The sequence below is a fragment of the Streptomyces pseudovenezuelae genome (assembly GCF_029892565.1).
Classification (GTDB): Bacteria; Actinomycetota; Actinomycetes; order Streptomycetales; family Streptomycetaceae; genus Streptomyces; species Streptomyces pseudovenezuelae_A.
The window spans coordinates 57,672-108,356 of record NZ_JARXVH010000024.1 but is presented as its reverse complement, the minus strand read 5'-3'; the positions used below and the strand labels follow the sequence as shown (position 1 = coordinate 108,356).

General features: G+C 68.6%; 50 protein-coding genes and 12 pseudogenes. 33 read left to right on the top strand and 29 right to left on the bottom strand.

Features of this window, described 5'->3' with window-relative positions; translation table 11 throughout:
• Positions 1 to 204: hypothetical protein (locus M2283_RS44915; RefSeq protein ID WP_280882366.1), on the top strand; the 204-nt coding region annotated here is incomplete at its 5' end.
• A 21-nt stretch (positions 205 to 225) separates the two neighbouring features.
• Here the strand turns inward: M2283_RS44915 and M2283_RS44910 are convergent.
• A pseudogene (locus M2283_RS44910) lies at positions 226 to 494 on the bottom strand (TetR/AcrR family transcriptional regulator); the annotation flags it as partial.
• Positions 495 to 689: 195 nt separating this feature from the next.
• On the opposite strand from M2283_RS44910, the gene M2283_RS44905 reads away from it, so the two are divergent.
• On the top strand, positions 690 to 1,955 hold the full coding sequence (locus M2283_RS44905) for a YncE family protein (protein WP_280882365.1): 1,266 nt from the start codon (positions 690 to 692) through the stop codon (positions 1,953 to 1,955).
• Between the two features lie 73 nt (positions 1,956 to 2,028).
• On the opposite strand, the pseudogene M2283_RS44900 reads toward M2283_RS44905, so the two are convergent.
• A pseudogene (locus tag M2283_RS44900) lies at positions 2,029 to 2,297 on the bottom strand (endoglycosylceramidase); the annotation flags it as partial.
• Between the two features lie 375 nt (positions 2,298 to 2,672).
• Here M2283_RS44900 and M2283_RS51795 point away from each other — a divergent pair.
• A complete protein-coding gene (locus tag M2283_RS51795; protein WP_348538974.1) occupies positions 2,673 to 3,092 on the top strand; it encodes a hypothetical protein in 420 nt (139 codons plus the stop codon).
• A 17-nt stretch (positions 3,093 to 3,109) separates the two neighbouring features.
• Entirely contained in the window at positions 3,110 to 3,247 is a 138-nt protein-coding gene (locus M2283_RS51790; RefSeq protein WP_348538973.1) for a hypothetical protein, read from the top strand.
• 105 nt (positions 3,248 to 3,352) lie between these two features.
• Here M2283_RS51790 and M2283_RS44890 read toward each other — a convergent pair.
• Positions 3,353 to 3,523, bottom strand: a pseudogene (locus tag M2283_RS44890) (MerR family transcriptional regulator); the annotation flags it as partial.
• On the opposite strand from M2283_RS44890, the pseudogene M2283_RS52130 reads away from it, so the two are divergent.
• From M2283_RS52130 to M2283_RS44880, 3 genes and pseudogenes are all read left to right on the top strand, one after another.
• A pseudogene (locus M2283_RS52130) lies at positions 3,500 to 3,568 on the top strand (hypothetical protein); the annotation flags it as partial. The pseudogenes M2283_RS44890 and M2283_RS52130 overlap by 24 nt on opposite strands.
• Before the next feature lie 176 nt (positions 3,569 to 3,744).
• Positions 3,745 to 3,822 carry an IS3 family transposase gene (locus M2283_RS52125; RefSeq protein ID WP_432423221.1) on the top strand — a complete coding sequence of 26 codons (78 nt, stop codon included), beginning with the start codon at positions 3,745 to 3,747 and terminating at the stop codon, positions 3,820 to 3,822.
• Positions 3,816 to 4,463, top strand: a pseudogene (locus M2283_RS44880) (IS3 family transposase); the annotation flags it as partial. The gene M2283_RS52125 and the pseudogene M2283_RS44880, both read left to right, overlap by 7 nt.
• A gap of 17 nt (positions 4,464 to 4,480) precedes the next feature.
• On the opposite strand, the gene M2283_RS44875 reads toward M2283_RS44880, so the two are convergent.
• The 8 genes from M2283_RS44875 to M2283_RS44840 form a co-directional block, all read right to left on the bottom strand.
• Positions 4,481 to 4,789: a transposase gene (locus M2283_RS44875; protein WP_280882364.1), complete on the bottom strand. Its 309-nt coding sequence runs from the start codon at positions 4,787 to 4,789 to the stop codon at positions 4,481 to 4,483.
• A 131-nt stretch (positions 4,790 to 4,920) separates the two neighbouring features.
• Positions 4,921 to 5,601, bottom strand: coding sequence for a polysaccharide lyase family 7 protein (locus M2283_RS44870; protein WP_280882363.1), 681 nt, complete (start codon positions 5,599 to 5,601; stop codon positions 4,921 to 4,923).
• A 248-nt stretch (positions 5,602 to 5,849) separates the two neighbouring features.
• Positions 5,850 to 8,135, bottom strand: coding sequence for a glycosyl hydrolase family 95 catalytic domain-containing protein (locus M2283_RS44865; protein ID WP_280882362.1), 2,286 nt, complete (start codon positions 8,133 to 8,135; stop codon positions 5,850 to 5,852).
• Between the two features lie 130 nt (positions 8,136 to 8,265).
• Positions 8,266 to 10,923 carry a discoidin domain-containing protein gene (locus tag M2283_RS44860; protein ID WP_280882361.1) on the bottom strand — a complete coding sequence of 886 codons (2,658 nt, stop codon included), beginning with the start codon at positions 10,921 to 10,923 and terminating at the stop codon, positions 8,266 to 8,268.
• A complete protein-coding gene (locus M2283_RS44855; protein ID WP_280882360.1) occupies positions 10,920 to 12,722 on the bottom strand; it encodes a DUF2264 domain-containing protein in 1,803 nt (600 codons plus the stop codon). The genes M2283_RS44860 and M2283_RS44855 overlap by 4 nt, the downstream gene beginning before the upstream one ends.
• The gene (locus tag M2283_RS44850) at positions 12,722 to 13,588 is read right to left on the bottom strand and encodes a carbohydrate ABC transporter permease (RefSeq protein WP_280882359.1); all 867 of its coding nucleotides are present in this window, start codon (positions 13,586 to 13,588) and stop codon (positions 12,722 to 12,724) included. Before M2283_RS44850 ends, M2283_RS44855 begins: the two co-directional genes overlap by 1 nt.
• Before the next feature lie 7 nt (positions 13,589 to 13,595).
• Positions 13,596 to 14,540, bottom strand: a complete 945-nt coding sequence (locus M2283_RS44845; protein ID WP_280882358.1) for a carbohydrate ABC transporter permease — start codon at positions 14,538 to 14,540, stop codon at positions 13,596 to 13,598.
• Positions 14,537 to 15,844, bottom strand: coding sequence for an ABC transporter substrate-binding protein (locus M2283_RS44840; RefSeq protein ID WP_280882357.1), 1,308 nt, complete (start codon positions 15,842 to 15,844; stop codon positions 14,537 to 14,539). The genes M2283_RS44845 and M2283_RS44840 overlap by 4 nt, the downstream gene beginning before the upstream one ends.
• Before the next feature lie 99 nt (positions 15,845 to 15,943).
• On the opposite strand from M2283_RS44840, the gene M2283_RS44835 reads away from it, so the two are divergent.
• Positions 15,944 to 16,993 carry a LacI family DNA-binding transcriptional regulator gene (locus M2283_RS44835; protein WP_280882356.1) on the top strand — a complete coding sequence of 350 codons (1,050 nt, stop codon included), beginning with the start codon at positions 15,944 to 15,946 and terminating at the stop codon, positions 16,991 to 16,993.
• A 102-nt stretch (positions 16,994 to 17,095) separates the two neighbouring features.
• On the opposite strand, the gene M2283_RS44830 is transcribed toward M2283_RS44835, so the two are convergent.
• From M2283_RS44830 to M2283_RS52120, 3 genes are all read right to left on the bottom strand, one after another.
• Complete coding sequence (locus M2283_RS44830; protein WP_432423219.1) at positions 17,096 to 17,230, bottom strand: hypothetical protein; 135 nt, start codon at positions 17,228 to 17,230, stop codon at positions 17,096 to 17,098.
• Between the two features lie 208 nt (positions 17,231 to 17,438).
• Entirely contained in the window at positions 17,439 to 18,236 is a 798-nt protein-coding gene (locus M2283_RS44825; RefSeq protein ID WP_280882355.1) for a hypothetical protein, read from the bottom strand.
• A complete protein-coding gene (locus tag M2283_RS52120) occupies positions 18,233 to 18,637 on the bottom strand; it encodes a nucleotidyltransferase domain-containing protein (RefSeq protein ID WP_432423218.1) in 405 nt (134 codons plus the stop codon). Before M2283_RS52120 ends, M2283_RS44825 begins: the two co-directional genes overlap by 4 nt.
• A gap of 76 nt (positions 18,638 to 18,713) precedes the next feature.
• Here M2283_RS52120 and M2283_RS44815 point away from each other — a divergent pair, with 76 nt between their 5' ends.
• Genes M2283_RS44815 through M2283_RS44800 form a run of 4 tightly spaced genes read left to right on the top strand, consistent with a single transcriptional unit; the run spans position 18,714 to position 22,304 of the window.
• Positions 18,714 to 19,325 (top strand): hypothetical protein, encoded by a 612-nt coding sequence (locus tag M2283_RS44815; RefSeq protein ID WP_280882353.1) that lies wholly within the window; start codon positions 18,714 to 18,716, stop codon positions 19,323 to 19,325.
• 14 nt (positions 19,326 to 19,339) lie between these two features.
• Positions 19,340 to 19,753, top strand: coding sequence for an effector-associated constant component EACC1 (locus M2283_RS44810; protein ID WP_280882351.1), 414 nt, complete (start codon positions 19,340 to 19,342; stop codon positions 19,751 to 19,753).
• A 14-nt stretch (positions 19,754 to 19,767) separates the two neighbouring features.
• The gene (locus M2283_RS44805; protein WP_348538976.1) at positions 19,768 to 21,762 is read left to right on the top strand and encodes a caspase, EACC1-associated type; all 1,995 of its coding nucleotides are present in this window, start codon (positions 19,768 to 19,770) and stop codon (positions 21,760 to 21,762) included.
• 32 nt (positions 21,763 to 21,794) lie between these two features.
• Positions 21,795 to 22,304 carry a hypothetical protein gene (locus M2283_RS44800; RefSeq protein ID WP_280882373.1) on the top strand — a complete coding sequence of 170 codons (510 nt, stop codon included), beginning with the start codon at positions 21,795 to 21,797 and terminating at the stop codon, positions 22,302 to 22,304.
• Here the strand turns inward: M2283_RS44800 and M2283_RS44795 are convergent.
• Entirely contained in the window at positions 22,243 to 23,052 is an 810-nt protein-coding gene (locus M2283_RS44795; RefSeq protein ID WP_280882350.1) for an IS5 family transposase, read from the bottom strand. The genes M2283_RS44800 and M2283_RS44795 overlap by 62 nt on opposite strands.
• A 186-nt stretch (positions 23,053 to 23,238) precedes the next feature.
• On the opposite strand from M2283_RS44795, the gene M2283_RS44790 reads away from it, so the two are divergent.
• From M2283_RS44790 to M2283_RS44780, 3 genes are all read left to right on the top strand, one after another.
• Positions 23,239 to 23,760 (top strand): PQQ-binding-like beta-propeller repeat protein, encoded by a 522-nt coding sequence (locus tag M2283_RS44790; protein WP_280882349.1) that lies wholly within the window; start codon positions 23,239 to 23,241, stop codon positions 23,758 to 23,760.
• A 460-nt stretch (positions 23,761 to 24,220) separates the two neighbouring features.
• Positions 24,221 to 24,667, top strand: a complete 447-nt coding sequence (locus tag M2283_RS44785) for a hypothetical protein (protein ID WP_280882347.1) — start codon at positions 24,221 to 24,223, stop codon at positions 24,665 to 24,667.
• Positions 24,668 to 25,038: 371 nt separating this feature from the next.
• Entirely contained in the window at positions 25,039 to 25,299 is a 261-nt protein-coding gene (locus M2283_RS44780; RefSeq protein WP_280882346.1) for a hypothetical protein, read from the top strand.
• A 458-nt stretch (positions 25,300 to 25,757) separates the two neighbouring features.
• On the opposite strand, the pseudogene M2283_RS52115 reads toward M2283_RS44780, so the two are convergent.
• Together M2283_RS52115 and M2283_RS44775 are read right to left on the bottom strand one after the other, a co-directional pair.
• Positions 25,758 to 26,189: pseudogene (locus M2283_RS52115) on the bottom strand (TniQ family protein); the annotation flags it as partial.
• Entirely contained in the window at positions 26,186 to 26,812 is a 627-nt protein-coding gene (locus M2283_RS44775; RefSeq protein WP_280882344.1) for a hypothetical protein, read from the bottom strand. The pseudogene M2283_RS52115 and the gene M2283_RS44775, both read right to left, overlap by 4 nt.
• A gap of 68 nt (positions 26,813 to 26,880) precedes the next feature.
• On the opposite strand from M2283_RS44775, the gene M2283_RS44770 reads away from it, so the two are divergent.
• Positions 26,881 to 27,315, top strand: a complete 435-nt coding sequence (locus tag M2283_RS44770) for a VOC family protein (RefSeq protein ID WP_280882343.1) — start codon at positions 26,881 to 26,883, stop codon at positions 27,313 to 27,315.
• Between the two features lie 176 nt (positions 27,316 to 27,491).
• On the opposite strand, the gene M2283_RS44765 is transcribed toward M2283_RS44770, so the two are convergent.
• Positions 27,492 to 28,088, bottom strand: coding sequence for a DUF6262 family protein (locus M2283_RS44765; RefSeq protein ID WP_280882342.1), 597 nt, complete (start codon positions 28,086 to 28,088; stop codon positions 27,492 to 27,494).
• A gap of 339 nt (positions 28,089 to 28,427) precedes the next feature.
• On the opposite strand from M2283_RS44765, the gene M2283_RS44760 reads away from it, so the two are divergent.
• On the top strand, positions 28,428 to 28,757 hold the full coding sequence (locus M2283_RS44760; protein WP_280882341.1) for a hypothetical protein: 330 nt from the start codon (positions 28,428 to 28,430) through the stop codon (positions 28,755 to 28,757).
• A 72-nt stretch (positions 28,758 to 28,829) separates the two neighbouring features.
• Here the strand turns inward: M2283_RS44760 and M2283_RS44755 are convergent.
• Positions 28,830 to 29,276, bottom strand: a pseudogene (locus M2283_RS44755) (transposase); the annotation flags it as partial.
• A 9-nt stretch (positions 29,277 to 29,285) separates the two neighbouring features.
• On the opposite strand from M2283_RS44755, the pseudogene M2283_RS44750 reads away from it, so the two are divergent.
• The 3 genes and pseudogenes from M2283_RS44750 to M2283_RS44740 form a co-directional block, all read left to right on the top strand.
• A pseudogene (locus tag M2283_RS44750) lies at positions 29,286 to 30,121 on the top strand (IS256 family transposase); the annotation flags it as partial.
• 40 nt (positions 30,122 to 30,161) lie between these two features.
• Positions 30,162 to 30,530, top strand: a complete 369-nt coding sequence (locus M2283_RS44745; protein ID WP_348538972.1) for a nuclear transport factor 2 family protein — start codon at positions 30,162 to 30,164, stop codon at positions 30,528 to 30,530.
• A 116-nt stretch (positions 30,531 to 30,646) separates the two neighbouring features.
• Positions 30,647 to 30,838, top strand: coding sequence for a hypothetical protein (locus tag M2283_RS44740; protein WP_280882340.1), 192 nt, complete (start codon positions 30,647 to 30,649; stop codon positions 30,836 to 30,838).
• A 22-nt stretch (positions 30,839 to 30,860) separates the two neighbouring features.
• Here the strand turns inward: M2283_RS44740 and M2283_RS44735 are convergent, their stop codons facing one another.
• The 6 genes and pseudogenes from M2283_RS44735 to M2283_RS44715 all read right to left on the bottom strand — a co-directional run bounded on the left by M2283_RS44735 (position 30,861) and on the right by M2283_RS44715 (position 34,130).
• A complete protein-coding gene (locus tag M2283_RS44735) occupies positions 30,861 to 31,340 on the bottom strand; it encodes a hypothetical protein (protein ID WP_280882339.1) in 480 nt (159 codons plus the stop codon).
• Positions 31,341 to 31,893: 553 nt separating this feature from the next.
• Positions 31,894 to 32,340: a peptidase inhibitor family I36 protein gene (locus M2283_RS44730; RefSeq protein WP_280882338.1), complete on the bottom strand. Its 447-nt coding sequence runs from the start codon at positions 32,338 to 32,340 to the stop codon at positions 31,894 to 31,896.
• Positions 32,341 to 32,376: 36 nt separating this feature from the next.
• Positions 32,377 to 32,505 (bottom strand): annotated as a pseudogene (locus tag M2283_RS52110) (hypothetical protein); the annotation flags it as partial.
• A complete protein-coding gene (locus M2283_RS52105; RefSeq protein WP_432423217.1) occupies positions 32,468 to 32,695 on the bottom strand; it encodes a hypothetical protein in 228 nt (75 codons plus the stop codon). The gene M2283_RS52105 and the pseudogene M2283_RS52110, both read right to left, overlap by 38 nt.
• Positions 32,695 to 33,234 carry a hypothetical protein gene (locus M2283_RS52100; RefSeq protein ID WP_432423220.1) on the bottom strand — a complete coding sequence of 180 codons (540 nt, stop codon included), beginning with the start codon at positions 33,232 to 33,234 and terminating at the stop codon, positions 32,695 to 32,697. Before M2283_RS52100 ends, M2283_RS52105 begins: the two co-directional genes overlap by 1 nt.
• Before the next feature lie 116 nt (positions 33,235 to 33,350).
• Positions 33,351 to 34,130, bottom strand: a complete 780-nt coding sequence (locus M2283_RS44715) for an NAD(P)H-dependent oxidoreductase (RefSeq protein WP_280882333.1) — start codon at positions 34,128 to 34,130, stop codon at positions 33,351 to 33,353.
• Positions 34,131 to 34,268: 138 nt separating this feature from the next.
• Between M2283_RS44715 and M2283_RS44710 the strand changes: the two genes are divergently transcribed.
• Together M2283_RS44710 and M2283_RS44705 are read left to right on the top strand one after the other, a co-directional pair.
• Positions 34,269 to 35,117 (top strand): helix-turn-helix transcriptional regulator, encoded by an 849-nt coding sequence (locus M2283_RS44710; RefSeq protein ID WP_280882332.1) that lies wholly within the window; start codon positions 34,269 to 34,271, stop codon positions 35,115 to 35,117.
• A gap of 39 nt (positions 35,118 to 35,156) precedes the next feature.
• Positions 35,157 to 35,831 carry a transposase family protein gene (locus tag M2283_RS44705; RefSeq protein WP_348538971.1) on the top strand — a complete coding sequence of 225 codons (675 nt, stop codon included), beginning with the start codon at positions 35,157 to 35,159 and terminating at the stop codon, positions 35,829 to 35,831.
• Here the strand turns inward: M2283_RS44705 and M2283_RS44700 are convergent.
• Both M2283_RS44700 and M2283_RS44695 read right to left on the bottom strand, forming a co-directional pair.
• Positions 35,755 to 36,195: pseudogene (locus M2283_RS44700) on the bottom strand (RNA-guided endonuclease TnpB family protein); the annotation flags it as partial. The gene M2283_RS44705 and the pseudogene M2283_RS44700 overlap by 77 nt on opposite strands.
• Positions 36,196 to 36,198: 3 nt before the next feature.
• Positions 36,199 to 36,336, bottom strand: a complete 138-nt coding sequence (locus M2283_RS44695) for a hypothetical protein (protein ID WP_280882377.1) — start codon at positions 36,334 to 36,336, stop codon at positions 36,199 to 36,201.
• Between the two features lie 11 nt (positions 36,337 to 36,347).
• Here M2283_RS44695 and tnpA point away from each other — a divergent pair, with 11 nt between their 5' ends.
• Positions 36,348 to 36,788, top strand: coding sequence for an IS200/IS605 family transposase (tnpA, locus tag M2283_RS44690; RefSeq protein ID WP_280882370.1), 441 nt, complete (start codon positions 36,348 to 36,350; stop codon positions 36,786 to 36,788).
• 107 nt (positions 36,789 to 36,895) lie between these two features.
• On the opposite strand, the pseudogene M2283_RS44685 reads toward tnpA, so the two are convergent.
• A pseudogene (locus M2283_RS44685) lies at positions 36,896 to 37,102 on the bottom strand (helix-turn-helix domain-containing protein); the annotation flags it as partial.
• Positions 37,103 to 37,229: 127 nt separating this feature from the next.
• On the opposite strand from M2283_RS44685, the gene M2283_RS44680 reads away from it, so the two are divergent.
• The 8 genes and pseudogenes from M2283_RS44680 to M2283_RS52095 form a co-directional block, all read left to right on the top strand.
• Entirely contained in the window at positions 37,230 to 38,198 is a 969-nt protein-coding gene (locus M2283_RS44680) for a 5-dehydro-4-deoxyglucarate dehydratase (RefSeq protein ID WP_432423216.1), read from the top strand.
• A 305-nt stretch (positions 38,199 to 38,503) separates the two neighbouring features.
• Positions 38,504 to 39,841: a gluconate:H+ symporter gene (locus M2283_RS44675; protein ID WP_280882331.1), complete on the top strand. Its 1,338-nt coding sequence runs from the start codon at positions 38,504 to 38,506 to the stop codon at positions 39,839 to 39,841.
• A 36-nt stretch (positions 39,842 to 39,877) separates the two neighbouring features.
• Positions 39,878 to 41,212: an enolase C-terminal domain-like protein gene (locus M2283_RS44670; RefSeq protein ID WP_280882330.1), complete on the top strand. Its 1,335-nt coding sequence runs from the start codon at positions 39,878 to 39,880 to the stop codon at positions 41,210 to 41,212.
• A 348-nt stretch (positions 41,213 to 41,560) separates the two neighbouring features.
• On the top strand, positions 41,561 to 41,998 hold the full coding sequence (locus M2283_RS44665) for a hypothetical protein (RefSeq protein ID WP_280882328.1): 438 nt from the start codon (positions 41,561 to 41,563) through the stop codon (positions 41,996 to 41,998).
• Positions 41,999 to 42,220: 222 nt separating this feature from the next.
• On the top strand, positions 42,221 to 43,057 hold the full coding sequence (locus tag M2283_RS44660; protein WP_280882326.1) for an alpha/beta fold hydrolase: 837 nt from the start codon (positions 42,221 to 42,223) through the stop codon (positions 43,055 to 43,057).
• Positions 43,050 to 43,661 carry a TetR-like C-terminal domain-containing protein gene (locus M2283_RS44655; protein WP_280882325.1) on the top strand — a complete coding sequence of 204 codons (612 nt, stop codon included), beginning with the start codon at positions 43,050 to 43,052 and terminating at the stop codon, positions 43,659 to 43,661. Before M2283_RS44660 ends, M2283_RS44655 begins: the two co-directional genes overlap by 8 nt.
• Before the next feature lie 48 nt (positions 43,662 to 43,709).
• Positions 43,710 to 44,210 (top strand): SRPBCC domain-containing protein, encoded by a 501-nt coding sequence (locus M2283_RS44650; protein WP_280882324.1) that lies wholly within the window; start codon positions 43,710 to 43,712, stop codon positions 44,208 to 44,210.
• Positions 44,211 to 44,646: 436 nt separating this feature from the next.
• Positions 44,647 to 45,000 (top strand): annotated as a pseudogene (locus M2283_RS52095) (hypothetical protein); the annotation flags it as partial.
• Between the two features lie 287 nt (positions 45,001 to 45,287).
• Here the strand turns inward: M2283_RS52095 and M2283_RS52090 are convergent.
• Positions 45,288 to 45,689 carry a hypothetical protein gene (locus tag M2283_RS52090; protein WP_432423222.1) on the bottom strand — a complete coding sequence of 134 codons (402 nt, stop codon included), beginning with the start codon at positions 45,687 to 45,689 and terminating at the stop codon, positions 45,288 to 45,290.
• Positions 45,690 to 46,140: 451 nt separating this feature from the next.
• Here M2283_RS52090 and M2283_RS44630 point away from each other — a divergent pair, with 451 nt between their 5' ends.
• Together M2283_RS44630 and M2283_RS44625 are read left to right on the top strand one after the other, a co-directional pair.
• Positions 46,141 to 48,780 (top strand): MGH1-like glycoside hydrolase domain-containing protein, encoded by a 2,640-nt coding sequence (locus tag M2283_RS44630; RefSeq protein ID WP_280882323.1) that lies wholly within the window; start codon positions 46,141 to 46,143, stop codon positions 48,778 to 48,780.
• Positions 48,781 to 49,100: 320 nt separating this feature from the next.
• Complete coding sequence (locus tag M2283_RS44625; RefSeq protein WP_280882322.1) at positions 49,101 to 50,294, top strand: RNA-guided endonuclease InsQ/TnpB family protein; 1,194 nt, start codon at positions 49,101 to 49,103, stop codon at positions 50,292 to 50,294.
• The last annotated feature ends 391 nt before the right edge of the window (positions 50,295 to 50,685 follow it).

Genomic DNA, 50,685 nt, shown 5'->3' with positions numbered 1-50,685 from the left:
CCGAGAACTCACCGGAGAATCCACACCAACCTGGCGAATCGAAACGGACAAGCCACCCACATCGTCCTGAACATTGATCAGATGCTCTCTAAGGGATCCACCGGGGGGGCTGTCGTCAGGACACCACTGTCGTCATTGCCGTCGATGGAGAACCAACCATCCAGATCGACGATGAGCTGGATGATGCCGGAGCTGCCGTTGTAGATGTGAACGTAGGCAGGCCCTGCGCGCGTCGGCGAAGGCGGCCAGCACCGCTTCCTCGGCCCAGCCGTTGATCTGCAGATGCGCGCCGCCAGGACGTCCTCCAGGGTGCGGAACTCCTCGTAGAATTGGCGCGTCGACAGGCCGACCGCCTCGCTGAGCGACGCGACCGTGGTCCCGCGGTAGCCGGGCCCGCCGCCGAACAGTCGCAGCGCCGCGTCCAGGAATCTTCCCCGGCGCTCGGCCTGCCGCCGTTCGGCCGACTTGCCGCAGTAACGGCCGGTCGGCGCTCTGGAGCCTGCCCGTCACTGACCCTCCCTCGTCGGCCCGTGCTCCCCCGCCGCCGATTTTGTCGTGCACGGAGTCTTGTGGCGAAGGGCACCTCTTCCTTACTTTCCAGTAAGTCACTCTGAATGCACCGGTGTTCAGTTTCGGGCGGCCCTTCCGCCCTGCCCCCACGCCTTCAGCCACCCAGAGGAGAGAGCAGCATGCCTGCCTTCAGATCCAGGCACCTTTGCTCCGTAGCCGCCGCCCTCGTTTTGACCGTCGCCGCCCCGGCGACCGCGGCCACCGCCGCTTCCACCGACGCCGACGCCTCGACCGCCGCCGCCCTGCGCGAGGTCCTCTTCGTCGGCAACAACTGGGAGGGCACCGCCGACGTCGTCAAGTCCAGCGGTGACTTCGCCAAGGTCGGCCGGATCAACGTGATCCCCGACAAGGCCGCCCGGATGGCGGAGATCAACGCCGACCCGATCAAGTGGATCTACTTCATGGCCATCCGCAACGGGGTCGGCGAGGGCCACGACCAGTTCGCGGACGACATGTACACCACGCCGGACGGCGCGTCGGTGGTCGTATCGCGGCCGAGCTTCGCCGACGTCGTCTCCATCGACCTGGCCACCGGGAACATCAACTGGCGTTTCCCGGTGTCCGGTTACCGTTCGGACCACATGGCCGTCTCACCCGACGGGAAGCGGGTCGCGGTCTCGGCGTCGATCTCGAACACCGTGCACGTCCTGGACATCGTCACCGGTAAGCAGCTCGGGTCATTCAAGACCGGCGACAAGCCGCACGAGAACATCTTCACCAAGGACGGCAAGTACATCTACAACATGGCGATCGGCGACGTGAACACCTCGCAGGACGCCCCGTGGCAGGACTTCACCAAGGGCGACCGGCACATCACCGTCGTCGACGCGACCACCTACAAGCAGGTCAAGATCATCGACATGCGACAGCGGCTGGACGCCATAGGACTCACGGACTACTCGGACGCCGTGCGCCCGGCGGTGTTCTCGCCGGACGAGTCCAAGCTGTACTTCCAGGTCTCGTTCTTCAACGGCTTCTTCGAGTACGACCTCGCCTCGGACCGGATCACCCGGACGAAGACCCTGCCGAAGAACCCGGCGACCAGCGACGACCGCACCACGTTCGTCAACGACTCGCGCCACCACGGCCTCTCGATGAGCCCGGACGGGGCCAAGCTGTGCGTGGCCGGCACGATGGACGACTACGCGACGGTGGTCGACCGGGCCACCCTCCAGGAGGACCCCCTGGTCAGCGCCTCCAAGCCCTACTGGGCCACGGTCAGCGGCGACGGCAAGGACTGCGTCATCTCCGAGAGCGGCGCCGACCAGATCACCGCGATCGACTTCGCCACCGGACAGAAGGTCCTCTCGGTGCCGGTGGGCGACCATCCGCAGCGGATCCGGCTCGGACATGTAGCGGCGAACTGGACCGGCACCGGCAGCTGACGGCCGCCCGGTACGGCACGGCGGGGGCGGGCGACGGTGACCATCGCCCGCCCCCGCGTCGTCTCCGGCGCGGTCACCCCACCTTCCGCGCCACCCACGCCGACAGTTCGGTACGGGCGGTCGCCAGCAGGGTCGCGGACGGCGCGGTCGCCCCGTTGGTCACCAGGCGTCGTAGTGCACGGGGCACGAGTCCGGCGCGCCCGGCAACAGACGCCGGCTGCCCGTGCCGTCCGGTTCGGCGGCCGCGGCAATTTTCGTGGTCGTGGTGTAGGCGGGCGGGGAGTACACCGTGCCGAGGTCGGCGACCGTCCTCGCGGCGGTCGGGAAGGAGGCCGGCAGATGCGGTCAGTGGCGCGCGCCGCCGTTCAAACGCCACACCACCCCGATTCGGTGGTACCGGGGACTGATCCACACCCGCCGGGTCGTACCGCAGTACTACGTGCCGCCGCTGCCCCGCGCACCATTCAGATTGCGTTCATGCTCGACGTGCCGTCGTGCGGATCATGACCGCGGAGCACTTACTCGACGACCACCCCATCGCCCCCGTACGCCAGTTGGCGAACAAGGTGCCGGAGGTCACCGTCTACTTCTGGATCGTCAAGCTCCTGACCACGGGCATGGGAGACCGCGTCAGACCTCCTGGCCCGAACCCTCGGCCCGATCCCGGCGGTCGCGCTCGGCGCTCTCGCCCTGACGGCCTCCCTCGCCGTCCACTTCATGCTCAGCCGCTACGTCGCCTGGGCGTACTGGACGGCCGTCGTCATGGTCAGCGTGTTCGGCACCATGGCCGCCGACGTCCTGCACGCCAGCCTCGGCGGGCCCTACGCCGTCTCGGCCCCGGCCTTCCTCACCGCACTGGCCGCGAACTTCGCCCTCTGGTACCCGAGCGAGCGCACCCTGTCCATCCACACCATCCGGACGCGCCGCCGCGAGGGGTTCTACTGGGCAGCGTCCTCGCAACCTTCGCCCTCGGCACCGCCGCGGGCGCCTGACCGCCACGATCGGCTTCGGCTACCTGGGCTCGGTCGCCCTCTTCGCCACCACCATCTGCGCACCCGCCCTGGCCCACCGCCTCGGCACCCGAGGGCGCGGTCACCGCCTTCTGGACCGCGTACGTCGTCACCCGCCCCCTGGTAACCTCACTCGCCGACTGGATGGCACTCCCCCACACCCGCGGTGGCCTCGGCCTCGGTCTGTCGCCCGTCACCCTCGCCTGGACGGCCGCGATCATCGGATTCGTCGGCTACCTGACCGTGTCACAACGCGACAGGGCCGCGCACGCCGCAGCATAAGGCAAGGACGCGCCCACGCATGCTGCCCGGAACGCCTGCCTTCCGGGCAGCATGCGTGGGCGGCAGCCGCGAAGCTCCTGGGAGAGCCCTCAGGTCTCAGCCGTTTCAGGTCGTGGCCGTCGGGTTCACTGATGGGTCGGTACGGCGGTGTTCGGCGTTGGTGCGCTGGGCTTCTTCGAGCTGGTCTTCGAGGACGATGATGCGGCAGGCGGCCTCGACGGGGGTGCCGCGGTCGACGACTTGCAGAAGCTCATGCTGCGCAGCCGCAGCAACACGCTGGTCAGCGTGAAACGAGTGACGCAGCAGAGCAGTGGCCGCAAGACCGCTGGCATCGATGGGCAGCGTGCCCTCACCGCCGAGGCGAGGGGCAAGTTGGCGACCGACGTTCACCGGTCGTCGAAGCCCTGGCAGGCTCCTCCTACTACGCGTGGCGCGAGGGCGAGGCCGCCCGCCATGCCCGGCAGGCCGCCGACGACGCGCTCGCGCACGAGATCACGGTGCTGCACGTCGCCTCCCGCCGTACCTACGGTGTCCCGCGCATCCACGCCGAACTGCGGCGTCGGGGCGGCGGGTGAACCGCAAGCGCATCGCCCGCGTGATGCGCGAGCGCGACATCCGAGGCGTCACCCGGCGCGAGCGCCGTTCGTTGACCCGGCCCGACAAGAAGGCGAAGCCGGCCCCTGACCTGATCGGCCGCGACTTCCACGCCGAGCGGCCCGGGATCAGGCTGGTCGGCGATATCAGCTACCTGCCCACTGCCGAGGGATGGCTCTACCTCGCCTGCTGGCTGGACCTGGCCACCCGCGAGGTCGTCGGTTATGCCATGGCTGATCACCACCGCGCAGAACTCGTCGTGGACGCCCTCGACATGGCCTACGGCCGAGGGAACCTGGAGCCCGACTGCGTGATCCACAGTGACCGCGGCAGCGAATACACCTCGACCCAATTCTGCGACTGCATAAGGGAGTTGGGACTGCGGAACAGTTGCGGACGTACCGGATCATGCTTCGACAACGCGGCCGCGGAGAGTTTCTTGGCCCTACTCAAGGAAGAGATCGGCACCCGCATCTGGCCCGACCGCGCCACCGCCCGCGCCGAGGTCTTCACCTTCATCGAGACCTTCTACAACCGCCGCCGCCTGCGCAAGCACAAGACCTTCGGCTACTTCACCCCGGCCGAGACCAGGCAGCGGCATCAACACGCCCTCGCGGCATAACCAACGGGTGTCCAAGATCACGGGGAAACTTCACGGCCGAGCTGCACCCGCTCGCGTTCACGCAGCTCCGTCAACATCCGCTCCCACACGCCTACTTGCTGCCATCGCCGCCAGTAGTGGTAGACCGTCTGCCACGGCGGCAGATCGTGCGGCAGCAGTCTCCAGGCACAGCCGGTCCGCAGCCAGTAGGCCAGCGCGTTGAGGATCTCCCGCCGCGTGTGTTTCGCCGGTCGACCACCGGGCCTGACCGCCGGAACCAGCGGACAGAGGATCTCCCACTCCGGATCGGACAGATCCGTCGAGCAACGGGTACGCAGCTCACACACTCCAGCCCCCGAAAGTGCACCACCACCCCGTTACCAGGCAACTTCCCGCTGACAGGCTTTTCAGAGGCCCTCTTGGGTCAGCTGGACGGTGCCGCCGAGCAGGCGAGAGCCTGCCGTCCGCGCGTGACGGGTCACCGTGTCCAGTACTGGATGTTGCGGAAGCGGGCCTCGGCGCGGCCGGAACCGTGGTTGTACACACCGTTTTTGAAGTAGCGGGTGGCGGGGCCCCGGTCGTCGACGGTCAAGACGAGGGAGTCGTCGAAGTAGACCCTGACGGTGCCGGTCCCGGACCTCGCCTCGTGGGCGATCTTCACGTTGAACCAGGTGTCGTACGCGCCCGTCTTGAGCACGGTGCCGTCGTAGCGCCGTACGGTGCCGCCGTTGGTCTTGTAGATGTTGAGCATGATGTCGGTGGCGGGGGTGCTCGAGGGGTGCACGCTCCGCAGGATCTGGACGAAGGACGCCCCGTCGGTGCCGGACGGGAGGTAGACGTCGGCGTCCCACATACGGTCGCCCGTGGTGTAGTCGACCTTCCAGCGCATCTCGGTACGCGGGTCTGTGGAGCTGCCCTCCTGGAACGGCTCGTCGGTGGCGTACACCCACATGCGGTCGACGCCGCCGCTGTAGCTGTGCCGGTCGCCGAGGTCGAGGTTCCAGGGCTTCTGCCAGCTGTAGGTGAACGAGGTCTTGCTCCAGCCGTCGGTCGGGGAGGCAGCGGGCGCCGTGGCGGCAAGGGCGGCGGACGGCAGTGCGAGCGCGGCACCGCCGGACAGCAGACCGGCACCAGCCCGTAAGACGGATCTCCTGTTCATGGCGTGTCCCTTTCCGGTGAAGTGAGGGTGGGGAGGTGGGGAGCGCGGAAAGCAGGCAACCTCAATACATCGGAGGAGTCAATGACTTGGACCAGACTATTAACTGGGGGCGGAAGGCAACCACGGCCGATGGCGAAACGGGCGAGGCAACGTCAAGTCCGCTCAAGTCGTTGATACACCCGATGAATTGGCATGCCTCTTCGGCGTCGGCCTGTGCGACAGGCCGACGCCGACGTGACTGCCACGACTCAGTCCGGCAGCCCCCACGGCTTTGCGTCGCCGACGGCCGGCACATCCCGCGCACGCAGGTCCGGGTCGGTGCCGCGCGGCAGGACGACGGCCGTTTCGTCCCGGCCGAGCGGGATCTCGATGCGGCCGGGCCCCGTCTCCCGGTGCCGCAGCCGCCGCCCGCGTTCGTCCCGTACGTCGATGGCACCGTCGATGCCGTGGTCCAGAACGAGGGGCGCGCCCACCTCACTGTGGACGCGCACCCATCGGGTACGGCCATCTGATCGGTCGGCGTCGACGAGGAACGCGCCTTGGGTACGCAGGGCTTGGACCGACACGTCGGGCCAGCGGCGCGATACCGAGGGGAGGACTCGTACGACTCCGCCGTGGCTCTGCACGACCATGTCGAGGACGGACTGGGCCGCCGTCAGGGGGCTCTCGACGGCCAGGTTGCCGCCCTCCACGTACATGGTGTTCGGGGTCATCCACGCGTTCTTGATGACGTTGCCGTCGGTGAAGTAGGTGAGGAAGTCGAGGGCGTCCTCGGGTCGTTCCGTCAGGGAGGCCATCGAGGACGCGGCGGCGTAGCTGTAACCGGCCCACAGGCTGCGGTCCTTGACCCAGTGGTCGAAGGTCGTCCGGATGGTGTCCCGGTCGGAGGGGCGGTCCCAGTTCAGCTCGTGCAGCGGGAAGAGCCACAGCATGTGCGAGAAGTGCCGGTGCGACTCGGTGAGGGGTTTGCCGGCGCCGATGTTGATGCCGGTCTCGTCACGCGGGTACTCCACCAGGCGCTGGAGGGTCTCGCGCCAGCGTCCGGCGCGCGGATGGTCCGTGCGGAGAATGCGCAGGCAGTCGAGGAGGGTGGCGCAGCCCCAGCGGATCAGGGAGAGGTCGTAGGTGCAGTCGGTGGCGTCCGCCCACTCGGGCGACCGGGTGAGCGGCAGGTGCAGCTTGCCGTCGCTGCCCTCGTACAGGAAGTGGTCGTAGAAGTTCACCGCCTTCACGAGGATCGGGTAGAGGACGTCACGCACGATCGACACGTCCATGCTGTGGCGGTAGCTGAGCCAGACATTGTGCATGGCCCAGATGAGGTTGCCGTTGTTGTCGGTCTTCGTGGAGGTGCCGGGGATGCCGACCGTCTTGGCGCCGGGGCGCAGCATCCAGTCCGAGGGGTGGGCCAGGGCGTAGGTCGCGCCGTCCTGGTACTCCGGCGGGACGGACTGCGGCAGGTACTTCTCGAAGCTCTTGAAGGTGGAGGTCACGGAGTCGAGTTCGGGGTGATCGGATCCCTGGATCAGCCACGTCGCGATCTGCACGTTCAGGTTCCACCAGACGGCGCTCCAGCTGCCGCCCGTCTCCGGGTACCACGGCCCCCACTCCGACATAGAGGGCCCGCCGGCCCGGGTGGCGCAGGCGGCCTTGTAGAGCTGGATCCAGTAGAAGTCCTGAATGCGTTTGTCCGGGACCGAGACCAAGCTGCGCCGGTAGAAGCGGTGCCACCAGGCGCGGTGGACGCGCACCAGGTCGTCCGGGTCCGCGGAGAGCGTGCGCCCTACCTCGGTGACGGCCCGCTGCGTCGTGCGCGAGAGGTCCTCGGGGAAGCCGTAGACGATGTGCGCGGCCAGCAACCTGCCGCTGCCGACGCGCCGTTCGCGCCAGGCGGTGGTCCATCCGCCGCCCGCGATCAGCGGCTGCTCGACGTAGTGGGTGGCGCCGGCGGATCCGGTGCGGGGGTCCGGGTTGCCCGTGTAGTCGGCGGGTTTGTCCTTCTCGCGGGGCGAGATGGCGGGCAGCCACGTGAACGACCATGCCGCGGTCTCCTCGCCGGCGCTGGGCCGGGTGGAGATCAGCAGCGCGGTGCGGGCGTTGTGCACCAGCATCGAGAAGCGGACGCTGCCGCGGGTGGTGGTGACGGTGCCGCGCAGTTCGGCGTCCCAGAGGTCCAGGGTCCAGTCGACTCCGGTCACCTCACCGGCGAGCGTGAGGTCGAAATGGCCTATGGGCAGACGGGAGAAGCCGTACGGGGCACGCCACTGCGGTCGCTGGTCCTGCACCTGACTGTGGCTGACCATGACCTTTAGGGAGTTGGCTGTCGCGCCTCGGTAGACCTGTACCCCGAGGAGACCGTTGCCGAGGAAGGGGCCGTCCTTCCAGTCGCCGGGCAGCCGCCGCCAGCGCAGGGCGGCGGCTCTGGCCATGCGTTCGTACACGTCCTCCGCGCCTTCGGGCGACCGTGGCGCCGCCCAGGCGGTGCCGGACCCTGCTGTCCAGCCGGCGGCGGCGACCGCGGCTGCCGTGCCGATCACACCTCTTCGAGAGATCCCGTTCCCTGTTGGCGCGGTCACCTGGCTGCCTCCCATTTCTGGTCGTGGATACGGATTCGGCGGGGCCGGGCAGCGGGGTTCGGTATCCCGCTGCCCGGCCGGTCGTCGGGGGTCAGGGCCTGATCGTCAGCCAGTCGAGCGCGGCGAGCCGACTCGTGCCCTTCGCCACGAGGTAGAGGTCGTGCGTGCCGGTGACCTCGCGCTTCAGGGTCACGGTCTGCTCCTGCCAGTCACCCTTGCCTGTGACGGGCACCGATGCGGCTAGCGGGCCGTCCGGCGCGTCCAGGCGCAGTTGGAGTGAGCAGCCCTTCGTGCAGGTGGAGTTGAGTCGTGCGGTGAGGTGCTTTCCGTCGACGTTGGCCTTGCGGAAGGCCACCCAATCGCCGGAGCTGAGGACTCCGGTGGCCGCTGTGCCGCGCCCCATCCCGTGTACGGTCGTGGCCTTTTCGGCCTGGAGCGTCGAAGCGGCGTCGGGCCCAGCGCCGTACAGCCGGATGTCGTTGACGACCCAGGGCGTGGGTCCGCTCGCGGTGAGCGTGATCCGCACATAGCGGGCGGTGGTCTGCTGGGGGAACACCGCGTCCTGGGTGAAGGAGCGGCCGGAGACACGGGCGAGAGGCTCGCCCCAGTGCGTGCCGTCACCGCTGACGGAGACCGTGAAGCCGTATGGCTGCTGGCCGCCGGTGTCGCGGCCCGCGTCGAGGGAGAGCCGGTTGAACGTCTTGCTCTCGCCGAGGTCGACGGTGAGGGACTGGCCGGCGGCCTGCGGGGCAGTGCCCGTCCAGCGGGTGTTGATGTCGCCGTCCACGGTGACGGCGGCGTTGCTTCCGTCGCTTGCGGTGGCACTCCAGTTGCCGTGCCGTACCCGCTGCTGACAGCCGGGCAGGTCGCAGCCGGTGGACCAGATGGGTGCGCCGTACTCGTAGGCGCCCTGGTCGGGGGCCGTGCCCAGGGTGTCGGTGGTGATGCCGTCGACCACCTCGCCGGCGTCGATGGCGGGTGACCCGGGCGTCAGCCACAGCTCGCCGTTGACGGCGTTCGTGTAGCCGGGGGTGGCGCTGATCAGGTTGGAACGGACGATCGGCAGCGGGTTGCCGGTCTGCGTCGCGGTGACCGGCTTGGGACCGATGATGTTGCTGAAGTACGAGCCAGACGCGTCCGTCGCACCGCCGAGGGCGGACGAGGCGGTACCGATGCCCACGCCGTAGCTGGAGTTGTGGTCCTCGTTGGCGATGCTGGGGCCGGTGTGGCCGTTGAAGTAGACGCCCCGGGCACCGGTGTTCCAGGCCACGTTGTGGTGCAGCTTGAAGTGGCCGGAGTAGTTGTCGACGTAGTAGCCGTTCTGGCCACTGGAGTCGTGCGCGGTGTTGTGGTCGATGGAGCTTCCGGTGCCGTTCAGGTAGCAGCACACGTAGAAGGGCGAACCGTCGCGGGAGGTGCGCATCGCTTCGGAGATGTCGTTGTAGGCGATGCGGTTGTCGTGGTACTCGGTGCCGTTGATCTGGTAGGCGGTGTCGATGGCCGCCCGTCCGGTGCGCCGGATCGTGTTGTGGGTGACCGTGTGGCCGTTGCCGTTGATCTCGATACCGGGGGTGTAGCTGCCCATCCAGCCGACGTCGTGAATGTAGTTGTTGGTGACGGTGTTGCCGTTGCCGCGTACCAGAACGCCGTCACCGGCCGACTGGGCGATCTCGCTGTTCTTCAGGGTGTTGCCGGTGCCGAGGACCTGGACGCCGGAGTCGAGGATGCGGGAGGCGACGATGTGCCCCTCGGCCGGCTCGGTCGCGAGGTCGCTGTCCGGCGGCATGGGCAGGGTGGAGTACTCGGAGATGTACGTGGCGTGCAGTCGGTCGACCACGACTCCCGTACTGGACTTGCCCGTGCGCAGCGAGGTTCCCCACAGGTCCAGGCCGCGCACGGTGACGTACGAGCTGTCGCTCAGGTCGACGCCCCACAGCCGGTGCTTGGCGGTCACCGTGTGTCTGGCGATGCCGCCCTTCGGGGGGACCAGGTAGAGCCGGTGCGCGGCCTTGTCGTAGTACCACTCCCCCGGCTGGTCGAGGGCGGCCTTCGACCCGACGAGGTAGTAGTTGCGGTAGGGCTGGTTGCCCATGCACAGCGGGGTGCAGCGGTAGTTGCCGCCCTTGAAGTCCAGCTTGCCGGGTGCCGAGGCCGTGGCGGTGCCGGTCTGCTGGGCCCAGGGGTTGGAGCCCGCCCACAGGTGCACGGTGGCGCCCGTCCAGTCGGCGTCCGGCAGATCCGTGTCGTCGATGTGCTGGTCGGTGGAGGTGGTGTCGGCCTCGGCCCAGGTGGCGTTCAGCGGATCGGCGCCGGAGTTGGGCCAACGGCCTTCCGCCGCACGGGCGTTGTCCAGGAACACCGCGTTGAAGTCGGGGTCGGGCGGCAGGTCGGTGTCGGCGGCGATCAGTCCGCCGCCCGCGTCCTTCCAGCCGGTCACCTTCTCGGTTCCGTCGACGCTCACGGGGCCGTCGCCGTACGCGGCGATCGTGACCGGGGCACCCTCGGTGCCGGAGGGAGGGGTGAGCTGTTCGCGGTAGGTGCCCTTGTGGATCAGGCAGGTGTCGCCGGGGCGGACGAGGTCGAGGCAGGCGCCGATGGTGCGCAGGGGGCTTGCCTGCGTGCCGTGGGCGTGGTCGCTGCCCTGCGGGGCGACGTGGTACGTGTGGCCGGACTGTGCCGCCTGCGCCTGCACCGGGGTGGTCAGCAGCGCGGCCGTGGCGCCCAGTACGGACAGATGTCTGAGTCTCAAGGCCCGTCTCCAGTCGTCGGATGTGCGGTGGTCGAGGGGTGTGTGGTGGTCGGGAGATGCGCGGTGGTCGCCGGATGGGTGAGGGGCCGGGGTTCTCGCCACGCCGTCTCGGCTTCGCTTCCGGTCGGGGCACCGAGCACGGCACACCGCAACCAGTGCTCGCCGGGTGGGAGTCGGCCGACGAGTACGGGCAGGGCGGTGCGTCGTGCGAGGACGTTCGTGCCGGGCAGGCAGTCGACGACCTCGCCCTCGCGCCGGCCGTCGAGGTCGCGCAGGCCGGTCAGTCCCGCGGGGGCCGTTACCCGTGCTTGTCCCGGACCGGTCTCGCGGTCCGTGCCCGCGTCCCGGTCGACGGCGAAGCCGCCCTCGGCGGTGTGCAGGGCGCGAGCGGTGCGGACGCGGTGGGTGCGCACGTGCCAGGGTGCGGCGGCCGTCAGCCAGGTCGTGATCTCCACGTCGGGCCACGGGTGCCAGGTGCTGAGGACCGTGTCGTCGCTGACGTAGTGCGCGGCCGGCTCCTCGCGCACCCGGTAGTGCGCCCCGCCGTCGTCGCTCAGCGCCAGCATCGAGTCGTACGCGCCCTGTTCGAGCCCGAGCGTGCCGTTCGGCAGGCTGAAGCCGAAGCGGGTCGAGTACGCGAACTTGGCATACTTCTCGGCGCCATGGCGTACCCACGGGTGGTGCTGGCGCCCGGCGAGAAGGGTGACGTCGCCGTGTGTGCGCATCAGTACGGCCCCGGCGTGCGGCTGGGCGCTGACGGCGAGCAGGTCGGCGGGTGCCGGTTCCTCCTTCGCGGTCCAGAACGCGTGCTGTTCGGGCAGCGCGAGCGGCAGATACGCCTTGAGCGACCAGTAGGGCGAGCCCGGCGCGTTGTACTGCTCGGCCAGCGCCGGCTGCGGATAGCCGTACCCGACGGACAGCAGCCCGTCGGGCCCGGTCACCGGCCGCCCCTGCCACCAGCGCAGATGCCGCAGCAGGTACCCCTTCACCGCGCTCCACGGCAGTACGTCGACGCCCGCGAACGGCAGCGCGCCCCAGAAGGCGGCCTGCGCCCAGCGGTAGGTGAGGCTGCGGCCGTACGGGACGGCGGCACCGTCGTCGGCGAACCAGTGCCGGAAGTCGCCGGCGAATTGGGCCGCCCGGTCCTTGAAGCGGTCCCCGCCGGTCAGCGTGTCGTGGAGCAGCCCGTAGAAGTGCATGGCCCACGGGACGTAGTAGTCGCGGCGTTCGGTGGGGCCGTCCGCGTACCAGCCGTCACCGAGCCAGAAGGTCTCCAGGCGGTCGAGGCGTGTGGTGATGAGCGAGCGGTCGTAGGGCACCCCCACCCGGTCGAGGCCGAGGCTGATCAGCACCGGGAAGAAGAGCCAGTTGTTGTCGGTGGTCTCCCGGGGCAGCGCGCTGAGCAGCCAGCGGGCGAGCCGGTCGCGTTCGGGGCCGGTCAGCGGGTCCCACCACTGCTCGGGGGCGAGGGCGAGCGCGAAGCCGATGGCGGCCATCTCGACGATGCGCTGGTCGTGGTCGACGGGCTCGCCCCAGTACTCGGGGTGCGCGGGATCGCTGCCGTGGGCGAGCCCCTGGACCCACAACTCGCCGTGCGGTACGGCCTGTCCGCCCGCCGCGAGGGGCGCCAGTCCCCACAACGGCCGGGCGAACGCCTCCAGTTCGGCGGCCGTGTCGTCGTGGATCGCGGTGTTCACGCCGAGCCGTACACGCGCCCGGCCCTCGCTGAAGCGGGACACCAGAGGATCCATCAAGTCGCTGAGTTGGGAGGTCAGTTCGGTGTGTGCGTCGTCGGCCATCAGCCCTTCTCCGCCCCGGCCAGCAGCCCGGTGCGCAGGAAGCGCTGGGCAAGGACGAATCCGATCAGCAGTGGCGCGCAGGCCACGAGTCCGGCCAGGGCCGCCTCCGGCTGGTGGATGTCGAGGTCGGCGAAGCCGCTGGAGTTGTTGACCGCGCCGGTGGACTGCAGCAGGGACATCAGGCCGAGCTGGAGGGTGAAGGTGCGGTCGTCGGAGAGCATCACGAAGGGCAGGAAGAAGTCGGTCCAGCAGCGGACGAAGCCGAAGAAGGCGATCAGCGCGATGGCGGGGCGGGCCAGCGGTACCGCCACCGACCAGAACAGTCGCAGCTCGCTCGCCCCGTCGACGCGTCCGGCGTCCAGCAGGCTGTCGGGCAGGTTCGCCTGGAAGTGCAGGAAGGCGAGATAGACGCCGAAGGGGTAGAAGGACAGCGGAAGGATCACCGACCAGACCGTGCCGGTGAGGTCGAGTGCCGACATCTCCAGGTACAGCGGGAGCACCAGCGCGGCCGGGGGCAGGATCATCGTCACGATCGACAGAGTGAGCAGGGCCCGGCGGCCGGCGAAGTCGTGCTTGGCGAGGGCGTAGCCCGCGGGGACGCACAGCAGCAGCGAGATGGCCACGCTGGCCGCCGCATAGATGATCGAGTTGCCGATCCACAGGGTGATCTGGCCGTCGTTGTACGACGTCAGGTGTGACCAGGCGTCGCCCACATTGCCCAGCGAGCCGAAGCCGAGGGGTGAGCCGGTGGTCAGGTCGTCGGCCGTGCGCGTGGGTGCGAGGAGCAGCCAGAGCAGGGGCAGTCCGAAGAAGACGGCCGCGCCGAGCAGGAACAGGGCGCGGGCGCCGCGTGACAGTGCGGTCATGCCTCACTCACCGGGAGTCGGAGGAGTCAGTGGCGTACATACGGGTGCGGGTGATCACGATCCAGGCGGCCAGTACGCCGACCGCGAGCATGGCCAGGGACAGCGCGGCTGCCTTGCCGAAGTCGCCGTCCTGGGTGGCGTAGGTGTAGGCGAGCTGGTTGACGGACCAGGTGGGGCTGATCTGGCCGGGGGCGCCGGTGGACAGCACGCTCGGCTCGACGAACACCTGGCTGCCGGAGGCGAAACTGGAGATCAGCACGAAGGCGACGTACGTGCGGACCATCGGCAGCTTGATGTGCCACATGGTCCGCCAGGCGGAGGCGCCGTCGACCTGCGCGGCCTCCAGGACGTCCTTGGGGAGCGCGTTGAGCGCCCCGTACAGGACCACGATCCAGCCGCCGGCGTGCACCGCGACGCCCATCACGGTGAGGACGGCGATGACGCTGCCGCCGGACAGTGCTTCCGTGGCGCTGTGGACGTCCAGCAGCTTGAGCAGGGGTGAGAACGGGCTGCTGTCCGGGCTGACCATGAACAGCCACAGCAGGGCGGCGGCCGAGCCGGTGACCGCGCCGGGCAGGTAGTAGACGAGTTGGAGCGCGCTCGTCGTGCGGCCGGGGCGGGCGTGCAGGGTGAAGGCGAGGGACAGGACGGTCAGCAGCAGGATCGGCAGCCAGAGCAGCAGATACGTCGCCACGTTGGCGGCCGCGTCGCCGAGCCGGTAGTCCTCCAACACGGTCACCCAGTCGTGCCCGCCGGTGAAGGAGCCGTTGTCGACGAACGAGGTCCACAGGGCGTATCCGGCGGGCGCGAGCCCAAAGACCACGAGGAACACGGTGTACGGGCCGACGAGGATCCAGACGGCGGCACGGCGGGCGGGACGGCGCCGGCGGCGCGGTGTCACCGGCGCCGGGGCCGCGGCGGCGGGCGGGCGGGGTGTCGTGAGCGTTTTCATCCGACCGTGTACCCGGTGGTCTTGGCCGCCGCCTCCAGCTTGTCCTGCCAACTCGCCAGTGCGTTGCGGAGGTTGCCGCCCGAGTCGACTGCCTTGACGAGCGTGTCGTTGAAGCTGCTCTGCCAGTCGGCCTCGAAGCGGACCGCTCCGAAGCCGGGACGCAGTGCGTCCGCGGCCGCGATGAGGGCGGGCATCGGGTCGGAGGCGTAGTAGGGGTCCTTCGACTTGGCCTCGCCCCACTTCTGCGCGGCTGCCGTGAAGGCGGGGTAGGTGGGCTGCTTCGCCTGGAGGCTGACGTCGGTGGTCATCCAGCGCACGAGATCCGCGGCGTCCTTGGTGCGCTCGCCGGCGTGCGTGGAGACGAGGAAGGCGCCGCCGCCGACCTGTCCGGCGTAGGGCTTGCTCTCGCCGGGCCAGGTGGGCATGGGGGCGGCGGCGATGCGGCCCCCCGGCACCTTGAAGGCGGGGCCGAACATGAAGTCGCCGAACCAGGCCGGGGCCGGCAGCATCAGGATCTTGTCGCCCTTGCCGAACTTGGCGAAGCCCGGGTCGATGGGCACGACGGTGGTGACGGCCTTCTTCCGGGCGAGCGGCTGCAGCAGATCGGCGACCCGGGTGCAGTTCGCCTGGCCCAGGTCGATGTGGACCTCGGTGAGGCTGAGTGTGTCGCGGGTGGCGCAGCCGCTGCTGCCGAAGTAGATGCCGGCGCCGTACTTGCCGTTGACGGCTCCGACGATGGTGCCGGGGTGCTCGTCGGCCGCCTTGAGACCGGTCCGCTGGTACTCGGCCCAGGTCTTGGGGACCTGGTAGCCGTAGCGCTTCATCAGCGTCGCGTCGTACCACAGGACGGTGGGAGCGATGTCGTTGCGCAGGCAGTACGTCTTGCCGCCGAAGGTGCAGGTGTCCAGGGCGCCGGGGGTGAAGCCGTCGCGGACGGACTGGGGGACGCGGTCGTCGAGCGGGGCCGCGTAGCCGAACTTCTCGCTCGCGAGGGTCGCCGCCTCGGCCGGGTTGGCCAGGAAGACGACGTCGGGCCAGCCGCTCTTGGTGCGGTTGGCGAGGGAGATCTTGGTGGGTACGTAGCCCGCGTCGGGCGGGATGGTGACGATGCGCAGCTTCAGGTCGGGGTGGGCCTTCTTGTACTGCTGGGCCGCGGGCATCCGGGTGTTGTCCACCCAGACCAGCAACTCGCCCTTGCCGCCGCCCGAACCGCCGCCGGCACCGCCGCCTGTGCCGCCGCAGCCGGAGAGCACCAGAGCCGCAGCCGCGGTCGTGGCCAGGGAAGCCACGCGCCATCTCTTCATCGAGGACCACCTTTTCGCCGAGGAGCCTTACTCCGGGACCGCGGATTGCGATAGTTTTCGCAAAGCTCGATCGCCCCGGCAACGTAGGAGATTCATCCGATGACGTCAACGGTTCGGACAGGATCCGGTGAGGCAAGACGGCGCACCCTGGCCGAAATCGCCGATCAGGCAGGCGTTTCGGTGTCCACGGTTTCCAAAGTTCTGCACGACAGATCCGATGTATCGGCGGAGACGCGGGCCAAGGTGCAGCGCCTCCTTGGGCAGCACGGCTATCTGGCGAGACACCGTCCGGCGGCCACCGCGGCCCCGCCCGGCGGCCTGATCGACTTCGTCATCAACGAACTCGACAGCCCCTGGGCGGTCGAGTTGATCCGGGGCGCGGAGGACGTCCTGCACGACGCGGGCATGGGGCTGGTCGTCTCCTCCACCCACGGCCGGACCAAACGCGCCCGTCAGTGGCTGGACTCGCTGGCCACCCGTTCCACGCGCGGGGCGATTCTCGTGGTGCCCGAACTGACGCCGGAGCAGCACGAGGAGCTGAGCCGGCTCGGCATCCCCTTCGCGCTGGTGATGCCGATCGACGAGCCCGCGCCGGGCACGCCGTGGGTGGGCGCGACCAACTGGCCCGGCGGACTGGCCGCGACCCGCCACCTCATCGAGCTGGGCCACCGGCGCATCGCGATCATCAGCGGCCCGGAACGCCGGCTCACCTCCCGGGCACGGGTCGACGGCTACCGCTCGGCGCTGGCCGAGGCCGGTCTCCCCTTCGACGCCGAGCTGGTGCGCTACGGCGACTTCACCCACAACCTCGCGCACCAACACGCCCTGGAGCTCCTGGCGTTGCCCGACCGTCCTACGGCGATCTTCGCCGGCAGCGACCACCAGGCACTGGGCACCTACCGGGCCGCCGCCGAACTGGGCCTGCGCATCCCGGCCGACGTCAGCGTGGTCGGCTTCGACGATCTGCCGTTCGCGGACTGGGTGACCCCACGCCTGACGACGGTCCGCACTCCCCTGGCCGACATGACGGCGCTCGCGGCCCGGATGGTGCTGCGACTGCTGTCCGGGGAGCAGCCGGAGACGACGCGGGTGGAGGTGGCGACGGAACTGGTGATGCGGGAGAGCAGCGGACGCCGTCCATCGCAGTGAGACCGTTGTGCGGGCGCCGGTGTACTCGGCGAGGTGGCGCGGCGGGGCGGGCTCGAGTACCCCCAGTGACTGCTGTGCCCGGTTCGGTGAGACCACTCCGCCTCAGTACCGTGCGCCGACCACCTTGGCGGCCAGGGCGTCCAGGGCCGCGAGGTCATCGGCGCTCAGCTCGACGTCGAGAGCCGCGACGTTCTGCTCCAGCCACTTCACTCGCTTGGTGCCGGGGATGGGGACCACACCTTCGGTGCAGGGGGTGCACGCGCTTCTCCGGAATCAGGTAGCAGAGGAACTCCTGCTGGTGAAGGACGATGATCTGCTCGGCCCGCGAAGCCAGGCGCCGCCGTACCCGCATCGGCACCAGCCGTGCAAGTTGGTCGGGTGGCTGGTGGTAGGTGACGGCCGTCGGCCCGGTGCGGTGCCGGGAGGACCAGAACTGCTCGTCCCCCTACAGCACGTGCGCAGACTGGCGGGAGGCGAGGACGCGCAGGTCTGTGGCGAAGTGCTCGGCCGGGTAGAACGGCAGAGGGCACTGAGGACCGAGCACGCGGTGGGCGCCAGTGAAGGCCAGCCACGCACCCAGGTGTCCGGGCGGGGCGATGCGGCGGACGTCGGGCAGGTGGTCCAGCAGGCGGTCGTAGCCGCCGTGGGCGGTGTGCCAGGGCACACGGACGACGGAGGCGATCACGCGCGTCACCTCTCTGTTGCGGGCAGCAGGCCGAGCCGGCGCAGCTGCGCGGTGATGGCTGCGGGCCGGTCGAGGCGCACCACAGTCAGGCCGGCCGTGCGGTCGGGGTGGAGGCGATCGGACCAGCGTCGGCGGTGCCGGTGGTGGTGCAGAGCCCCCCCAGCGCAGGATGGAGTCCGGGGCCAGCAAGTGGCGGCACGTCTCCCGGTTTCCGCCGAACAGCTCTTCGCCGGTGGCGGCCCGGCGCAGCGAGCGGCTGACCAGCCGGGGCAGGCAGACCCGCAGCGGCAAATCGAGCCACAGCACCAGCTCAGCACGTTCCAGGAGCATCTCGGCGACCTCGCCGCCGTAGTTGCCGTCCGCGATCCACGCCGGTCCGGCGAGGCGGTCACGGACGCCCTTATGGAAGACGGGTGTGTCCAGGGGAGTCCAGTCGGGCTCCCAGAACAGCTCGTCGAGGTCGATGCCGGGCAGGCCGGTGTGGGCGGAGAGCGCTGCGGCCAGCGTCGACTTGCTCGAGGCGACCGGTCCGACCAGGGCTATACGGCTGGGTGTCACGGGAGCCGCCCCGTCACCGTGTCGGCGATCCGCTCCAACAGGGCAGGACTGTGTACGCCGGCCGTGATCGCGAGGACGGGCACCGTGGCGATGAGGCTCTCGATGAGCTCGTAGCCCTGGTGAAAGTGAACCTGCTGTTCGGCGGACAGGCAGGGAACGGTGCCGTGCTGAATTGTGCTGGTGACGAAGCAAGCCGCCGGATAGGCGAACGGGCGCCCTGGTTCCAAGGAAGCCTGGGTGGCACTTCTATCGGGTACGAAGACCAGAGGATGCAAGTCGAGTTCAGCACAGCGAATCGAAGTACGCCTCCGCTCGAACCTCGGCGTGCAGTTCGGCGGCCTGGACCTCCGCGTCGCACGGTTGGCACACGGTGAGCCGTCCTGTAGGGTCCCGCGGTTCATAGCATAGGTCGTACGCGCTGACCAGCGGTTCTTTCGCCGTCTCAAGGCGATGGTGCAACGGCTCAGTCTCACGGTCGTGGCACTTCTTCACGATCTCGGCGAGCCAGATGGAACCTGCCTAGATCATTCAATGAAATCGGGATCTTGTCTGCCGGCCGCCTTCCGGCGTGCCCGCCTCTCGCTGCTTGTCGTGGCTACCGCAGCCGCCGTTTTCCTACTTCCGGCCAGCGCCGCATACGCCGCGAGCGCCTGCACCGTCAACGGCACCCCGGTCACTTCCACCACCATCAACGGCACCGCAGGCAATGACACCATCACCTGCACCGCCGGAGTGAACGCCGACACCACCATCAACGGCCTGGCCGGCAACGACACCATCACCGTCGAGGGCCTCAACTCGGACATCGCTGTGGTCCACGGAGACGATGGCGGCGACACCATCCGTGTCACCGGCGAGAACACGGGCAAGATCTACGGTGACCGCGGCGATGACACCCTCACGGTCGAGGACCTGAGCACCGGCCTTGTGGACGGTGGACCACGGATCGGCGCTGCGTCTGCCGATGAGGAGGCGACCACCGCTTCCCTGTTGACTCGGCAGTTGTGCCGACGGGCTGCCATTGGCGGCCGCACGGCGCCACACTGTGAGGTGCAGGTTCGTGACAACTTGCCACCGGGGGACGGATGAAAGACAGCGCTTCGATGAGAGGCGGCCACACGGATCAGCAGGCGGACGGCGCGATGAAAGTACTGCTGGTCCTCTCGCCCGACCCCGAGCTGGACTCGGAGGCGGGGGAACGACTGACACGCCAACTGCGGGCCGAGATCGCCGAACTGGACGTCGAATCGATCCGTCCTGCGCCCGGCGGCCCAACTCCTGACGGCGCGAAGGGCACCGATCCGGTCACTCTCGGGGCTATGGTCGTAGCGCTGAGCGCGTCCGGTGGCGTGTTCACCGCGCTCATCGAGTCCCTGCGTGACTGGCTTGGCAGGTCTTCCGCCCGGAATCGTGTCTCGCTGACCATCGACGGAGACACGATCGAACTGGAGGGGGCGTCCGCCGCCGAGCGGCGAGACCTCATCGACGCGTACATCCGCCGCCACACGGGCAGTTAGCCACGGGACGCCGGCTGGCACTGCTGATCGCCACCTACGACTACCAGGACACCGGACTGCGGCGGCTGACCGCACCGGCGCACGACGCGGAGGCGCTCGCCGCGGTGCTGCGGGACCCGGCCATCGCCGGATTCGAGATCACCACGCTGGTCAACGAACCGCACCACCGGGTTGGCGGGGCCATCGGCGACTTCTACCGCGACCGCCGCCGCGACGACCTCACCCTGCTCTACTTCACCGGCCACGGCCTCAAGGACGACAACGGCCGGCTGTACCTGGCCATGACCAACACCCGCCGTGACAGCCTGCTTTTCACCGCGATCTCCGCCGAGCAGATCGATCAGGCCATGGAGGGCTGCGTCTCGCGGCAGAAGGTCCTGATTCTGGACTGCTGCTACAGCGGGGCGTTCCCGGCCGGCCGCCTCGCCAAGGCCGACACCGCTGTGCACGCGCTGGAGCGTTTCCAGGGCCGCGGCCGCACCGTGCTGACCGCATCCGACGCCACGCAGTACTCGTTCGAAGGCAATCAGCCGCAGGGTCAGGCGGCGCAGTCGGTGTTCACCCGCTACCTGGTGGATGGCCTGCGCGACGGCAGCGCAGACCTCGACGGCGACGGCGACATCACCCTCGACGAGCTGTACAGCTACGTCCACGACCGGGTCGTCGACGAAATGCCGCAGCAGCGACCCAAGAAACAGGACAACGTCGAGGGCCGCACCGTCATCGCCCGAAACATCAACTGGACGCTCCCCTCCCACCTGCGCAACGCCATCGGCAGCCCGATCGCCAACGACCGGATCGGCGCCCTCGACGGGCTCGCCCACTTGCACCGGATCGGCAACGAGACCGTCCGCGGTGCCGTTCTCGACGAGATCCGCCGTCTTGCGGACGACGACAGCAGAGGTGTCTCCGCTGCCGCCACCGCGTGGCTGAAATCCGTCCTTCCCAAATCGCCCGATCCCCCCGCCGAGCAGCTGGCCGCCATGCCACCCGACCCTCAGTCCCGGTCGGCGACCGCCCCCGACCCCAGTCCCGCCGTGGCAGACAGCAGCCCGCCACCGGCCTGCCCCACCGACGAGGTCACCACCCAACCACCCGACAACACGGAGACAGCTCACCCGCCCACCGGCCCATCCCCGGCATCAGGCCAGCCCGAACCCGCCACCACGGGGCGGGCGCGACCCGACGCTCGTGCCTCAGGCAGCCCGACTGCTCCGGGATCCCGCCTGCGCAGGCACCTTCCCGCCCGGACGCCCCGGCTCGCCGAGTCTCCAGCCGCAGCCACCACAGGTGTATCCCGCCGACGGGTCCTGCTCAGCTTTGCCGGAACCGTGACCGCCGCTGGACTCGGCGTCACCGGTTGGTACTTCTTGAACAGCGACGACGACCCCACCCGGGAAGCGAGATGGAAGTCCACCGCTGGCTCCTCGTTCGGGGGGCGCCCCGTCGTGTCCGGCGGGCTGGTGTTTTCGAGCAGTTGGGAGGGTTTCTTGCATGCGGTAGATGCTGCCACCGGCAAACAACGGTGGAAGGTCCGCGTGGGGGAGGAAAGAGCGGACGACAGGTCGCCGGCGGTGTCCGGCGGACTGGTGTACGCAAGCGGCACCAAGTGCCTGTATGCGTTACACACGGACACCGGCGAAGAACGGTGGAGGTTCCCCACCGGCGACAACGTGTACTCAGCACCGACGGTGTCCGGCGGGCTGGTGTGCGTCACCGGCGATGACGCGTACCTATATGCAGTCGATGCCGTCACCGGCAAGCAACGGTGGAAGTACGCCACTGAGGCCGACTCGAACTACAAGGTATCGCCGACGGTGTCCGGCGGGCTGGTATACGTCGGCATGTCGGACGATCTGTATGCGCTGGACGCGGCCACGGGCAAGAAGCGGTGGAACTATCGCACCTTCGGCAGGGTGAGAGGTCGTTCTCTTTCCGAACCTCGTGTGCGGATTCCGCTGGTCAGACATGGGATTGCGGCTGTTGCGGAAGCCTCGACTCGTTGCTGAGCGAGTTGCGGTGGAGGTGGCGGATGCCGTCGATGCGGGCGGTGTTGGAAGCGCGGCGGAAGGCCGCGGCGGTGCGAGTGGAGGAACTCGAAGCCGAACTGGTGCGGGTGCGGACGGACTTGGCGGACGCGGGAGAGGTCCTCAGACGTCGGGTGATCGGCCTGGAGCAGTATTTGGAGGCGCTGGCCGAGGATGAAGCGCCCGCAGTGGTGGCTGTCGGGTCGTCCCGGAGGAAGCCGGTCGGGCCGCGGCGCGCGGTGCCTCACCGGGAGAACTCGGCCGGGGTGGAGGACCTGTCGGTTGACTATCAGGCGTTGATGGCCGCCGTCCTGGATGCGGGAGTCGATGGGCTGGGTGCCCGGCGTGCGGCGGTGGTGCTGGGCTGGGACAGTGCGTCCGTCTCCCGTGTCGAGGGCGCGAGGGCCCGGCTGAAGCGGCTGGTGGAACGGGGCTGGCTGGTCGAGGAGAAACCGGGCCGGTTCATGCCGTCCGCGCTGGAGCAGGACGCTGCTGATGTCGGGCGGCCAGGCGGCGGCTCATGAGCATGGTCATCGACCACCGGATGACGGCTTCGCTGGTGTCGGTGCGTCGTTCGTAGTCACGGACCAGGCGCCGGCTGCGCAGCAACCAGGCGAAGGATCTTTCCACGACCCAACGGCGGGGCAGGACCTCAAAGCCGCTGACGTCGTCGCTTCGGCGGACGACGTCGAGAACGAGTCCGAGGTGCTGGGCAGCCCAGTCCTGGAGGTGGCCGCGGTAGCCGCCGTCGGCCCAGATCCGCGAGAGCCGCCGGAAGCGCTTCTTTGCCGCGGGCAGCAGGATGCGGGCGGCGTCGCGGTCGGTCGTGGACGCCGGCGTGACCAGCACGTCCAGCAGGAGCCCGAGCGTGTCGGTGAGCAGGTGTCGCTTGCGTCCGTTGATCTTCTTCCCGGCGTCGTAACCCCGTGAAGCGAAGGAAACGGTGGCGTCCGCCTTCACCGACTGCGAGTCCACGACCGCCGCACTCGCCTCCTCCTCGCGGCTCTCTGCCTCACGGACGGCTCCGCGCAGCCGGTCGTGCAGCTCAGCCACGAGGCCCGCATCCCGCCAGCGGGCGAAGAAGGCATACACGCGAGGCCAGGGCGGGAAGTCCGCGGGCATCGCCCGCCACTTGATGCCGTTGTCGACGAGGTAGCGCACCGCGTCGATCATCTGCCGCTGGCAGTAGCCCTCCGGCCGCCCGCCCCGGCCCGCCAGCCATCCCGGCACCGGCAGCAGATCCCGCACCAGGGCCCACTCCGCATCGTTCATGTCGGAGTCGTACCGCGGCCGACGGCCCGGCCGGTCGGCCGCGTTCCCGAACCTGTGGGCGAGACAGTCACACCCAGGGGTGGACCGACTGGACCCGTCGGCCACCACCACGCAACACTTCAACACCAGGGCCTCTTGCAACTCGCTGGATTCGACACCCGCGAGCTACCAAGAGGCCCTTCCTTCATGCCTCAACACCGCTCAACTCACCCGAACCAGCCCGCTGTTCGAACCCCACCGACCACACGAGCGGATAGAGAACAGCTAGTGAGCTCGTGGCCGCCTGTGGTTGCTCAGGGAGCCGTGTACGTGGGTAACGACCTAGGTGAGCTGCATGCGCTAAGCGCTTCCGGTGGTGAGCCGCTTTGGCGATTCACCACCGGAAGCGGCAATGGCTCTTTTAAGTCGCCGGCGGTCACCCGCGAAGTGGTGTACGCCAGCGGCGAAGGCGGATACCTGTACGCCGTGGGCGCCACCACCGGCCAGCAACACTGGAAGTTCACCAGTGGCAACGAATTGTCGGCACCAGCGGCATCCGGTGGGTTGGTGTACGTCAGCAGCGATGACTACTACCTGTATGCCGTGGATGCCACCACTGGCAAACGGCGGTGGAGGTTCCGCAGCGGCGGCACCACGTTGTCCTCGCCGACGGTATCCGACGGGCTGGTCTACATCGGCGGCAGTCACCTGTACGCGCTGCCGGTGTAGCGCGCCTTACCCCGGCCCCGGAGCGGCGCATCCATACAGGGCAGCCTGGCACCACGGTTGTCGACGGTCGCCGGTCTCCTCGGCCAGCTGGGGGCGGCAACAGCGGCACCGTCCAGAACTGCACCGCTACCGCCGGGGTCTGACCGAACCCCACGGCTGCTCCGGTCCCGGCAAACAGCCGGGACCGGAGCGGTTGGGCGTCGGCGAGAGACGTCCGTCGCGGTGTCGGCGGGGGCCGATGCTCGGCAGAGGTACACCGGATACTTCCGGGCCGCCAGGCGGGGCGCATGGTGACGCCGTTCTTGCGTAGTGCGAGGCGGACGGTGGCCAGGCTTGTTTCTTCCCGGTCGGCGATGGCCTGTAGGGACAGCTGGTCCTCCTCGTACCAGGTACGCCATTCCCCGACGCGGGTGGCGGTGTACTGGGTGCGGCGAAACCGCGGTGGGCTCCAGTCGAGGGGGTGCCGGGACAGCAGGTAGGTGATGTGGGCCGTGGTGGTGCCCAGGGCGCGGGCGAGCTGGGCGACGGAGAAGTCGCCGCCGGGCACGGCCTGGTGGAGCTGGTTGGCGGTGATGCTGTCCGGGTCCGGCCCCGGGAGCACGAGATCGTTCAGTTGGCGGGCGGGCAGCCGGGGTGCCCATCGGACGGATTCGTCGATGCCGTGCTCGTCGAGGAGCATGCGTGCGGTGTGGGTGAGCAGTTCGGCCTCGGCGGGCAGGATCCGCCAGCGAAAGCGCTGGTAGTGCTGGCGTTGAGCGTGGGTGGCGGGCGCGATGTCGGAGTGGGCGAGGTGCGCGGGCGATCCGGTCAGGGCCTGGAAGAGCCAGCGTTGGGCGTGCGCGGCATCGGCACCGGGGGTTCGAGCGCAGCCGCCGCTGGAGATCCATCCAGCTCTGCGGGGAGATGAAGCGGGAGCGGGTGGTGAACAGGGCGCGTCGGCGTGCGTAGTCGATCGGGGCGCCGTGTGTATCGAGACGGTCGGCCAGCAGGATCAGTGCGCGCAGGAGGTCGGCGCCGTCCTGGTGGCGGGTGAGGGTGGCGAGGAACGTGGACACGTTGTGGCTGCTGACGCTGGTACCGGTCAGTCGGACAGTGGCGCGGATCGAGGTGGTGTTGCCGGCCAGCAGGCAGGCGACGGTGAGGAGTTCGTCGGCGCGTTGGGCGGCGCGCCTGCCGCTGGGGTGCCGTGGGGAAAGCCGCAGGGCCCACTCCGGCCACAGGGCGGTCGGCAGTAGACGGGCCCTTGAGTCGTGGTTGGCCGGGGGGCGGGTGGAGTCGATGGCGGTGCGGTGGCGCAGGCGCGCCACCGGCATCAGTTTGGTCTCCCGGCTGCAGCGCAGGGCGGCTTCGAGTGCGGGCGAGATGGTGCCGCCGAGGGTGACGACGTTGGCGGGGTGCAGCGGCCGGCCAGAGGCGGCCACGCGGTCGGTCAGCCACCGCACGGCCCTGGCCGCGCAGCGCGTGTTTTCGGCGCGCAGGATGTCGAAGGCCGCGGTGACCGCCACGGCCGTGGCGGCGGCGTCGCCGGGGGCGAAGTGACTGTGCAGATCACTGGGCCGGGTATCTGGTGCCCGCTGGGAGCTGGCGGGCAGGGGGCTGGCGCGGTAGCGCTCCAGACGGTCCAGGACGTCGGGCGGGGCGAAGGGGCGCAGGTCGCTGGGTGTCGCGTGGTTGAGAATCAGCGCCCCCAGACTCCTCGCATCGCGCAGCACCACGTTCAGCGGTGCGCCGCCAGGCCCGTAAAGCGGCCAGCGCACCGGGTCTCCCGGGGCCGCAAGGGCGGTGTCGATGAGGTGTTGCGTCTCGGCCAGGGTGCTGTCGCGGGGATTCTCTGTGACCGGAATGTCGGTCAGGGGGTGGTGACAGCGAGGAGGCCGTGGCCCGCCGTCCGGGGCCGCGCCGGAGCACAGTCCCGGACGGGGCGATTCCTGCCGGGGATGAGCGCGCAGGCGGGGAATCCGCTGGCAGGCCGGACATCGGTCGGCCAGCAGCACATGGTGATCGGTGCAGGCGAAGGACCAACTCAGACGCCAGGCCGCCTGCCAACGTCCGCCGCTGTCGGCCAGGCGCAAGGGGCAGAACCGGGACCCTGCCCGTCCCCAGAGCACTCGCCGGTTCACTCGCCGGTGTCGGGGCAGGATCACCACCGCATGCCCGTCCCAGCGCTGCAGCGTCATCGCCGCGAGAATGTGCTCGGCAACACCGGTGACCTCGGCGATGACGGCCAGCTCGTCCCGGGTGAGCCGGATGGTCCAGGCCGGCAGCACCGGGGCGGCCATGGCTGCTTCCCGGTTCGGCAGGCCGAGCGCGCTGAGCACGTCCGTGAACGGGCAGTTCAGGCGTGCCGCGGTGAACTCCAGCCAGGAGTCCAGGGCCTCGCCGGGATACGGCGCACACCGGATCGGCAGGGTCCGCCGCGCGGTGCTCACCCGGCGGCCCGTGCGGTGCGTGGACGGCTGGTGGCCTTCCCCGCCTGAAGCGCGAATTCGAGTTCGCGGCGGGCTTGTTCGGCGGCCTCGTCGTTCCTGACCTGGTCGAGGAGGTCACGGGTGAGGCGTTCGCTTCCGGTGCGCTGGGCGCGCTGGCAGCCGCGGTTGACCAGCGTCATCAAGGAGCCGATGTGCCCGGTCGACCGGGCGAAGAGGTAGTCGGACAACTCGTCGGCGAGCATGCCGGAATGTGCGTCGGTCAGGACGATGCGCTGTTCCAGCGCCAGGAGCAGTCGGCGCCAGTGGCGTCGGCCCTGTTCGGTGTCGATGGTGAAGGGCGGCATGTCCAGGCGGGTGGTGCGTCGGCCGGTCTGCGCCAGGACCGTGTCACCGGTCGCCTCGCCCTCGCTGAACAAGCCCTTGTCCGCGAGCCCCACACCGACCTTGAGGAGGGTGACGGGGAACTCGTTGGCGATCCACTTGAGATGGTTACTGACCTCGATGCCGCTGGTCTTGCGCCACTTGAGGAAGTGCAGGTCGTCGAATTTACCGACCGCAGGAGCTCGTGAACCGGCTCTGAACTGCGACGATTCATAGACTACATGTCCACGACGGTCGGTCAACGCTCTCCGAGGGATCACGAGTACTGGTGACGGCGGTATCTGTCAGAGGTGTGCAGTACGGTCCTGTCATGGCAGCCAAAATCGATCTGACCCTCGATTGCGTGAACGCACAACTCCTCGCCGATTTCTGGAAGTCGGCATTGGGCTATATCGACGAGCCGCCGCCTGCTCCCTTCAAGACCCGCGAGGAGTGGCTCGCGCAGTTTGACCTGCCGGAGGACGACTCCGAGGACGACGGGGCGTGGCTCTGCGATCCAGACGGCGTCGGCCCTCGCCTCTCCATCCTCAAGGTCCCCGAACAGAAGACGGCGAAGAACCGGCTTCATATCGACGTTCGGGTGCCGGGACACGGCAGTGCCGGTGAGCGGTGGGCGCGGATCAAGGCGGAGTCTGAGCGGCTGGTGAAGGCGGGCGGGGCCGTCCTGCAGGAGTTTGACGGGCACCACGTTGTGATGGCCGACCCGGAGGGCAACGAGTTCTGCGTCGCCGCAGCCTCGGCCTGAGGCTGGCAGAGTCGGGACGTTCCCCGGCCTCTGCCTTGGCTGGCCGAGCGCCGCTGCCACCGTCAACAATCCGTCGACACCCCGTGATGGCAGCTTGGGAGTCCGGCCGCCGTAGGCGGCCGGACTCCCCCGGACCGGGTCGCGCCGTCAGGCGCGGTTTGCAGGAACCCTCGACGTCATCGCTGAACTCCCGGTGAGGGGTCGGTGATCTGGGCTTCGAGGTCGGCCATGCGGCGGTCCTGGAAGCGCAGGTTGGAGCGGGCGGCCTTGAGTCGTTCGTCCAGGGTGCGGTTATCGGTGGTGAGCTGGCGGACACGCTGTTTGAGGGTGGTGTTCTCGGTGGTGATCCGCTGGACGGCTTCCTGGGTCCATTCGGCTTCCAAGTCGCGTATCTGGCCGAGGAGTTCACCGATGCGGGTGCGCTGGGAGAGGATCTCGGTGTGGGTGGCCTTGAGGGCCTCCTCGGCGTTCAGGGCGCGTTCGCGCCAGGTCGCCTCGCGCTCGTCGTCCTGCTCGGCGAGCGTGCGGGACCGGCGTTCGCCGGCCTGGGCCATTGCTGTGGTGACCGCGGCTCTGACCTCGGTGTTGTCGTAGAGGAAGGTGCGCGAGACGTCCGATCGTCGGGCGACGGCGGCGACACTGACCGGGGCCTTCTCGCGCCGGAGTCGGGTGATGGCCTGATGGACCCGCTCCAGGGCGGCCTCGGTCTTGCGGCGGCGGGCTGCCAGGGCCGCCGCGGTGCGGGGCCCGGCGGGAACTGCAGCGGTCTTCATGCGATGTCGTCCTGCTCGGGGTTGTTGTCGGTTGTGCACCTATCGCTGTACTCGCTCTGCTCGTCGTCGCCCACGTCGGCGAGGTCGACGGCGCGGAAGGCCGTGGACCACACGCGGTGGAAGTAGTCCTGGGGTTTGCGCAGGTCCAGGGCGAGGGCGTCATCGAGGAGGCCGAGGCCGGCCAGGGCCTTCTCCAGGCCGTCGATCGCGCGGGCGGTCGGCTCGAAGTGCTGGTGCAGGTAGTCGGCGGTGGCGTCGTCGGGAGATCCTTCGGCCAGCAGCTGCCACTGCTCGCGTTTGCGACGCCAGTAGAGGAGGTCGGCGCCGGACAGGACGAATTTGTCGCAGTTGTGGCAGTCGAGGTTCCAGGGGCAGGCACTCGCCGGGCTGGCGGCACAGGGTGCTTACGAGACGGCCCGAACCGCACTTCGCCGTGTCTTTCGTCGCGGCATCGACCCACGTGACGAGCACGTCCTGGCAGAGCGCAGTCGTCGCTTACTCATCGCCGAAGATCTGACGCGGCAGCTTCGGTTGCACATCCCCACCGAGGCGACAGACAAGGCGCTCGATGCCCTCGCGGGGCTCGATCTCACCCCCGATGCTCAGCAAGCGACCCGCGGCGCATTGCGCTGGAACTCCGAGCTCGGCGAGTGGGAGCATCACCCTTGATCTCCTGCAGAAGGCCGTGAGCAGGCAGCCTAAAAGGGCGTTTTGTCCCGGTGGGGTTGTTTGGTCCGAGGTTCAGGTGTCGCGCCAGTGGAGGGTGGATTCTCGGGTGAGTCTGCGGCTTATGAGGTCGATCATCGCGACGTGGATTATGGCTTCGGAGCGGTGAGGGTGGGTCTCGTAGTCGCAGGCCAGGCGGCGGTGATGCATGAGCCAGCCGAAGGTGCGCTCGACGACCCAGCGCCGCGGAATCACCTTGAAGCCTTTGACGCGCGGCTCGCGTTGGACGACTTCGACGTCGATGCCGAGGCGGGCGCCGTGGCCGATGGCTTTGGTGCGGTATCCGCTGTCGGCCCATGCTTTGGTCACGCGAGGGTGAGTGGCGGCGATGTGGGACACCAGGTGTATGTCGCCGACGTTGTCGGAGACACTCGCTGCGGTGACCCGGACGGCCAGGAGCAAGCCGAGGGTGTCGACCCCGATGTGGCGTTTGCGGCCCGCGATTTTCTTGCCGGCATCGATGACGGCGCGGCCGGCCTGCCGGCCGCGACCGTGACCCGGCTGACCAGGCAGTGGCAGGACGACCACGCCGTCTTCCAGGACCGCGACCTGTCCGACCGCGACTACGTCTACGTGCGGGCGGACCGCGTTCACCCCAAGGTCCGGCTCGGCCAAGCACACTCATGCGTGCTGATCCTGCTCGGAGTGCGGCTGGACGGCACCAAGGAGCTGATCTCGCTGGCCGACGGCCTGCGGGAGTCCACCGAGTCGTGGGCGGACCTGCTGCGCGACTGCCGTCGCCGCGGCATGCGCGACCCCGAGCTGGTGGTCGGCGACGGCGCGATGGGCCTGTGGAAGGCCCTGGCCGAGGTCTTCCCTGCGGCTCACCATCAGCGGTGCTGGGTCCATAAGGCCCGGAATGCATCGAACGCCCTGCCGAAGTCTGCTCAGCCGGGCGCGACGAAGGCGATGCAGGAGATCCACAACGCCGACGACCGCGCCCACGCACAGAAGGCCATCGAGGCGTTCGTGAAGACCTACGGCGCGAAGTGGCCCAAGGCCGTCGCCAAGATCATCGACGACCAGGAGAAACTGCTGGCATGCTACGACTTCCCGGCCGAACACCGGATCACCTGCGGACCACGAATCCGATCGAGTCGACGTCCTCGACGGTCAAGCTGCGGACCAAGGTCACCCGCGGTGCCGGCAGCCCGGCCGCCGCGCTCGCGATGGTCTTCAAGCTCGTCGAATCCGCCCAAGACCGCTGGCACGCGATCCCCGGCGCCCACCTGGTCTCCCTGGTCCGCGCCGGGGCCAGGTTCGAGAACGGCGTCCTGGCCGAACGCGGAGACACGCGCGCGGCGTGATCCTACGGTTCCTCTCGAACGCGACTTCCTGCCAGGAGCAATGGAGAACACGATGCACGAGCACCCGGCTTCCTCCCACCAGGTCGTACAGCGGTACTTCCAGATGTGGAACACGGGCGACACCTCCGCCGCCCCGGAAGTACTCAGCCCCGACTGGACCGACCACGCACATCCAGAGGTCAATGGCCCCGCCGACGTTCAACGAGCGGTCACGCAGACCCACGCCACCCGGCCAGGACTCCGTTTCTACATCGACACGATCCTCGGCACCGATGACCTGCTGTCCGTGGTCGGCGGCGTCGGCCACGAAAGTCACCCAGGCGCGATAGACAGCCGTCTCATCTGGCTGATTCGACTTCTCCACGGTCAGATGGTCGAGATGTGGACCTATCGACTCAGCACCCCCTGAAATCGCCGATCCACAGGTATTGACGATTGCTCCATGCGCCGCGATGGAGCGCAGCTCGCGTACAACATGGCCATCGGCGACGCTCACTCGCTTGTCCTGCCGACCGGCCCCGGTACATGCTGTCCACCGGCCCGCAGCCGAAGGATCTGCGGGCCTCCCCCGCCGAGGTCGACGAGCTGAACCCGCTGCAGATCTGCGCGGCGCGACGCTACGTCTACACCCGCCCGGGCAGTGCCCTACGCCCCTGCATTACCCGGCGGAGCCGCGAGCACCGCCCGTCGAACGAGCAGGTCACCAGCGCGAAATGACCCGCCGGCACGCTGCTCGGCGTCAGCAGTTGCGGATGGACCATGCCGGGTCCCAGTTGTACAAGTAGGTGACGGGTTCGACGGGAGCGCGTACCAGCTCGTTGCCGCTCTGCCCGTAGACAATGGCGACGGCTCCGCCGGTCTGGGAGTTGGCGTAGTACCCGTCGCCATTCCAGTAGGAGAGCGAGTAGAGAGCACACTGGAACAGGAAGAAGACCTTCCAGTCGTTCGTGGTGGGATCCCAGACAGCAGTGCAGAAGTTGCCACTATCGCAAGCGACTCCGTCGCCGACGGCCACGTGTACGACCTTGTTCGCGGCCGGGCTGATCCCCGGCGAGTGAGCGACGGCGGACCTGGCCGCCGCGCTGTGTGGTGCTGTCGGCAGCATCAGATAGTGACCGGACGGGCTGTCGGCGGCCTGGGCCGGCCCCGCGCCGAACAGGGCCGCCAGGACGACGACCAGGGCGCCGATGAGTCCGGGTAAGGATCGTTTGTCGCGCATTCTGTTGCCAACCTCCCATGAGGAACGGTGGCTTGGTCGCCACCCAGCCTTTCCGGCAGCCTGTCTCGGCCGCAACACGTGGAACGGCCATTCGATGCGGTTGATGGACTGGCGGTCCAGGTCGACGATCCCTGTCGCCAGCGGTCTGGAGGTGACCTCTGCTGGTCGATGAGCAAGGTCAACCGAGGGCGCTCGCTGGCCGTTTCGGGAGGCGTAGGCGGGCAGCGGTGTCGGATTGATGTCCCGGAGAACCTCATGCGCTGTTCGGGCACGCTGAGCACATGAGCGATGCCGGGCCTCGACGAAGCTGCTTGCACGTTCATGCCGTACGTCGGACCGGCGGTGTCTGTGGCGCATTGTCCGCCGTACCGGCATGCTCGGCCCGGGCACGGCGCAGGGCGGCCGCGCGGGGTCGGCGGAGTCGAGGGGCATCGAAGACGCGGTACAGCATGTCCCACCGGCCGGGCATCGCGTGCGGGTGAGACACCACGTCCGAGTGCTCGATGAGTGCCAGGCAGTCAGGAGCAAAGTCGCTCACTCGGAGCGAGGTTGGCTAGAGATCGTCTGGGTAGACCATTCCGTCCGCTTTGTTGGCGCCCGTCCAGTCGTCCCCCACGTTGTAGCCCGGGTAGAGGTCACCGATGGGGGTCCCGAGAACACCGTGTATGTCGAGGAACCTGACCGGGATGGTGGTCTGGTTCACGGCGGAATGAACGTTGTTCTCCCAGTTTCCCTTGGTTTCGCTGTTGAACCACGATGTCCAGTCACCGTGTTTGACGCTGCCGCCGTAGCCGCGGCCGCTACCGGTGTAGTTGTGACCCGTCCAGATGCACAGGAAGTACTGCGGACAGGCGGCGCGACCTTGGCCTACGGTGATTACGACCGGCCAGCCGGGTTGCGTGGTGGGGGCCGCCGGAGCGGCGGATGCCGATGTCGCCAGACCGGCGCCGGTGAGGGCCAGTGACGCGAGAGTGACTGCAACGATCTTGCGTAATGTCATGGTTCTCCCTGGTGATGGGCCTACGGTTCCTCTCCATCAGAGGGTGCACCTCACATCTGGGCCTGTCGTTACGTGTGAGTGCACAGGTCTTTTGTCTCCGCGCACGGTTGCACGCTGCCGGCGGAATTCACGAGGGGCGCATCCGTACGCGGCGCGGAAGGCCTGGCTGAAGTGGGCGGGGCTGGTGAACCCCCAGCGGGCGGCGTTCGCGGAGCCGGCCGGCGACGGTGTGCCCGTGCTGCTGGAACAGTTTGTGCAGGTAGCGCGGGGAGATGTGGTGGGCGGCGGCGATCGCGTCCGGGGTCAGATACGGCTCGCCGAGGTTGTCCCGGATGAAAGCCTGGATCTGGGCCATCAGCGCGCGCTGCCAGGTGTGTGGTGGCCCCGTGCCCGAGGTGTCCAGTGCACCGGCGAGTGCCGTGGTGAGCACGTCGAGGGTGAGGGTGGACAGACGGGCGGTGTCGGACGGGCTGAGTTCGTGCATGTGCCGGGCGAGCTGCAGCAGGAACTGGGACGAGGGTGCACCGATGCCCTGCGCGCCGGGATGCGAACCCCGTTCAGACTCCGCAGGTCCCGGTCGGGCAACGGCAGCAGTGAGCGCGGGAAGCGCAGAAGCAGCAGCTGGCTCGTCGGGATATGCGGCGCGTGCCTGCCCAGGAAGGGACGCGAGGTGTCGAACAGCATCAGGTCGCCGACCCCTGGATCCGCGCGCTGCCCGTTTTGCGTCACCGTGGCGCCACCGCGCACGATGCAGCCCACCTTGAGCACTTCGGGATCGGCCTGGCGGATGAGCTTGCGCGAGCGGTGGACCGAGTGCGGCATCGTGGTCAACAGCGTCGCCTGCATCGCGCCGAAATCACTGATACCGACCCGAGCCCTAAATCCGTCTTCCACCTGCGGGTCGCAGCGTAACGAGCTGCCCCGCGATTGGTCTTGAGGCGTGTGGGCCTGGAGGTTCGGCTGGTGGGTGATGCAGCAGGCCGTGGGGCGGGCGAGCACGAGTCATCCCGTTAGCCGCGCACGTGCAGCCCGAAACCCGTGCGGCCCGCCGGCTCCAGTCCCTCCTTCAGGTGCAGCGAGGGGATCTCGTAGTCACCGAAGTTCTGCCGCCGGAACGCGATCGGCTCGGTGGACTCCAGGGTGAGCAGGCGCTGCTCCCATGCCTTGGCGACGTCCGGGTACTCCACGCTGGTCATCCGGTCGGTGCCGTACAGCACGAACGGCGGCAGCACCTCGATGCCCGGGTAGTAGAGGATGCCGTGGTGGATCGGGAACAGCAGATCGTCGATGGGGCCGTTGATCCCGCGAGCGGCGTAGTGCGACTCCGGGCCGCCGGCGGTCACCGACAGCAGAGCCTTCCTGCCAGCGAGGGTGCCTTCGCCGAAGCGCTCGCCGTACCTGGTGTCGCTGTGCTCGCCGACGCCGTAGGCGAAGTGGTAGGTGAACACCCGGTCCACCCAGCCTTTGAGGATCGCGGGCATCGTGTACCACCACAGCGGGAACTGGAAGACGATGGTGTCGGCCCACAGCAGCTTCTCCTGCTCTGCGAGGACGTCCGGGGTGAGAGTGCCGGCGTCGAAGGCCCGGCCCGAGTCCAGGGCAACCTTCAGCGGACTTGAGGCGTCGGGGCCGTAGTCCGCGGCGTCCACGACCGCCTTCCAGTTCATCGCGTAAAGATCGCTCACCCGTACCTCGTGCCCGGCGTTCTCCAAGGTGGACACCGCGAGGTCCTTCAGCGAGCTGTTGAGCGACTTCGGCTCCGGGTGGGCGTAGACGATCAGCGTCTTCATGAGAACTCCTTCGGATCGGATGCCTCCGATCCTGGGCGCCGCGACGCCCGGCGTTCAGGGGCGCTTCTTCCATCGGACGGGACTTCCTGGTATCGGCAGGACCACCTTCACGGGCACTACCGAGGCCATACTGGGGGCATGGACGATCTTGCGGGCTTCCTGCGGACCCGGCGTTCCCGGGTCGACCCGGCGGTCGTGGGCATCCCCACCGACAGCCGCCGTCGGGTCGAAGGGCTGCGCCGCGAAGAGGTCGCGCACCTTTCCGGCGTCAGCGTCGACTACTACGTACGCCTGGAGCAGGGCCGCGCGACCCAGCCCTCCGAGCAGGTCCTCGACGCGCTCGCCCGCGTCCTCGGTCTCGACGAGACCGAACGCGGGCACCTCTTCCGGCTCGCCCGGCAGCGCCGCCGCCACGCGAAGGCGCCGACCGGACGGGTCCGGCCGGAACTGCTGCGCGTCCTCGACCTGGTCGCCGACGCACCCGCGCTGATCATGGACCACCGCCTGGACGTGCTCGCCGGGAACCGCCTCGCCGGGCTCCTCTTCGGCCGGCCGATGCCGGGCCTGAACACCGCCCGGCACATCTTTCTTGAGGAGGCCGAGCGCGGCCTTTACGCGGACTGGGAGAAATGCACCCTCGACGTGGTCGGGCATCTGCGCCTGGCCGCCGGCAAATACCCCGAGGACCCCCGCCTGGCCTCGCTCATCGGCGAACTGGCGATGGGCAGCGAGCGCTTCCGCCGCCTCTGGGCCCGCGCAGACGTGCGCGCCCGCACCCATGGACGCAAGGCGTACCGCCACCCGCTGGTCGGACTGCTGGAACTGCACCAGGAGAACTTCGCACTACCGAATGAATCGGGTATGGAGCTGCTGGTTCTGTCCGCAGCTCCCGGCAGCCCCGCCGAGGACGGACTGCGCCTGCTCGTGGGCCTGGGCGCGGACAGCGATGACGCGCATCCCACAGTGAACGCTCAGATCCGCCGCTAACGGGCTGCCCCGTGATTAATCTTGGTCGCAGGTGGGGGCATGGCGAAGGTCGCGCGAGTTGATTCGGGTGTGATGACGAGTCAGGCCCGCGTGACCATGTCCCATTCCGCCTTCTGCGGTCTGTCGGAGGAGCACCTGGGTGAGCTCGCCGCGGAGTTCGCCGCGCGCTGGGAAGCGCGGTGTGAATCCGGGCGTGATGAGCGGCGTCACGGTTCCCGGAAACGGGAGGCGGGGGCCGGGCCGAAGCACGAGCTGGTCTTCGTCGACCGGCTGCTGGTGACGCTGGTGCATCTGCGGACCGGGCTCACTCATGCCGCCCTCGGTGTGATCTACCAGGTGGGCTCGTTCACGATCGGCCGAGCGATCAGTGAGATCCGTCCGCTGCTCGCCGAGTGCGGGTTCGCCATCCCGGAGCGGCCCGGGCTGCGGCTGCGCACGTTGGAGGACGTGTTCGCCTACGCCGAGGCCGAGCAGGTCACGCTCAGGATCGACGGGATGGAGACCCAGGTCCGCCGTCCGAAGGCGGGCAGGCCCGGACGGCGGGCCTTCGTCTCCGGCAAACGCAAGCAGAACACCATCAAGACCACCACGATCAGCGACGGCCAGGGCCGCACCCTGTGGTCCGGGGCCACCCGGCCGGGCCGGTGTGTGACTGGGGCCTGGCTTCGAGTGCCTGGACGCGGAAGGCGATGTGCCAGCCGAGAGCGTCCTTGACCAGCCGGGCCCCGGTGACACGGTTGGCGGTGGTGGCGTGCTTGCCGACCGGGAGTTTTTTCGTCCAGCGGAAGCGGACGCGGCCGATCCTGGGGATGTTGACCATGCCCCAGCGGCGGTGCACACGGGCGATGTTCAAGTCCCGGCCCTGCGGAATGTCCACGGACATCACCGTGCGGATGCGGGCCTTGAAGTTCGGGGCGTCGGCGCGGCCGTCCCAGCAGTTCCGCCAGGCCTGGACGTACGTCTTCAGCACCGCCTGCGCGGCCTGGGCGGGGAGCACACCGAGCCAGTCGATCTCCTTGCGGGCCTGACGGATCGCGATGTCGGCCGCGGCCAGGGAACGCTTGTCCTTGGGGAGCATCAATCACCACTCGTGCAGACAGTTCCACATGGTGCGGGCCGCATGCGCCTGGTCGTCCATGAGCCGGATCTGCGCAGGTGTCAGCGCCAGCCGGGCGCGGTGCCCGAACTGCCACTTCTCCTGAACACGATCCGCACCCACGCGATCACCCTATCGATTGGTTCACGTCGCCACGATGGACTCCAAATCCCGATGTGCGAACAGGCCGTCACGTTGTCCACAACCTTCACGTCCACTTGGTGTTCGTCACCAAATACCGGCGAAAGGCGTTCACGGGCGAGATGCTGACCAGGTGCGAGGCAATCATGCGAGAGGTCTGCCAGGACTTCGAGGCCGAGCTGAAGCAGTTCAACGGCGAAGAGGACCACGTCCATCTGCTGGTGCACCACCCGCCCAAGGTCCAGCTCTCCAGGCTGGTCAACTCCCTCAAGGGCGTCTCCTCCCGATACCTGCGCACGGAGTACGACGCGCATGTCCGCCGGTATCTGTGGGCCGGCCATTTCTGGCCCGGGTCGTACATCGCCGGAAGCTGCGGCGGAGCACCGCTGACCGTCGTACCCCAGTACATCGAAAACCAGCGGCGCCCCGTGTGATCTGACCAAGGCCAACAGCGCAGACCCGCACCCAAACCGAGGTCAGAGCAGTACTGAGATGCCCTTCACCTCCCCCGTGAACGGGAGAGCACTGCACAAGATCAAAGGTAGAGGGAGCCGGTGGCGTCGGTGCGGACCCATCCGCAGTCGACGGGGGTCTGGAGCAGCTGGTACATGCTGCTGCGCGGCGCACCCAGCTCCTCCGCGAGTTGGTGCAGACGTGAGGGCTGTTCGCCCCGAGCGGCGAGCAGTTCCAGCAGCCCGACGGTCCGGGCCGCCGACTTCACTCCGCGGGCACCTCTCCCCTTCGGCATGGGGCCATCGTAGATCCCCTGCCGATGCGGGCGGTCGCCAGTTTCCGCCCCGCCCGTTGACCCACCATGTTCACGCGTCTAGCCTCCATCTATATACGTAGACGTCATTTACATACGGGGATGGGGTGTGGCGGGTATCAGCACGGAAGCAGCAGAGATCGCAGGGGTCGCCGAGCGGCTCCGTGACGGAATGGCAAGCGGGGTGCTGTCCTTCCCTCTCACGAGCTTCGGGACCGACGGCAGCCTCGCCCTGGACGCCTATCGGGCGTATCTGGCCGACCGGTTGGCCACCGCCCCCGGTGCGGTGTTCCCGGCCTGCGGGACAGGAGAGTTCTTCTCGCTGGACGAGGACGAGTACCGGGCGGTCGTGCGGACCACGGTCGAGGTCGCCGACGGACGATTGCCGGTGGTGGCGGGAATCGGCTACGGCTGGGCACAGGCGCTGCGCTTCGCCCGCATCGCGGAGGAAGCCGGGGCGGACGCCGCGCTGGTACTGCCCCACTACCTGGTCGGGACGCCGCAGGACGGTCTGGTGGAGCAGCTGCGCCGGATCGCCGAAGGCACCCGGCTGCCACTCATCGCCTACCAGCGCGGCCAGGTCGACTTCAGCGCCGACAGCCTGCGCCGGATCGCGCGCATCCCCACTGTCGTCGGCCTGAAGGACGGCCACAGCGACCTCGACCGGCTCCAGCGACTCACACTCGCCGCGCCTCACGGCTTCCTCTTCTTCAACGGCGCCGCCACCGCCGAGATCCAGGCCCGCGCCTACGCCACGGTCGGCGTCCCCGCCTACTCCTCCGCCGTCCACGCCTTCGCCCCCGAGATCGCGAACGCCTTCTTCGTCGCGCTGCGGGACGGGGACGACGCGGCCGTGACCGAGCTCCTGCGTGAGTTCTACGTCCCGCTGGTCGAACTACGGGATCGGGTGCCGGGCTACGCCGTATCCCTGGTCAAGGCCGCCGCCCGGTTGCGCGGCTTCCCGGTCGGCCCGGTGCGCGCCCCGCTCACCGACCCCGCCCTGACCGACCTCGCCGACCTGGAGAAGATGCTGGACCACGGCCTGAGCCTGGTCGACACCGTACGACGACCCGCTTAACGAACGGCGAACGGGCGGGCGTCCCTCGTTCCCGCCCGACGCACCCGCGGGTGCGTGTCGTGCCGCAGGAGGCCCGGCCTCCTGAGCTGACCCGGAACAGAAGCCCCTGGCCCCAGGGGAGCCCGCGGCTTGGGGCCGGTAGGGCCACAGCCGTCGCCATGCCGCACCAGCCGCACCGCATCCCTCCGCACAGCCACGCGACAACGCCCTGCCGCTCCTCCGTGGCGCGGCCAATCGGGCCGCACACGGATCGGGCCGTCCCGCAGCCGGCGGCTGCTCACTGAACAGTTCAAAGGGGAACTGCTATGCCTCTTCTCGTAGTCGGGATCAGCGTTCTGCTCCTGCTTCTCCTCATGACCAGGCTGAAGCTCAACGGCTTCGCGGCCCTCCTGCTCGTGGCGGTCGGCGTCGCACTGGTCCGGGGAATCCCGGTGGCCACCATCCCCGACGTCCTCTCCGAAGGCATCGGGGACCAGATCGGCGACACCATGCTCACCATCGGACTCGGCGCCATGGTCGGCCGTGTCATGGGAGACTCCGGCGCCGCACAGCGGATAGCCGACAAGCTCCTCGACGCCTTCGGCCCGCGCTGGGTCCAGGTGGCAATGGTCGTCACGGCCATGCTGATCGGCGTGACCATGTTCTACGAGGTCGCTTTCATCATCATCGTGCCGATCGCGTTCACCCTGGTCAGGGTCACCGGAACGAAGCTGCTGTGGGTCGGACTGCCGATGTCCATCGCCCTGTCCACCATGCACAGCTTCCTGCCGCCGCACCCCGGCCCGACCGCCGTCGCCGCCACCTTCCACGCCTCCGTCGGACTGACGCTCTTCTACGGTCTGTTCATCGCGATTCCCGCCGGCGCGCTCATAGCTCTGACCTGGCCGCGCCTTCCGTTCATCCAGGCGATGAACCCCTCCATCCCCAAGGGCCTGGTCAGCGAGCGTGAGTTCACCGACGAGGAGATGCCCGGACTCGGCTGGTCGCTGTCTGTGGCACTCTTCCCCGTGGTGCTGATCGTGGCCGCCGCCGTCACCGACATGGCCACCTCCGCCGAGACCCCGCTCTTGCACACCGTCGCCTTCATCGGCTCGGCACCGGTCGCGCTGCTGCTGACCCTGTGCCTGGCGATCTGGGCGTTCGGCCCGCGGATCGGCCGGAGCCTGGAGGAGGTCGGCGACTCCTGCACCTCAGCGGCGAAGGCGATGGCGATGATCCTCCTGGTCATCGGCGCCGGCGGGGCCTTCAAGAACGTCCTCGTCGAAGGCGGGATCTCCGACTACATCAAGGACGCCACGGACGGCTGGTCCATCTCGCCGATCATCCTCGCCTGGCTCGTCGCCGTCATCCTCCGCATCGCGCTCGGCTCGGCGACGGTCGCCGTCGTCACGGCCTCCGGCGTGGTGCTGCCGCTGCTGGCCGGCAGCGGGGTCCACCCAGAGATCATGGTGCTCGCCGTCGCCTGCGGCTCCATCGCGTGCTCCCACGTCAACGACCCAGGCTTCTGGCTGTTCAAGCAGTACTTCAACCTCTCCGTCATCGATGCGATCAAGGTCCGTACCACCTATACGACGGTGCTCGCCGCCCTCGGCCTGGGTGGCGTCCTTGTCGCCGAGTGGGCCCTCGACGTCCTCAACCTGTAACCCGACTCATCCATGACGCAAAGGACTTGGACCACCATGAGCACCGCACAGCCAACTGTGACCGCGTTCGCCGTCTACCCGGTCGCCGGCCGCGACAGCATGGAGCTGAACCTCTCCGGCGCGCACGGCCCCTACTTCACCCGCAACATCGTCGTCCTGTCCGACTCCGAAGGCCGTACCGGCCTCGGCGAGGTACCCGGCGGCGAGAAGATCACGCAGACACTACGGGACGCCGAACCCCTCGTCGTCGGGGCGAAGCTGGGCGACTACAAGCGGGTCCTGCGCGAGATCGGCGCACGGTTCGCCGACCGTGACGCTGGCGGGCGGGGCGCGCAGACCTTCGACCTGCGCACCACCGTCCACGCCGTCACCGCCGTCGAGTCGGCACTGCTCGACCTTCTCGGCCAGCACCTCGACGTGCCCGTGGCGGAGCTGCTCGGCGACGGCCAACAACGCACTTCCGTACGTGTGCTGGGCTATCTCTTCTACGTCGGCGACCCGGACAAGACCGATCTGGAGTACCTCCGTGAGCCCGAGTCGTCCGTGCCGTGGTACCGCATCCGGCGCGAGGAGGCCCTGACCCCCGAGGCGATCGTGGCGCAGGCCGAGGCGGCCTACGACCTGTACGGGTTTCGGGATTTCAAACTCAAGGGCGGCGTCCTGGACGGTGCCGAGGAGGTGGCGGCCGTACGCGCCCTCAAAGAGCGCTTCCCCGAGGCCCGGATCACCCTCGACCCGAACGGCGCCTGGTCGCTCCAGGAGGCGATCGAGCTGTGCCGGCCCCTCGGCGACACCCTCACGTACGCCGAGGACCCCTGCGGAGCCGAAGGCGGCTACTCCGGGCGGGAGATCCTCGCCGAGTTCCGCCGCGCCACCGGTCTGCCCACCGCGACCAACATGATCGCCACCGACTGGCGCCAGATGACCCACGCCCTCGCCCTCCAGTCGGTCTCCATCCCGCTGGCCGATCCGCACTTCTGGACCATGCAGGGCTCGGTGCGCGTGGCCCAGCTGTGCAACGCGATGGGCTTGACCTGGGGCTGCCACTCCAACAACCACTTCGACATCTCCCTCGCCATGGTCACCCACTGCGGCGCGGCGGCCCCCGGCGCTTACAACGCCCTGGACACCCACTGGATCTGGCAGGAGGGTACGGAGCGCCTCACCACCACACCGCCGCGCATCGTCGACGGCGAGATCGCCGTCCCCGACGCGCCGGGCCTCGGCGTGCACCTCGACGAGAACCGACTTCTCGCCGCCCACGAGCTCTACCGGGAAAAAGCGCTGGGCGCGCGCGATGACGCCGTCACCATGCAACACCTCATCCCCGACTGGAAGTTCGACAGCAGGCGGCCGTGTCTCGTGCGGTAGACGCCTGCCCGTGCACCCGCCCGTCGCTCCGGGCATGCCACCTCGCACACGGCGAGGACCTGGCGATCGTCAAGAGGCCGGCCAAGTGGCGGGGCACGAGCGAGGCCGAGATCATCCGCCAGGGGATCCATCTCGTGACCATGGCGAACCAGGCCTGGGACGAGCCATTGTTCTCGCGGACAGTTGAGAGGCCGGGGCGCACGCCCCGAAAGCCGGGATCCGTGGCGCGGTCCGCCGCGACACGGATCCCGGAACCCTCGGGCAGTGGCGAACTCCTCCAGGTGGTCGGAAGCATCTTCTGGCGTCCACGTGGTCCGTGGCGATGCCGTTTGCACCGGTGTGGGTGTTGTGGTCTCTACTCACGACCAGCGCCACCTGCTGCTGGACGACCTCGACCACAGCCGCGCCACCCTGCGCGTGCGCCGCACCGGCAAGCCCGTCCACAGCGTCTACCTGGACGAACTCACCTACCGCCTGGCATGGCAGTGGCTGGCCGAACGCCACCGACGCTGGCCCGCCACCACCAGCCCCTACCTGCTGGGCACCGCCCATACCGCCATCGACGACACCCAGCCCCCGGTGTCGATCCAGGCGATCAACAAACCTCTGCGCGCCCACGGCCACCAGGCGGGCCGCCTGCGTGTGGACCGCATCCTCAACGAGGCCCAGCACACCGACGACCCCCTCCACCTCGTCCGCCTCTTCGGTCTCTCTCCCCGCACCGCCATGAAGTACATCCACGCCGCGCACCCGCACCGCAGCCAGAGCGACCCGATCGCGTCCTGAGCAGCACGAGCTGTAGGAATGTGAGGTGCTTGGGCACTCCAACCTGGAACGTTGCGGTGATGAGGGTCCCAGTAGTTCTCGCGGAAAACAGCACTACGCCGTGCGGCAGCCCATTGCTCTGCGCTCGGCCCCCGATCGAGCGCGGCTGGGTGTGGCGTTGACCCTCGTAGCTAATGTTACTAGTCTATAGCTAACGACATTAGCCACTTGGTGGAGGACGGCATGACCGAGCACCTGAGAATCGGCAAGAACACCATCGCCTTCGACGTGACCGGGGAAGGCCCCCTGGTCGTGCTGGCGCACGGTATCGGCGACAGCCGGCACTCCTACCGCTTCCTCGTTCCCGGCCTGGTGGCCGCCGGTTACCGGGTCGCGAACGTCGACATCCGCGGGTGCGGTGAGTCCAGCCTCGGCTGGGACGGTTACAGCCGCACCGACATCGCCGGAGATCTGGTCGCCGTCGTGCGTCACCTCGGCGGCCCGGCCGCGATCATCGGGCAGTCGATCAGCGGCGGCGCCGCGACCATCGCGGCCGCCACCGCGCCCGACGTGATCAGCGGAGTGATCGAGCTGGCTCCGTTCACCCGTGCGCAGCCGGTCGACCTGGGCGGGCTGATCCGGGTCAAGCGCTTCCGGACCGGGTACACGCGGATGGCGCAGGTCATCGTCCGGGGACGAGTGGCGGACTGGAAGAAGTACCTCGACGTGGCCTACCCGGCCAAGCCCGCCGACTGGGACAGCGAACTGGCCCGCATTGAGGCCACGCTGAGTGAGCCCGGCCGGATGAAGGTCCTGCAGGACATGTGCAAGTCCAAGCCCACCGACGCCGGCACCCAGCTCGCCCACGTCACCTGCCCGGTCCTGATCGTCGAAGGCAGCCTGGACCCCGACTGGGCCGACCCCCGCGCCGAAGGGGTGAAGATCATCGCCGACCTGCCCGCCGGCCTCGGCGAGCTGGCCGTGATCGACGGCGCCGGCCACTACCCGCACGCCCAGACCCCCGACCAGGTCCTCGCGCTGGCCCTGCCGTTCCTGGCCAAGGCGGCCCCCGGTGCCTAAGGCCGGACTCACCGCCGCGGCGGTCACCGAAGCCGCCGCCGCCTTGGTCGACGAGGTCGGGTTCGACCAGCTCGGCATGGGCCTGGTCGCCGAACGGCTCGGGATCAAAACCCCCTCGCTGTACAAGCACGTCAACGGCCAGACCGACCTCGCCCACCGGATCGCCATCCTGGCCATGAACCAGTGCGCCGACGCCATCCGCGACGCCATCCAGGGCCGGTCCGGCACCGAAGCCCTGGCCCGCGGCGCACAGGCGATGCGGACGTTCGTCAAGGACCACCACGGCCGATACGCCGCAGCCAACGCCGCCCGCCCGACCGGACCCGGCGACCCCCTCATCGACGCCCTCAACCGGGTGGTCGACTCCTGGGCCGCCATGCTCCACGGCTACCGGATCGACCCCGACCAACAGATCCACGCGCTGCGGATGCTCCGCACCGTCCTGCACGGATACGCATCCCTGGAAGCAGCCAGCGGGTTCCAGTTCGCCACCGACATCGACGACAGCTTCACCTGGATGATCGACTTCATCGACCACGGCCTGCAGGAGACCACGACCAACAGCACCCCCTCCCACAAGGCCGCGCCGGGCGTGACGCTCTGACCGCCGTGGACTGCGCTCCACGCCAGTCCCCGGCCACACCGAGCACCGGTGCACCACTCGCTCGCCGAACCCCCCTCTCTTCCGCACCAGCCAGAAGTGGAAACCACCGTGAAGCCGGTCCTCACCGCCGTTATTGACATCGACGCCACCCCGCAAGCGGTGTGGGACGTCCTCACCGACTTCGCCGCCTACGGCGAGTGGAGCACCTTCTCCGAAGCCGAGGGCACCGCTCAAGTGGGAAGCCGGCTCACGATGCGCATGCCGGGCATGACCTTCAGGCCCACGGTCACCGTCGCGACGCCTGGCCAGGAACTGCGGTGGGTCGGCACGCTCGGCATCAAGCAGCTGTTTCACGGCCAGCACTCCTTCGTCCTTTCCCCCAACCACGATGGCACCACCCGCCTGACCAACCACGAGGAATTCTCCGGCGCCCTGGTCACCCTGATCCGGCCCTTCCTCAGAACACCCAAAAAAGACGGGTACGCCGCGTTCAACACCGGCCTCAAGCAGCGGGTGGAAGACCGCACCGAGCTCGGGCCGGGTGCGTGAGGTGCCGGTGGTCGCGGGGATCGGGATGGCCGCCGCGATGCCCTGCCCCAGCTCTCATACTGCTGACCTCTCAACATGAACGTGGTCCCGGACTCGGTGACCGTCCTGGAGGTGGGACCGCAATACGAGCGAACCGTGCCACACGCCAGCGGCCAGTACGTCACTGACGCGAACCGGTGTCGTGGTCGGTGGCGAAGACGTCCGCCGACTCGAAGACACGACAACCCGAACACTGAGGTTGTTTCATAGGTAACCGCTCGTGAAACACCCCGACACCCGGCGGTCCACCTGGGACGATCGCGTTTCATGAGTTGTTGCAAACGACTGGACGTCTGAAACGACCCCACGAAACGGTCAGGACCGTGAACGACGACTTCAAGCGCATGAAATCGCACGCCTGCCCGATGTCCACCTGGGCCGCCCCGGCGGGCTCGCCGTGCCGGACCGGCAAGGGCGAGGTGGCCATCCAATAACACACCGCCCGCTTCCGCCTCGTGCCCCAAATCGCGGAGGTGCTCGGAGTGCCGACACCGGCCGTACGCAAACCGGGCTCGGTCTGAACCGAGCTGCCCCGGCCCGCGAGCGCCGGCGCCGAGCCCGTCGGACACGTCCGACTCGGTACGCCCGCGCCTCGACGGCCCGGCAGTCCCTGGACGCACAGCTCGACTCCCTCGCCGAGGCCGGGGTCACCCAGGTCTTCTCGGAGAAGATTTCCACCCGCGCCACCCGGCGCCCCGAGCTGGAGGCCGCCGCCAGGCTCGCCAGGGAGATCCGATTCTCCGGCGTCGCCGTCACCCTCGTCGTCCACGAACACAAACGACTCGGCCGCGGCATCGAACTCGCCATGCGCTGGATCACACTGGAGGGCGGGACAGACGTCGACAACAAGCTCGTCAGGAACTCGTCACCAACTCCTACCTGCTCGCCGTCTCCCTCCTGCCCAAGGCCGAACAGCCCGTCGACCCGCCCACCTACGGCACCAGCACGCGGGCGGCTCGGTGAGCACGGTCGGCGACACCCTGTTCCCCCAGCCCCTCGCCCCAGCGAAGCCTCACATGGAAGAAGACCGCCAAGTCACTACACCCTCCCGAGCACAGCCCGTACAACCGCCTGCTGCCTCAACCGGCTGGACGATCGGCGTCTCAACGTCAGGTGGCCAGCCAGTTCGCTTCCCTGGGCCCTCAGGAATCCGCGAACCTGTCGGCTTCTGGTCGGGCCGATGCCGACGCGCACGTCGATGCCGAGGTGGGAGACCGTCCGCAGGCGCAGGACCTCCCCGAGGTGGGAGGCGGTCGCGCCGTGGTAGCGGAGCGCGCCCCGCAGGTCGACCAGGGCCGCGGTGGGCGGCAGGGCCTGCACCACCGGCGACAGCTCCCCCATCTGCTCGAGAGCCTGCCGGTACAGCTGTTCCGGGAGCCGCTCCGTGCAGCGCACATGCATCACCACACCCGGCCCGCGCCCCGTCCACTCCAGACTCATCCGTCGCCCACCTCCCCCGCCACGTTATCGAACACATAATCGAACACGCGAGTGCGAAGGGGGTGATCGCAAGCCTAGAATCAAAAACATGTTCGACCACTCACGCGATCTCGTCCACCCCTCAGGGTGAGGCCCCCACACCGGATCAGGCGAAGGCCGCCCTCACGTCCTGCGGACAAACAATCTCATCAGCAAGTTCGAGGACAGTGGACCCTGCGCCAAGGGTTGACGCACGTACAGCTCCTGCATAGCTTGCGTCTTGCACAAACGTATTGAATCGTTTCAATCTCACCTCCAGCGCTCACCTCTAGTGCTTTGCGCACTCTCGACGGAGCACCGTTGTGTCGCGCTCAGGGCCGGACCGTAGACCACCCGCAATCTCGGAGTGTGCATGCGAACTCATGGCAGAACGCGCCCATCCGGCAGACGCCGTTCGACCGGCGCGGCTCTCTTGCTGGGCCTTGTCCTCATCCTCGCGGTCCTCGTCCAGCCGATGGCGCCGTCCGCCACGGCTTCGACACCGGCTCGCGTCCCCGTGGAGCGGGCGGGCGGCTCCACGCCATCGCGGGTGCCCGGCGACTGGCGGGAGTACGTTCGCACGCCCAAGAGTGCCGACGTCTGCCCGGTCTCCGAGGTCAGCACCTCGGGCGCGGTTGTAGGCGCCCAAAATCTGCTGTGTGGCGGTTCGGGCGGAGCGACGCTGACCTATGCCGAGGGCGGGGAAGTCCCCGCCGTCCTGCTCGACTACGGCCAGGAGGTGGGCGGGCTTCCCTACCTCACCGTCTCCGCCGCGTCGGGATCCCCGACTCTGAAAGCCGCGTACAGCGAGGGCCTGCAGTACATGAGCCCGTCGGGCGACGGCTCTCCGCCGTGGGCCGACGGTGACAGCTCCCGCTCCAACAGCTATCAGGTCACCGGGCCCGGCACCATCACCAACCGCTTCGTCCAGGGAGGCGAGCGGTATGAACAGATCACGCTCTCCACCCCTGGCCGCCTCACGCTGAGCAAGGTCGGCATCAACTACATCGCCGACCGCACCCAGGCTGACGGGTACGGGGGCCATTTCCTGTCGAGTTCCGACGAACTGAACAAGATCTGGTACGCCGGTGCCTACACCCTGCAGACCGATCTCGTTCCGGCCAATTCCCTTCCCGGAAGCTGGTCTGTCCAGGACAGCGCGCTGAACGCCGCCGGCTCAAAGATCAATGACGGTGCCGGAATCCTGAACCGCGGAGCCTCCTGGAGCGACTACACAACCACCTTCCGGACGAAGATCCTGCACAATCAGGCCGGGTGGATGGTACGCGCGCAGAACTCGCAGAACGGCTACCTGTTCATTCTGGACGGGAGCACAGACACCGCAGGCCCCCCGAACACCCTGCAGAAGTTCTCCGTGCGCGACGGGGCCTACACCAGCCTCGGCTCTGTGGCACTGCCTTCCGCCGTCGATGAGGGCACCTGGCACACCATGGCGACCACAGCGGCCGGGACCGGCATCACGATCTCGCTGGACGGCAAGGAGATCGACCGCGTCGACACCTCGTCTCTGCCCTCCGGAGCCGTCGCCTTCCCGACGGGGACCGTGGGCTTCCGGGAGTTCGGCGACGAGAAGGCGGCCTTCAAGGACCTCACCGTCGTCAGTAGCACGGGAAGGACGCTCTACAGCGATCCTCTGAACACACCTGCCGCACTCGCCGACTTCACCCCGCCAGGATCCAACGCCATGCCCTCGGTCCTCGACGGAGCCAGACGCGACCGAGCGATCTGGAGCGGGGACATCCTGATCGAGGGCCTCACCGACTACTACTCCGTGAACAAACCGGAGTACATCAAGCAGTCCCTGGACCTGCTGGGCAGCCGGCAGCTTGCCAGCGGGTTCGTTCCGGGCGCCATGCACCCGGCGGCCGTGCCGCACCTCGGGCCGCTCACCCCGGGCGACACGACCACCTACTCGGCCACGTACTCCATGTACTTCGTCACCGGCCTTGCGAGTTACTACCTCCACACCGGTGACAAGGCGTTCGTCGCTCGGCAATGGCCTGCCGTCAAGCGTCAACTCGCCTGGAACGCGACCAGGGTCGACGCGAACGGCTTGTTCTCGACCAGGGCGGGAGTCGACGGCGCGGACTGGAACTTCTACGACAAAGACAAGGCCGGCGAGGTCTCCGCCTACAACATCCTCTACTACAAGACGCTGACCGATGGTGCGGCACTCGCCACCGCCGCAGGACAGACATCACAGGCCGCCGCCTACAGGGCGGACGCCGAGAAGCTGAAGACGCGAATCAACGAACGTCTCTACGACTCGACGAGCGGACTGTACAAGATCAGCGACACCAATTCCGGGTTCGCGCAGGACGCCAACGCCATGGCCGTCCTGTATGGAGTCGCGCCGCCTTCGAAGCATGCAGAGATCCTGGCCGCGCTGAAGTCGAAGTTGTGGAGCACCCCCTACGGACCGCTCCCCTTCTCTCCCGGCGCCGGATACCGAGAGCTGGTCAGCCCCTTCATCAGCGGGTTCGAACTCCAGGCCCGACTGGCGGCCGGCGACACCGCGAACGCACAGGAACTCCTGCACGATGTCTGGGGCCACATGATCGCTCCGGGCCCGAACCAGACCGGGACTATGTGGGAGAACATCTCCGGGAACGGCGGCACACCCGGCCTGGAAGCAGGGACGAGCCTGTCCCACGGATGGTCCACCGCCCCGACCTCGGCACTGTCGAGCTACGTCCTGGGCATACGTCCGGATACACCGGGATACGCGACCTGGACGATCCAGCCCCACCCCGGGGACCTCACCTGGGCGCGAGGGAGGGTTTCCACCCCACACGGCGGCATCGGCGCCAACTGGACCGCGGGCACCGACGCGGGCCGGTTCAACCTGACCGTCGAGGCACCCAAGCGCACCAGCGGCACCATCGCGGTCCCAGTCTCCGGCCGCGCCCGCACCGTCGTGGTCAACGGCAAGGTGGTGTGGCGCAACGGGACCTTCACCGCCACAGCCGGAGTTGCCGGTGGCCACCTCGACTCCGGCTACGTCCACCTGAAAGTGGAGCAGGGCGGCAGTTACAGAGTCACCTCACACTAACCTCGCGCTTTCATCTGCCGCGAGCATGCCCGCGCGCGTAGAACCCGCCGATCCCGCACCGCACACGATGACATCGAACTCCCCTACCGCGGTTTGCCTGTCGGAGGCCGCGCCCCATGCGGAGTCTGCGCGCTGTTGAGGCTCTTCCCTGTGGTTGCTCATCGGGGCTCTCCTTTGTGGATACCCCCGGCTTCAGCCGGGGGAGGAAACGAAGCTCCTGCGAAGCAGGGCAGGGAAAACCGGTCCGCCCGGGCGGGCCGGCGTGCGTCGACCACCGGCCGACACCCGCCACTCACATGGGAGCTGATGGAACGTGAGGTATGGCGCGGCAGGTCAAGCGGGCGTTCAAGTACCGCTTTTACCCCACAGGCGAGCAGGCGGCCGAGCTGTCGCGCACGTTCGGCTGCGTGCGCCTGGTCTACAACAAGGCGCTGGAGGAACGCACCCGGGCCTGGTACGGCGAACAGCGCCGCATCTCCTACGTGCAGTCCTCGGCCGCACTCACGCAGTGGAAGAAGACCGGGGAGCTGGCCTTCCTGACCGAGGTGTCCTCGGTCCCGCTCCAGCAGGCGCTGCGCCATCTGCAGACGGCGTTCGGCAACTTCTTCGCCCAGCGCGCGAAGTACCCGCGCTTCAAGTCCCGCAAGAAATCCCGTGCGTCGGCCGAGTACACGCGCAGTGCCTTCACGTGGCGCGAGGGACGGCTGACGCTGGCGAAGATGGCCGACCCCCTGGACATCCGCTGGTCGCGTCCGCTCCCGGAGGGCAGCGAGCCGACCACGGCGACCGTCTCCCGCGACGCGGCGGGACGCTGGTTCGTGTCCCTGCTGTGCGACGACACCATCGCCCCGGCCACCGCCACCACAGCGGCCGTCGGCCTGGACGCCGGCATCACCTCCCTGGTGACCCTGTCCACCGGGGAAAAGGTCATCAACCCCCGGCACGAGCGGCGCGACCGCGCCAGGCTGGCCAGGGCGCAGCGTGAACTGTCCCGCAAGGCCAAGGGCTCGGCGAACCGGCAGAAGGCCCGTCGCAGGGTTGCCCGCGTGCATGCGCGGATCGCCGACCGGCGCCGCGACCACCTGCACAAACTGTCGACCCGGCTCGTCCGTGAGAACCAAACGGTCGTGATCGAGGACCTCACCGTCCGCAACCTGCTGAACAACCACACGTTGGCGCGCGCCATCTCGGATGCGTCGTGGAGGCACCTGCGGTCGATGCTGGAGTACAAGTGCGCTTGGTATGGGCGTGAACTCGTCGTGATCGACCGCTTCTTCCCCAGCAGCAAGCTGTGCGGGAACTGCGGCACGGTCGCGGCGAAGATGGCGCTGAATGTCCGCGTGTGGACGTGCGACACCTGTGGTGTCGTGCATGACCGCGACATCAACGCGGCCCGCACCATCAAGGCGGCCGGGCTGGCCGTCTCGGCCTGTGGAGCCGGTGTAAGACCTCACGGGAGCACTCCTGGCGGGCAGCCGGCGTCGAAGCAGGAACCCCTACCGCGCGAGCCGTAGGAATCCCCCTCCACCAGGAGGGGGAAGAAGTCAAGACGGCTGTTCCTTTCAGGCAGCGGCCGCGGTGGCCGGCGTGCGGATCTCGTTCGGCCCTGGTGCTCGCGTTGGAGGGCTTCGGGCTGGTCGTCGCCGACCTGAGCCGTCTGTCGCATTGGGTCCAGGGCCAGGCCCCGCAAGAAGAGAGCCGGTAGGCGGCAGGACCGCCGACTCGGTGTTCACGCGAGTGCTGGGCGGATCGGGGGCGAGGGTGTCTCTTGCGTGCAGCTCCTGGTCCTCGCAATGTCCCCCGACTCCGTCAGGCGCGCCGGCAGGCCGCGTCCGTTGTGCCGGCGGGCGTGGAGCGGTCCCAGAAAGCGGGCTGGTTCACCGGGGCGCTTCCTATGGGTGTGGG

What these genes read in the sequence shown, in the direction of transcription:
- M2283_RS44905 (WP_280882365.1), top strand. Translation starts at nt 690, where the DNA reads ATGCCTGCCTTCAGATCCAGGCACCTTTGCTCCGTAGCCGCCGCCCTC.
- M2283_RS51795 (WP_348538974.1), top strand. Translation starts at nt 2,673, where the DNA reads ATGCTCAGCCGCTACGTCGCCTGGGCGTACTGGACGGCCGTCGTCATG.
- M2283_RS51790 (WP_348538973.1), top strand. Translation starts at nt 3,110, where the DNA reads ATGGCACTCCCCCACACCCGCGGTGGCCTCGGCCTCGGTCTGTCGCCC.
- M2283_RS44870 (WP_280882363.1), bottom strand. Translation starts at nt 5,601, where the DNA reads ATGAACAGGAGATCCGTCTTACGGGCTGGTGCCGGTCTGCTGTCCGGC.
- M2283_RS44855 (WP_280882360.1), bottom strand. Translation starts at nt 12,722, where the DNA reads ATGGCCGACGACGCACACACCGAACTGACCTCCCAACTCAGCGACTTG.
- M2283_RS44850 (WP_280882359.1), bottom strand. Translation starts at nt 13,588, where the DNA reads ATGACCGCACTGTCACGCGGCGCCCGCGCCCTGTTCCTGCTCGGCGCG.
- M2283_RS44845 (WP_280882358.1), bottom strand. Translation starts at nt 14,540, where the DNA reads ATGAAAACGCTCACGACACCCCGCCCGCCCGCCGCCGCGGCCCCGGCG.
- M2283_RS44840 (WP_280882357.1), bottom strand. Translation starts at nt 15,844, where the DNA reads ATGAAGAGATGGCGCGTGGCTTCCCTGGCCACGACCGCGGCTGCGGCT.
- M2283_RS44835 (WP_280882356.1), top strand. Translation starts at nt 15,944, where the DNA reads ATGACGTCAACGGTTCGGACAGGATCCGGTGAGGCAAGACGGCGCACC.
- M2283_RS52120 (WP_432423218.1), bottom strand. Translation starts at nt 18,637, where the DNA reads ATGAACCGCGGGACCCTACAGGACGGCTCACCGTGTGCCAACCGTGCG.
- M2283_RS44810 (WP_280882351.1), top strand. Translation starts at nt 19,340, where the DNA reads ATGAGAGGCGGCCACACGGATCAGCAGGCGGACGGCGCGATGAAAGTA.
- M2283_RS44800 (WP_280882373.1), top strand. Translation starts at nt 21,795, where the DNA reads ATGCGGGCGGTGTTGGAAGCGCGGCGGAAGGCCGCGGCGGTGCGAGTG.
- M2283_RS44795 (WP_280882350.1), bottom strand. Translation starts at nt 23,052, where the DNA reads ATGAACGATGCGGAGTGGGCCCTGGTGCGGGATCTGCTGCCGGTGCCG.
- M2283_RS44790 (WP_280882349.1), top strand. Translation starts at nt 23,239, where the DNA reads ATGCCTCAACACCGCTCAACTCACCCGAACCAGCCCGCTGTTCGAACC.
- M2283_RS44780 (WP_280882346.1), top strand. Translation starts at nt 25,039, where the DNA reads ATGGCGGTGCGGTGGCGCAGGCGCGCCACCGGCATCAGTTTGGTCTCC.
- M2283_RS44770 (WP_280882343.1), top strand. Translation starts at nt 26,881, where the DNA reads ATGGCAGCCAAAATCGATCTGACCCTCGATTGCGTGAACGCACAACTC.
- M2283_RS44765 (WP_280882342.1), bottom strand. Translation starts at nt 28,088, where the DNA reads ATGAAGACCGCTGCAGTTCCCGCCGGGCCCCGCACCGCGGCGGCCCTG.
- M2283_RS44745 (WP_348538972.1), top strand. Translation starts at nt 30,162, where the DNA reads ATGGAGAACACGATGCACGAGCACCCGGCTTCCTCCCACCAGGTCGTA.
- M2283_RS44740 (WP_280882340.1), top strand. Translation starts at nt 30,647, where the DNA reads ATGCTGTCCACCGGCCCGCAGCCGAAGGATCTGCGGGCCTCCCCCGCC.
- M2283_RS44735 (WP_280882339.1), bottom strand. Translation starts at nt 31,340, where the DNA reads ATGCGCGACAAACGATCCTTACCCGGACTCATCGGCGCCCTGGTCGTC.
- M2283_RS44730 (WP_280882338.1), bottom strand. Translation starts at nt 32,340, where the DNA reads ATGACATTACGCAAGATCGTTGCAGTCACTCTCGCGTCACTGGCCCTC.
- M2283_RS52105 (WP_432423217.1), bottom strand. Translation starts at nt 32,695, where the DNA reads ATGGCCCAGATCCAGGCTTTCATCCGGGACAACCTCGGCGAGCCGTAT.
- M2283_RS44715 (WP_280882333.1), bottom strand. Translation starts at nt 34,130, where the DNA reads ATGAAGACGCTGATCGTCTACGCCCACCCGGAGCCGAAGTCGCTCAAC.
- M2283_RS44710 (WP_280882332.1), top strand. Translation starts at nt 34,269, where the DNA reads ATGGACGATCTTGCGGGCTTCCTGCGGACCCGGCGTTCCCGGGTCGAC.
- M2283_RS44705 (WP_348538971.1), top strand. Translation starts at nt 35,157, where the DNA reads ATGGCGAAGGTCGCGCGAGTTGATTCGGGTGTGATGACGAGTCAGGCC.
- M2283_RS44675 (WP_280882331.1), top strand. Translation starts at nt 38,504, where the DNA reads ATGCCTCTTCTCGTAGTCGGGATCAGCGTTCTGCTCCTGCTTCTCCTC.
- M2283_RS44670 (WP_280882330.1), top strand. Translation starts at nt 39,878, where the DNA reads ATGAGCACCGCACAGCCAACTGTGACCGCGTTCGCCGTCTACCCGGTC.
- M2283_RS44660 (WP_280882326.1), top strand. Translation starts at nt 42,221, where the DNA reads ATGACCGAGCACCTGAGAATCGGCAAGAACACCATCGCCTTCGACGTG.
- M2283_RS52090 (WP_432423222.1), bottom strand. Translation starts at nt 45,689, where the DNA reads ATGAGTCTGGAGTGGACGGGGCGCGGGCCGGGTGTGGTGATGCATGTG.
- M2283_RS44625 (WP_280882322.1), top strand. Translation starts at nt 49,101, where the DNA reads ATGGCGCGGCAGGTCAAGCGGGCGTTCAAGTACCGCTTTTACCCCACA.